Annotated in this window: 42 protein-coding genes (1 of these 42 only partly in view); 26 read left to right on the top strand and 16 right to left on the bottom strand. The window is 65.7% G+C overall.

What is annotated here, in order from left to right:
• The 5 genes from J0M27_RS09945 to J0M27_RS09925 all read right to left on the bottom strand — a co-directional run.
• Nucleotides 1-358 (bottom strand): FHA domain-containing protein (locus J0M27_RS09945; protein ID WP_294990661.1); only part of this gene is annotated, 358 nt, incomplete at its 3' end.
• A 270-nt stretch (nt 359-628) separates the two neighbouring features.
• On the bottom strand, nt 629-2,254 hold the full coding sequence (locus J0M27_RS09940; RefSeq protein ID WP_294990658.1) for an NAD(P)-binding protein: 1,626 nt from the start codon (nt 2,252-2,254) through the stop codon (nt 629-631).
• Nucleotides 2,254-3,270 (bottom strand): thiamine pyrophosphate-dependent enzyme, encoded by a 1,017-nt coding sequence (locus J0M27_RS09935; protein WP_294990655.1) that lies wholly within the window; start codon nt 3,268-3,270, stop codon nt 2,254-2,256. Before J0M27_RS09935 ends, J0M27_RS09940 begins: the two co-directional genes overlap by 1 nt.
• A gap of 16 nt (nt 3,271-3,286) precedes the next feature.
• Entirely contained in the window at nt 3,287-4,540 is a 1,254-nt protein-coding gene (gene porA, locus J0M27_RS09930; protein ID WP_294990652.1) for a pyruvate ferredoxin oxidoreductase, read from the bottom strand.
• Nucleotides 4,533-5,120 carry a 2-oxoacid:acceptor oxidoreductase family protein gene (locus J0M27_RS09925; RefSeq protein WP_294990649.1) on the bottom strand — a complete coding sequence of 196 codons (588 nt, stop codon included), beginning with the start codon at nt 5,118-5,120 and terminating at the stop codon, nt 4,533-4,535. Before J0M27_RS09925 ends, porA begins: the two co-directional genes overlap by 8 nt.
• A 148-nt stretch (nt 5,121-5,268) precedes the next feature.
• Between J0M27_RS09925 and aroG the strand changes: the two genes are divergently transcribed.
• Genes aroG through J0M27_RS09905 form a run of 4 tightly spaced genes read left to right on the top strand, consistent with a single transcriptional unit; the run spans nt 5,269 to nt 9,375 of the window.
• Nucleotides 5,269-6,336: a 3-deoxy-7-phosphoheptulonate synthase AroG gene (gene aroG / locus J0M27_RS09920; protein ID WP_294990646.1), complete on the top strand. Its 1,068-nt coding sequence runs from the start codon at nt 5,269-5,271 to the stop codon at nt 6,334-6,336.
• A gap of 8 nt (nt 6,337-6,344) precedes the next feature.
• Nucleotides 6,345-7,862, top strand: coding sequence for a glycosyltransferase family 39 protein (locus J0M27_RS09915; protein ID WP_294990643.1), 1,518 nt, complete (start codon nt 6,345-6,347; stop codon nt 7,860-7,862).
• Complete coding sequence (locus tag J0M27_RS09910) at nt 7,859-8,842, top strand: decaprenyl-phosphate phosphoribosyltransferase (RefSeq protein WP_294990640.1); 984 nt, start codon at nt 7,859-7,861, stop codon at nt 8,840-8,842. Before J0M27_RS09915 ends, J0M27_RS09910 begins: the two co-directional genes overlap by 4 nt.
• A gap of 2 nt (nt 8,843-8,844) precedes the next feature.
• Nucleotides 8,845-9,375 carry a cyclic nucleotide-binding domain-containing protein gene (locus J0M27_RS09905; RefSeq protein ID WP_294990637.1) on the top strand — a complete coding sequence of 177 codons (531 nt, stop codon included), beginning with the start codon at nt 8,845-8,847 and terminating at the stop codon, nt 9,373-9,375.
• Here J0M27_RS09905 and J0M27_RS09900 read toward each other — a convergent pair.
• The 3 genes from J0M27_RS09900 to J0M27_RS09890 form a co-directional block, all read right to left on the bottom strand.
• The gene (locus J0M27_RS09900) at nt 9,372-9,995 is read right to left on the bottom strand and encodes an FmdE family protein (RefSeq protein WP_294990634.1); all 624 of its coding nucleotides are present in this window, start codon (nt 9,993-9,995) and stop codon (nt 9,372-9,374) included. The genes J0M27_RS09905 and J0M27_RS09900 overlap by 4 nt on opposite strands.
• A gap of 4 nt (nt 9,996-9,999) precedes the next feature.
• The gene (locus J0M27_RS09895) at nt 10,000-10,251 is read right to left on the bottom strand and encodes a DUF2249 domain-containing protein (RefSeq protein ID WP_294990631.1); all 252 of its coding nucleotides are present in this window, start codon (nt 10,249-10,251) and stop codon (nt 10,000-10,002) included.
• Nucleotides 10,252-10,412: 161 nt separating this feature from the next.
• Complete coding sequence (locus J0M27_RS09890; RefSeq protein WP_294990628.1) at nt 10,413-10,964, bottom strand: cob(I)yrinic acid a,c-diamide adenosyltransferase; 552 nt, start codon at nt 10,962-10,964, stop codon at nt 10,413-10,415.
• A gap of 92 nt (nt 10,965-11,056) precedes the next feature.
• Here J0M27_RS09890 and J0M27_RS09885 point away from each other — a divergent pair, with 92 nt between their 5' ends.
• A complete protein-coding gene (locus J0M27_RS09885) occupies nt 11,057-12,760 on the top strand; it encodes a zeta toxin family protein (protein WP_294990626.1) in 1,704 nt (567 codons plus the stop codon).
• Here the strand turns inward: J0M27_RS09885 and sulP are convergent.
• On the bottom strand, nt 12,757-15,324 hold the full coding sequence (gene sulP / locus J0M27_RS09880; protein WP_294990624.1) for a sulfate permease: 2,568 nt from the start codon (nt 15,322-15,324) through the stop codon (nt 12,757-12,759). The genes J0M27_RS09885 and sulP overlap by 4 nt on opposite strands.
• Nucleotides 15,325-15,599: 275 nt before the next feature.
• On the opposite strand from sulP, the gene J0M27_RS09875 reads away from it, so the two are divergent.
• From J0M27_RS09875 to J0M27_RS09840, 8 genes are all read left to right on the top strand, one after another.
• Entirely contained in the window at nt 15,600-17,537 is a 1,938-nt protein-coding gene (locus J0M27_RS09875) for an SLC13 family permease (RefSeq protein ID WP_294990622.1), read from the top strand.
• A 127-nt stretch (nt 17,538-17,664) separates the two neighbouring features.
• Entirely contained in the window at nt 17,665-19,800 is a 2,136-nt protein-coding gene (locus tag J0M27_RS09870) for a SulP family inorganic anion transporter (RefSeq protein ID WP_294990619.1), read from the top strand.
• 117 nt (nt 19,801-19,917) lie between these two features.
• Entirely contained in the window at nt 19,918-21,939 is a 2,022-nt protein-coding gene (gene hyfB / locus J0M27_RS09865; RefSeq protein WP_294990616.1) for a hydrogenase 4 subunit B, read from the top strand.
• Entirely contained in the window at nt 21,936-22,892 is a 957-nt protein-coding gene (locus J0M27_RS09860) for an NADH-quinone oxidoreductase subunit H (RefSeq protein WP_294990613.1), read from the top strand. The genes hyfB and J0M27_RS09860 overlap by 4 nt, the downstream gene beginning before the upstream one ends.
• On the top strand, nt 22,889-23,557 hold the full coding sequence (locus J0M27_RS09855; RefSeq protein WP_294990610.1) for a formate hydrogenlyase: 669 nt from the start codon (nt 22,889-22,891) through the stop codon (nt 23,555-23,557). Before J0M27_RS09860 ends, J0M27_RS09855 begins: the two co-directional genes overlap by 4 nt.
• Nucleotides 23,558-23,790: 233 nt before the next feature.
• Nucleotides 23,791-25,242 carry a hydrogenase 4 subunit F gene (locus J0M27_RS09850; RefSeq protein WP_294990607.1) on the top strand — a complete coding sequence of 484 codons (1,452 nt, stop codon included), beginning with the start codon at nt 23,791-23,793 and terminating at the stop codon, nt 25,240-25,242.
• Between the two features lie 15 nt (nt 25,243-25,257).
• A complete protein-coding gene (locus J0M27_RS09845) occupies nt 25,258-26,826 on the top strand; it encodes an NADH-quinone oxidoreductase subunit C (RefSeq protein WP_294990604.1) in 1,569 nt (522 codons plus the stop codon).
• Nucleotides 26,823-27,338: a formate hydrogenlyase gene (locus J0M27_RS09840; protein ID WP_294990601.1), complete on the top strand. Its 516-nt coding sequence runs from the start codon at nt 26,823-26,825 to the stop codon at nt 27,336-27,338. Before J0M27_RS09845 ends, J0M27_RS09840 begins: the two co-directional genes overlap by 4 nt.
• Nucleotides 27,339-27,384: 46 nt before the next feature.
• On the opposite strand, the gene J0M27_RS09835 is transcribed toward J0M27_RS09840, so the two are convergent.
• The 4 genes from J0M27_RS09835 to J0M27_RS09820 all read right to left on the bottom strand — a co-directional run bounded on the left by J0M27_RS09835 (nt 27,385) and on the right by J0M27_RS09820 (nt 30,982).
• Complete coding sequence (locus J0M27_RS09835) at nt 27,385-28,563, bottom strand: L-lactate dehydrogenase (RefSeq protein ID WP_294990599.1); 1,179 nt, start codon at nt 28,561-28,563, stop codon at nt 27,385-27,387.
• Between the two features lie 20 nt (nt 28,564-28,583).
• On the bottom strand, nt 28,584-29,216 hold the full coding sequence (locus J0M27_RS09830; RefSeq protein WP_294990596.1) for a response regulator transcription factor: 633 nt from the start codon (nt 29,214-29,216) through the stop codon (nt 28,584-28,586).
• Nucleotides 29,213-30,469, bottom strand: a complete 1,257-nt coding sequence (locus J0M27_RS09825; protein WP_294990594.1) for a sensor histidine kinase — start codon at nt 30,467-30,469, stop codon at nt 29,213-29,215. Before J0M27_RS09825 ends, J0M27_RS09830 begins: the two co-directional genes overlap by 4 nt.
• Nucleotides 30,470-30,601: 132 nt before the next feature.
• Nucleotides 30,602-30,982 (bottom strand): hypothetical protein, encoded by a 381-nt coding sequence (locus J0M27_RS09820; RefSeq protein ID WP_294990591.1) that lies wholly within the window; start codon nt 30,980-30,982, stop codon nt 30,602-30,604.
• A 275-nt stretch (nt 30,983-31,257) separates the two neighbouring features.
• On the opposite strand from J0M27_RS09820, the gene J0M27_RS09815 reads away from it, so the two are divergent.
• The 12 genes from J0M27_RS09815 (at nt 31,258) to J0M27_RS09760 (ending at nt 47,053) form a co-directional block, all read left to right on the top strand.
• Nucleotides 31,258-31,707, top strand: coding sequence for a type IV pilin protein (locus J0M27_RS09815; protein ID WP_294990588.1), 450 nt, complete (start codon nt 31,258-31,260; stop codon nt 31,705-31,707).
• A gap of 4 nt (nt 31,708-31,711) precedes the next feature.
• On the top strand, nt 31,712-32,362 hold the full coding sequence (locus J0M27_RS09810; RefSeq protein WP_294990585.1) for a GspH/FimT family pseudopilin: 651 nt from the start codon (nt 31,712-31,714) through the stop codon (nt 32,360-32,362).
• On the top strand, nt 32,362-32,889 hold the full coding sequence (locus J0M27_RS09805) for a hypothetical protein (protein ID WP_294990582.1): 528 nt from the start codon (nt 32,362-32,364) through the stop codon (nt 32,887-32,889). Before J0M27_RS09810 ends, J0M27_RS09805 begins: the two co-directional genes overlap by 1 nt.
• Nucleotides 32,890-32,891: 2 nt before the next feature.
• Nucleotides 32,892-34,076 carry a PilW family protein gene (locus J0M27_RS09800; protein ID WP_294990580.1) on the top strand — a complete coding sequence of 395 codons (1,185 nt, stop codon included), beginning with the start codon at nt 32,892-32,894 and terminating at the stop codon, nt 34,074-34,076.
• Entirely contained in the window at nt 34,073-34,732 is a 660-nt protein-coding gene (locus J0M27_RS09795; RefSeq protein WP_294990577.1) for a hypothetical protein, read from the top strand. Before J0M27_RS09800 ends, J0M27_RS09795 begins: the two co-directional genes overlap by 4 nt.
• A gap of 14 nt (nt 34,733-34,746) precedes the next feature.
• Nucleotides 34,747-42,324, top strand: a complete 7,578-nt coding sequence (locus J0M27_RS09790) for a PilC/PilY family type IV pilus protein (RefSeq protein WP_294990575.1) — start codon at nt 34,747-34,749, stop codon at nt 42,322-42,324.
• Between the two features lie 99 nt (nt 42,325-42,423).
• Nucleotides 42,424-43,140 (top strand): TonB family protein, encoded by a 717-nt coding sequence (locus tag J0M27_RS09785; RefSeq protein WP_294990572.1) that lies wholly within the window; start codon nt 42,424-42,426, stop codon nt 43,138-43,140.
• A 154-nt stretch (nt 43,141-43,294) separates the two neighbouring features.
• Nucleotides 43,295-44,758: a 2Fe-2S iron-sulfur cluster-binding protein gene (locus J0M27_RS09780; RefSeq protein ID WP_294990569.1), complete on the top strand. Its 1,464-nt coding sequence runs from the start codon at nt 43,295-43,297 to the stop codon at nt 44,756-44,758.
• 18 nt (nt 44,759-44,776) lie between these two features.
• Nucleotides 44,777-45,145 (top strand): S24 family peptidase, encoded by a 369-nt coding sequence (locus J0M27_RS09775; RefSeq protein WP_294990567.1) that lies wholly within the window; start codon nt 44,777-44,779, stop codon nt 45,143-45,145.
• A gap of 12 nt (nt 45,146-45,157) precedes the next feature.
• The gene (locus J0M27_RS09770; RefSeq protein ID WP_294990564.1) at nt 45,158-45,391 is read left to right on the top strand and encodes a hypothetical protein; all 234 of its coding nucleotides are present in this window, start codon (nt 45,158-45,160) and stop codon (nt 45,389-45,391) included.
• A gap of 184 nt (nt 45,392-45,575) precedes the next feature.
• Nucleotides 45,576-46,025 carry a hypothetical protein gene (locus J0M27_RS09765; protein WP_294990561.1) on the top strand — a complete coding sequence of 150 codons (450 nt, stop codon included), beginning with the start codon at nt 45,576-45,578 and terminating at the stop codon, nt 46,023-46,025.
• 8 nt (nt 46,026-46,033) lie between these two features.
• Nucleotides 46,034-47,053, top strand: a complete 1,020-nt coding sequence (locus tag J0M27_RS09760) for an Sfum_1244 family protein (protein ID WP_294990558.1) — start codon at nt 46,034-46,036, stop codon at nt 47,051-47,053.
• A gap of 21 nt (nt 47,054-47,074) precedes the next feature.
• On the opposite strand, the gene J0M27_RS09755 is transcribed toward J0M27_RS09760, so the two are convergent.
• The 3 genes from J0M27_RS09755 to J0M27_RS09745 are packed head-to-tail and all read right to left on the bottom strand — an operon-like array spanning nt 47,075 to nt 48,824.
• Nucleotides 47,075-47,650, bottom strand: a complete 576-nt coding sequence (locus J0M27_RS09755) for a YceI family protein (RefSeq protein WP_294990555.1) — start codon at nt 47,648-47,650, stop codon at nt 47,075-47,077.
• Between the two features lie 26 nt (nt 47,651-47,676).
• A complete protein-coding gene (locus J0M27_RS09750) occupies nt 47,677-48,249 on the bottom strand; it encodes a YceI family protein (protein WP_294990552.1) in 573 nt (190 codons plus the stop codon).
• A complete protein-coding gene (locus tag J0M27_RS09745) occupies nt 48,246-48,824 on the bottom strand; it encodes a cytochrome b (protein ID WP_294990549.1) in 579 nt (192 codons plus the stop codon). The genes J0M27_RS09750 and J0M27_RS09745 overlap by 4 nt, the downstream gene beginning before the upstream one ends.
• 269 nt (nt 48,825-49,093) lie before the next feature.
• Between J0M27_RS09745 and hyi the strand changes: the two genes are divergently transcribed.
• On the top strand, nt 49,094-49,713 hold the 5' portion of the coding sequence (gene hyi / locus J0M27_RS09740) for a hydroxypyruvate isomerase (RefSeq protein ID WP_294990546.1). Its footprint extends 157 nt past the window's final position; only the first 620 of its 777 coding nucleotides appear in the window; its start codon is at nt 49,094-49,096; the stop codon falls past the right edge of the window.

Here is a 49,713-nt window from a genome sequence, read left to right as displayed (position 1 = left end):
GCTGTGCGGGCTTGCCGGCCTCCGGAGCCGGCGCCCGTTCCTTGCCCGTCGGGGCCGCCGCAGCCTTGGCGTCTTCCTCGACGAAGCGCAGCTGGCAGTGGCCTATGGAAATCACGTCCCCGTCGCTCAGCAGCAGCTTGGCGATCTGCCTTTCGTTCACGAAGGTGCCGGTGGCGCTGCCGAGGTCCTCGATAACGTAGAGCTCGCCGCAACGGATGATGACCGCATGCTCGTTGTCGGCATTGAGATTGGCGAGCGGGACCTCATTGGCGGACTTGCTGCCAATGACCATCCTCTCCTTGTTCACCGGGAATTCCCCCCGTGCTCGACCACTCGTGCAATCAACCAGCTTTGGCATGCCGCTTCCCCCGACCTCGAGACCTTCAATCGTCGAAGCATAACGCAAGGATCTGCACTGCGCAGCCGTGGGGCTCCGGGAGCCTCCGCCCGCCGTCGCGCCGTCAGCCGCAATCCGTCATTCCGGGGCCGCGAAGCGGAACCCGGAAGCGAGTGTCCGTGTTCAAACGCAGCTGGACTCCCGCGTTCGCGGGAATGACGGCCCCGGCGCACCGATCCGCCGCCGTTCCGCCAGAGACCGAAGGAAGCCCCCGTGGGGCGCCGGCTTTTCCTAGATCTCCTCCGCCTCCATCTTGATCGCGCCGCAGGGACACTCGGCGACGCACATGCCGCAGCCCTTGCAGTAGTCGTAGTTGAACTGGAAGCGCTTGCCGGGGCCGAGCTTGATCACGGCGTTGTCGGGGCAGACGCCGTAGCAGTTGTCGCATTCGAAGCAGTTGCCGCAAGAAAGGCAACGGCGCGCCTCGAATAGCGCGTTGCTTTCGTCCAGCCCGCCCTGCACTTCTTCGAAGGTGGATTGGCGGCGGATGATGTCGAGCATGGGGCGCACGGTCTTCGGCGCGTCGGCGTAGTACCAGGGATTGAGCTTCTCGAACTGCGCGACTTCATGCTTGGGCGGCGGGGCATAGGTTTCGCCGCGCAGCCAGGCGTCGATGTTCCTTGCCGCCTTCTTGCCGTGGCCGACGGCGACCGTGACGTTGCGCTCGGCGGGCACCATGTCGCCGCCGGCGAAGATGCCTGCATGTCCGGTCATCAGGTCGGTGCCGACCTTGACCACACCGTCCTTGGTCACTTCGAGGCCAGGCACGCCGTTGAGCAGGCCGAGGTCGACGTCCTGGCCCAGCGCCAGCACTACCGAGTCGGCTTCGAGCGTCTCGAATTCACCGGTGGGCTGCGGGAATCCCTTGTCGTCGAGCGCCATCTTCTCGATGGTGATCTGATGGTCGCCGGCCTGCTTGATGGTCGACAGCCACTTGACCATGACGCCTTCCTGCAGCGCTTCCTCGATCTCGAAGTCATGGGCCGGCGCCTTGTCGCGGGTGCGGCGGTAGACGATGATCGGTTCGGCGCCCATGCGCTTGACCGAACGCGCGACGTCGATCGCCGTGTTGCCGCCGCCATAGACCACCACGCGGCGGCCGAGCATGGGCTTGTCTTCGCCCTCCATACTGCGCAGCACGGAGATCGCGTCGACGATCTTGGCGGCGTCGCCGGACGGGATCATGGCGCGCTTGCCGATGTGGGCGCCGACGGCGAGGAAGGCGGCATCGAAGGATCCCGACTTCATCTGTTCGAGGATGTTGTCGACCTTGCTGTTGAGCCTGACCGTCACGCCCATGTCGGCGATGCGCTGCATTTCGGCATCGAGCACTTCGCGCGGCAGGCGGTACTTGGGGATGCCAAAGCGCATCATGCCGCCCATGTAGGGGCCGGCGTCCATCACGGTGACGGTGTGGCCCAGCTTGCGCAGGTGGTAGGCGGCGGACATGCCCGAGGGGCCGGCGCCGACGATCAGCACCTTTTTGCCGGATTCCTTTTCGGGTGCAGCAAACTTCCAGCCGCGCTTGATCGCCTCGTCGCCGAGGAAGCGCTCCACCGAATTGATGCCGACGGCCTCGTCGATCTTGCCGCGATTGCAGGCCGATTCGCAGGTGTGGTAACAGACGCGGCCCATGATCGCGGCGAAGGGGTTGTCGCGGGTCAGGTGCCGCCAGGCGGCTTCGTAGTTGCCGGATTCGGCGTGGAACAGCCAGCCCTGGATGTCTTCGCCGGCGGGGCACTGGTTGTTGCAGGGCGGCAGGCGGTCGAGATACACCGGGCGCGCGGTGCGCCAGGAGCCGGTGTGGTTGGCCAGCGAGGAGCCCGGGTTGAGGGTAATGGCGAAAGGTTTTTGCATCACGCAGCCTCCTTCGACAGCAGGCCGTAGCGGCGGATGTTCTTGTCCGCCTGCGCCTGGATACGGGCGATGGTTTCGACGGCCGGATTCTTGCCGAACAAGTGGGCAAAGCGCTTCTGCGGCCGCAGGTATTCTTCCACCGGCAGCGGTCGCCGTATCGCCAGCGCCGACTTTAGTTCGCCGTGTTCCGCCTCGAACACCGGGAAGATGCCGGTCTCCTTGGCCAGGCGTGCCATGCGGATGGTGTCGTGCGAAGCCGTGCCCCAGCCCAGCGGGCAGGGCACCAGGATGTGGATGTAGCGCGCGCCGCGCAGGCTCATGGCCTTGGTGACCTTGTTTTCCAGGTCGCGCAGGTCGGCCACGGTGGCGGTGGCGACGTAGGGAATCTCGTGCGCCATGGCGATGGCCGGAACGAACTTGCCCTGGCCGAAGGGGTTGCCCGGCTCGGGCCCGAGCGGCATGGTGGTCGCCGTGCGCGCGGCGGACGGCGTGGCGGAACTGCGCTGCACGCCCGTGTTCATGTAGCCGCCGTTGTCGTAGCAGATGTAGAGCACGTCGTCATTGCGCTCGAACATGCCGGAGAGGCAGCCGAAACCGATGTCGGTGGTGCCGCCGTCGCCGCCCTGGGCGACGACGCAGACGTCCTGGCCCTGGCCCTTCTGCTTCTTGACCTTGATCGCGGCGGCGATGCCGGTGGCGACCGCCGCGGTGTTGCCGAACAGGGAATGGATCCACGGGATCTGCCAGGAGGTCTCGGGGTAGGGCGTGGAAAAGACTTCGAGGCAGCCGGTGGCATTGGCCGCGATCAGTTGGCGGTTGGTGGCGTTCATCGCCGCGTCTATGGCGTAGCGTGCGCCCAGCGCCTCGCCGCAGCCCTGGCAGGCGCGGTGGCCGGAGTTCAGCGAGTTGGTGCGCTGCATGTTGGCCTGCACGCTGCGCTCTTCGGGAGCGAGCAGGCGGTTGCCGACGGTGAAGGTGCCGGTCTGGTAGAACTTGACGGTTTGTAAAGCGGACATGGTCAGGTTCCCTTTTCTAGTAGTTGCGCGCGGCAACGGCGCCGACATCGCGCAGCATGGCTTCCGCCGCCGGGCCCGTGCGCCGCTTTTCGCGTTCGCGTTCGAGCTGCTTGTTCACCACCTTCCAGTCGAGGTCGAGGAAGTTGACCGGGTCGAGCTCGTCGCGCCCGGCCTTCTCGAACAGTCCGGTCAGCGACTTCATGGTGATGGCGCGGCCGCCGAGGCCGGCGACCACGGTGTAGCCCTTGAGGCCCATGCCGGTGACGGCCATGCGCACGTTGGTGGCGACGATGCCGCCGATGCCGACGGCGAGGCTCTTTTCCAGCACCACGAAGCGCTTGCAGTGCTTCAGCGCGGCGGCGACCTCGACCAGCGGGAAGGGGCGGAAGCTGGTGATGCCGAGTACACCGATCTTGTGCCCGGCCTCGCGCATTTCGTCCACCGTGTCCTTGATGGTGCCCAGCACCGAGCCCATGGCGATGACGATGGTTTCGGCGTCCTCGGTGCGGTAGCTGCGGATCAGGCCGCCGCTCTCACGGCCGAACACCGACTTGAATTCGGCGGCGAGCTGCGGGATCCGTTCCAGCGCCTGCATCTGCTTGGCGTGGGCGAGGTAACGCACTTCCATGAAGGCTTCCGGGCCGACCATGGCGCCGATCGACACCGGTTCGTTCACGTCGAGAACCTGTCGAGGCTCGTAGGGCGGCAGGAAGGCATCGACCTGTTCCTGGGTCGGCATGTCGACCCGCTCGTAGGCATGGGTGAGGATGAAGCCGTCCATGCAGACCATCACCGGCAGCGAGATTTCCTCGGCCAGCTTGAAGGCCTGGATGTGCAGGTCGAGCGCCTCCTGGTTGGTCTCGGCAAAGAGCTGGACCCAGCCGCAGTCGCGCTGCGAGAGCGAGTCGGAATGGTCGTTCCAGATGTTGATCGGCGCGCCGATGGCGCGATTGGCCACGGTCATGACGATCGGCAGGCCCAGGCCCGAGGCGTTATAGACCGCCTCAACCATGTAGAGCAGGCCTTGCGAGGCGGTCGCCGTGTAGGTGCGGGCGCCAGCGGCCGAGGAGCCGATGGCCACCGACATGGCGGCGAATTCGGATTCGACGTTGATGAACTCGCAGTCCTTGAGCTCGCCGGATTTCACCATCTCGCCGATGCCCTCGACGATGTGGGTCTGCGGCGAGATCGGGTAGGCGCAGATGACTTCCGGCCGGCACAGGGCGACGGCCTCGGCCACCGCATGGGAACCTTCGCATTGCTTAAGCATGGTGGGTCAGCGCCTCCCTCATTTCCGCAACCACGATGTCGTAGGCCTCGGTGGCGGCGGCGATGTTGCCGTCGGCGACCTTGCCGGAGAACTTGTCGCGGATTGCCATCACCACCGATTCGAGCTTGATGATCCCGGATACCGCGGCGAAGCCGCCGAGCAGCGGCACGTTGGGCACCGGGCGGCCGACGTGCTTGAGGCTGAGTTCGGTGGCCGACACGGTGCACAGGCGCTCCGGGTGCCAGTCGCGGACGAAGTCGCCGAGGCCGAGTTGTTCGAAAGTCTTGGTGGTGTTGATCAGGATGTAGCCGTCCTTCTTGAGGCCGGCGAAGACGTCGACCTGGTGCAGCAGGGTCGGGTCCTGGATGATGATGGCATCGGGCGCCATGATCGGCTCGCGCAGGCGGATCTCCTTGTCGGCGATGCGGCAGAAGGCCACCACCGGCGCGCCGGTGCGCTCGGAACCGAAACTGGGGAAGGCCTGGGCGTGGCGTCCTTCATCGAAGGCCGCAATGGACAGCATCTCGGCCGCTGTGACGACACCCTGACCGCCCCGGCCGTGAATTCGAACCTGGAACATGACTCCTCCTTGGTTTTGCTTGCACGGTGACTTTACCCGTTGCCGGGCGGCTTGGGAACTGCGGAAAATCGCAACGCGCGGATTCGCCCGGCCTGCCGCCGCCGCCGCCCCGGTAGAATTACACCTTTGGACGCTACTGGATCGAAGCATGAAACACATTACCGACGATGTCCGCATCCGCGAAATCAAGGAACTCTCGCCCCCCGGCCACATCCTGCGAGAGTTTCCCGCCACGGATGCCGCGGCGGAGACCACCTGGGAGGCGCGCCAGGCGATGCACCGCGTGCTGCACGGCGCCGATGCGCGGCTGGTGGTCGTGGTCGGGCCCTGCTCGATCCACGATTACGAGGCGGCAATGGAGTATGCGCGGCGGCTCAAGCAGGAACAGGACCGCCGCGCCGAGGATCTGCTGATCGTCATGCGGGTGTATTTCGAGAAGCCGCGCACCACCGTGGGCTGGAAGGGACTTATCAACGATCCGCGCATGGACGGCAGCTTCCGCATCAACGAAGGACTGCGCCTGGCGCGCAAGCTCCTGTGGGAGATCAACGAGTTGGGCCTGCCCTGCGGCACCGAGTTCCTTGACACCATCACGCCGCAATACACCGCCGACCTGATCAGTTGGGGCGCGATCGGCGCCCGCACCACCGAGTCGCAGGTGCATCGCGAGCTGGCCTCGGGCCTATCCTGCCCGGTCGGTTTCAAGAACGGCACCGACGGCAACATCCGCATCGCCGTCGATGCGATCAAGGCTGCCGCCAGCCCGCACCATTTTCTGTCGGTAACCAAGGCCGGCCATTCGGCCATCGTTTCGACCAACGGCAACGAGGACTGCCACGTCATCCTGCGTGGCGGCAAGGGCCCCAACTACGAGGCGGCGGCGGTCGATGCGGCCTGCACCGAACTGGGCAAGTCCGGGCTGGCGGCGCGCGTCATGATCGATTTCTCCCACGCCAACAGCAGCAAGCAATTCAAACGCCAGATCGACGTGGCGCGCGATGTCGGCGCGCAACTGGCGGCGGGCGAGGACCGCATTTTTGGCGTCATGGTCGAATCCCATCTCAAGGAAGGCCGCCAGGACCTCAAGCCGGGCAAGCCGCTCGACTATGGCGTATCCGTCACCGATGCCTGCATCGGCTGGGAGGACACGTTGACAACGCTGGATATCCTTGCCGAAGCGGTAAAGGCGCGCCGCGTCGCACTCGCGGACAAGTAAGGTCGCACATGACCGGCCGCCTGTTCGCCGCGCTGCTGGTCCTCACCCTGGCCTTCCGCTCCTGGCTGGCGGCGGCCTTTCCGATCACCGGCGACGAGGCCTATTTCATCTGGTGGGGCTGGCGGCCCGACTGGGGTTTCTACGACCATCCGCCGATGATCGGCTGGTGGCTGGCGGCCCTCTCTACGGTGAGCGAGGCGGAATGGTGGCTGCGACTGCCGGTGATCCTCCAACCCGCCCTGTTGGCGCTGGCCGTGTACTGGGCGCTGCCGAATCTGCTTTCCGGCGTCGGCGAACAGCGCCGGCTGTGGGCCGCGACCCTGGTATTGCTGGCGCCGGTCAATGTCTGGAACGTCTTCATCACCACCGACACGCCGCTGGTCTATTTCAGCGTTTTTTCGGGGCTGGCCTGGATACGCGCCGCGCGTGACGACAGCCGGCGCTGGTACCTCGCCGCCGGATTGCTGCTGGCAGGCGCGGTGCTCTCCAAGTATTTTGCCGCAATCCTCGGTTTCGCCTACCTGGTGGACGCGCTGCGCCGGCGCAAGCGCGGCGCGCTGGCCGGCGTTGCCATCGCCTATGGCTGCACCTTGCCGGCGCTGGTGCTGATGGCCTGGTGGAACAGCGCCAACTGCTGGCCGAACTTCATGTTCAATTTTGTCAATCGCCATGGCGATGCCGGCTGGTCGCTGAAGACGCCGGTGCTATATGCCGTGACGCTGGTCTACGTGATGGGGCCGCCTGTGCTGTGGCTGGCGTGGAAGAATCGCCGTAGCGCCAGCGCCGACTTTTCCGCAACGACCCTCCCGCCGCCCGGACTCGGCACGCTGGCCTGGCTACCCTTCCTGCTGTTCGCCGTCCTCGCGGCGGTGAAGCAGATCGGCCTGCACTGGCTGCTGTCTTTCGTACCCTTCACCCTGATCTGGCTAACCCTGCGCCTGCAGCCTTCCACGTTGCAGAAGCTCGGCCTGTTCTTCGCCGGTTTCGCCACCTTGCACATCGCCGCCATCCTGGTCGCCTCGCGCGTTCCGCTGGAGGCCTGGCAGAAGACCCGGCTCTACGACGGCATCGTGTTGAGCTTCGAGCACCGGGCGATCGGGCGCGAACTCGAAACCGACAGAAAGGATCGGGTGCTGGCGATGGACGGCTATTCCAACGCCGTGACGCTGGGCTACAACCTGCGGCAGTATGTCGCGGTGTTCGGCGAGGCGTCGAGCCATGCGCGCCATGACGATCTGCTCACCGACTTCCGCACCCTGGACGGCCACAATTTCCTCATCCTGAGGAAGTCCGAACCTGGCCCGGATGACTATCGCCGATACTTCCGCTCTGTCGGCGTCGACAGCTTCGAGGTCCGCGGCGCGCGCTTCTGGCGGGTCAAGGGTGAGGGTTTCGACTACGCCGCCTATCGTGACGGCGTGCTGGCCGGCGTGCGGCAGAAGTACTATGCGATTCCGGCCTGGTTGCCGCAAACTGCCTGCTATATGTGCGATCGATATTTTTCCGGTGAGGCGTGCCGGCGATGAGCCCCGACGACGGGCCGCCCCAAGGCGGGGCAAGCCACGAACACGGAGTCCGCGCCAGCGGACGAACCGCCGTCACCCCCGCCGGGCCGCGGGCCTGGGGGTGGCGCGCGTACCTCCGGCTTCTGCGCCCGCACCAGTGGGTAAAGAACGGCTTCGTTTTCCTCGGCCTGCTGTTCGGTCATGCCTGGTCGGACCCGGTGAAGCTCGGCCAGGCACTGGCGGCCTTTGCCGCCTTCTGCCTGCTCGCCTCGGCGGTGTATGTCATGAACGACCTGATCGATCGCGAGCAGGACCGGCTGCATCCGAAGAAGAAGCTGCGGCCGCTGGTCACCGGCGCGGTGAGCGTCGGCGGCGCCTGTGCGCTGGGGGCGGCCTGCCTCGTCGCCGGCGGCATCATCGCCAGGTTGTGGGCGGGTTCCGCGCCGTGGATCTTCGTCGCCTATGTCGCGCTCAACGTCGGCTACAGTTTTGGCCTCAAGCATGTGGTGATCCTCGACGTGTTCATCATCGCCGCGGGTTTCATGCTGCGCATCCTGGCCGGCACGCTGGGCCTGGACATCGCCCCCTCGCAATGGCTGCTGCTGTGCGGCCTGATGCTCACCCTGTTTCTCGGTTTTGCCAAGCGCAGCGCGGAATTGCTGGCCCTGCCCGAAGACAGCGCCGGGCATCGCCGCGTGCTGGAGCACTACACGGCGCCGATGCTCGACCAGTTCATCTCCATCGTCGCGGCCGGCACGGTGATTTCCTATGCCCTCTATACCGTCAGCGCGGAAACCGTGGCCCTGCACGGAACGCGCGGCCTGATCGCGACCGTGCCCTTCGTGCTCTACGGCATGCTGCGCTACCTGTGGCGGCTGCACCGGCATGGCGGCGGTGGCGATCCGGCGCAGGAGCTGTTGACCGACCCGCACCTGCTGGCGGCTTCCGCCGGCTGGTTGCTGCTCGTGCTGTTCCTGCTGGGCGGAGTTACAATCCGCTGACCATGACCCTGATCGACCGGATTCCCAACATCGAATTTCTCGGCGACGCGGTGCCCTTCGTCGGTCGCATCCGCGAGATCATCGAGGCGATCCAGCTGTTCGAGGATTTCGATCCGGCGGAACTGGAAGGCTTGGCGCGCTATATGCGCTGTTACCGCGCGCCGCTCGGCGCCGAGATCATCCGCGAAGGCGATAATGGCGATTTCATGCTGCTGTTGCTGCAAGGCAGCGTCGAGATCGTCAAGAAGGACATGCGCGGCCTGCCGCAGATCATGGGCACTGCGGGCCCAGGCAAGACCTTGGGCGAAATGTCCCTGATCGATGGCGAGCCGCGTTTCGCCAGTTGCGTCGCGCTGGAAACGGTGGAAGTCGCCGTGCTCGATCGCGAGAGCCTGTCGCGGATATTGACAGAGGAACCGCGCATCGGCGTCAAGCTGATGATGGAACTGCTGATGCTGCTCAACCAGCGCCTGCGCAACGTCAGCGCACAACTGATGTCCTGCATGGAAGCGCGACGTTCGCGCATTCGTTAAGCGGGTACCCGCGCCACCGGGCGCAGCACGAATACTTCCGGGTCGTCACCATGCTCGAGCAGCAGCGCGCGCACGCGCGCCTGCCAGCGGGCGCGGAACTCCGCCGTCTCGTCGGTCGTCGCGCTGCCGTCGAGGCATTTGCGCATCAGTTCGGGCGTTTGCGCCGCGAAGGGGACGGACTGCAGCCGTGCCGCGGCATCCACCGCCCGTCCGTTATCGACCCGCGTGTAGCGGATCTCTTCGGCGACGTCCGCGGAAAAGTACAGGAGGTTGCGCCGGTCGAAGCGCCCGGCTATGCCCTTGAAGCCCGTGTCATGGGTAGCGCCGGTGAGCAGCGCGACCACATTGGCGATGACGCCGGTGACTCCGGAGAGGCGGTCCTCGCGGAATTCGACGCGGATGCCACCGCGCTGCGGCAGCGTATCCGGGTAGAGGTGCTGCAGCGCCTTCAACGTCATCCAGTAGGCGGCGGCAACGGTGGGACAGGAATGGCCGGCCAGCTTGACGGCGTCGACATAGCGGTACTCAATGCAGCCGTCGGCTGCGGCGCCGAGAAATTCCGCCAGCGGGTCATGAACGACGATGCTGCGCACTTCGTCGAAGAAGGCCGGGTATGCCACGCCCTTACTGTTTCTTGACGAAGTCGATCACGATATTGCCCGGCTCGCGCTGCTTGTAGCCGATTTCGACGGCGGCGCCATAGCGTTGCGCGAGCTGGTCGAGCAGCGGCAGTGGGTCGTGGTCATTGACGAAGCGCATGGTTTCGCCGGGACGCAGGGCATCGAGTGCGCCGAAGATCGCGGCATGGCGGAAACGCTTGGCAATGCCGCGGGCATCGAAGGGATAGATCGAATCGGGGGAAAGATGAACGTGCATGGCAATTTACCCTTTGGGTTGGAATGAACGTACTATGCATCATCCAGGCCATCCGAAAATTGATGTAAATCATTTGTAAATCATAAACTTAAAACCATACTGAAAAAGTTGGTTTTTGGGCTTGAGCGAGCCTCGAATCGCCGTGTCGCCAGCGCCGACTTTCAGGCGTTCTTGCCCTTCTGCCACAGCACGTCGCCACCGCCGGCGGACTTGTTCAGCCAGCGACCGAGGACGAACAGCAGGTCGGATAGGCGGTTCAGGTACTGGCGTCCGGCGTCGGACACCGCCTCTTCGGCGGCCAGCGCTACGGTCATGCGTTCGGCGCGGCGGCAGACCGTGCGCGCAAGGTGGGTCAGGGCGGCGGATCGTGTTCCGCCGGGCAGGATGAATTCCTTGAGCGGTCCGAGCTCGGCGTTGTACTTGTCGATGGCGGCTTCCAGCCGTGCCGGCTGGGTGGGCTTGAGCAGCGTGGCACCGGGAATAGACATTTCACCGCCGAAGTCGAACAGGTCGTGCTGGATGCCGGTGAGCAATTCGCGGACGTCATCGGGCAATGGCTCGCAGAGGACCACGCCCAGCAGCGAATTGAGTTCATCGACATCGCCCATGGCGGCGACGCGCGCGGAATTCTTGGCGGTGCGCGAACCGTCGCCGAGGCCGGTGGTGCCGGCATCGCCGGTGCGGGTGTAGATTTTCGAGAGGCGGTGTCCCATGGCGGGTTTCCTTTGCGTGACTGTGCCCGGATTATGACGCAGAGCGCGGCTGCGGTAGTCTATGTCTATGAATGCAACACGGGATCTCGCTGATGGATAGCGTGGCGGACGAACGGCAAGCGGAATCGGCCTGGAATCCCGGCGTAAGTCCGGGGATCCCGCGCGAGTTCCGTGCGCTGGAAACCATCGTCCGCCCGGAATGCGCGCTTGTCGCCGCCGACGAGGTCGGCGAACTGGCCGCACTGACCGGCCTGCCTGCCGAGGAACTGGCGGTGTTCCGCCCGCGGCGGCTGGCCCTGCATGAAATCATCATCCGCGTCACCGCCAGCATCGGCGTCGCCGAAGGCGAGGAAGAGGAGGATTTCGGGCGCAACTTCCGCCGCATCACGACCCGTATCCATGACGGCTATGTCGCGCCGCAACTCGACAGGATCGAACAGGCCCACGCCGAACTCTGTGCGCATGCTGCCACCGTCGCGCAGGAAATCCTGGCCGAGACCCTGTTCGCGCCGGCGCCGGCCGCCGTGCGGCGTGGCTGGTTCGGTCTCCGCCGCGCCGCTACGCCGGCCACCGTCGAATCGACCGCGGAACGCGAGTACCGCATCGTCGCCGGCTACAAGGCCGCCGGTCCGGCCTGTGCCGATCCGCTGCGGCGGGCGGTGTACAAGAGCCTCTATCGCGTGCTCGGCGCGACTGCGGGCAAACGCGGCCGCCTCGGCGCCGAGCGCGATTTGTTCGTCCGGCTGGTCGCCCGCCATGTCGGCAACAGCCATGGCAGCCAGTTGATCGGCGAGATCATCGCGCCCCTGGTCGACGCCGCGATCGAGCGCGAGGGTTACACGCGCGTCGCCCGGCGCGAGAAGCCGGTGCTGATCAGCCTCAAGGGCGCCTCGGCGGCGGGCAAGAGTTCGCTGCGGCCGATGCTGAAAAAGCTGATGCGCGAGCACGGCATCGAACCCGACGGCTATGCCACGATCAGCCCGGATGTCTGGCGCCGCCTGCTGCTCGATTACGAGTCGCTGGGGCCGGCGCGCAAATACGCCGGCCACCTGACCAGCCGCGAGCTGATGGTGATCGACGGCAAGCTCGACCGCCACATCCGCGACCAGGCCGGGCGCACGGGCGCCATCCCGCATCTGCTGGTCGACCGCTTCCGCTTCGACAGCTTCACCGCCGAGAAGGTAGGCCGCGTGCTGCACGACACCTATGCCCGCTACGTCGATACGATGGTCATGTATTTCATCGTCACGCCGCCCGAAGAGACCGTCGAGCGCGGCTGGCGGCGGGCGCTGGAACGCGGCCGCTACAAGGCCGTGGAGGATTTCCTGGGCCACGGTGTCGAAGCCTGTCGCGGCATGCCGAAAATCCTCTTCAAGTGGCTGGCGAGCCCGCGCCCCGACTACCGCTATGTCTTCCTCGACAACCGGGTGCCCAAGGGAACGTTTCCGAAGACCATCGCCCGCGGCGACCGCGACGGCATGGTCATATACGATCCGCTCGCCCTGGTGGACATCGAGCGCTACCAGAAGGTCAACATCCACGCCAAGACTCCGGAGGAGGTCTATCCGCCGGTGGGGGAACTGGCGGTGGCGGCGAACTGCGGTTTCCTCCGGGACTGTGTGCGGCGCATTGCGACCATCGAACTGGTCGACCCGGCCAGCGGAACCGCCTACCTCAGGATCAGCCGGGATCAGGTTGAGATTCTCGACGCGGCGGCGCTGCCAAGAGCGCTGGGCAACGCGGAGCTCGCCGCGGCCCTGGCCGCCATGGCGCCGGTCTTGAGGCTGCCTGTCTAGCCGGTGTCGCTGCCGACCCGTTGCTCGCCGCCGCAGAGCAGCACGGGGACCTCGGCGCGCTCCAGCACCTCGTTGCTGACGCTGCCCGTCAGCGTGCGACCAAGGCTGCTGCGGGTGTGGCGGTAGAGCACGATCAGGTCGGCGCCGGTATCGGCGGCGGCGGCGAGGATGGAATCGGCGATGCGTCCGCTGCGTGTCACGTGTTCGGCGCTCACACCCTCGAGCTTTGCGGCGGCGAGCGCCAGTTCGACTTCTTCGGCAATCGGCTGCGGCAGATCGCCCCCCGGGGCGACGGCGGAGAACAGGGTGACGGGCAGGCGCATCGGCTTGGCGATCTGCAGCGCGAACTCGAAGGCGGCCCGCGCCGGCCGGCTGCCGTCGAAGGCGACCAGGATGCGGCGCGACCAGAGTCTGCCGTCAGCCGGGACCACCAGCACGTTGCACGGCGCTTCGGCGACGATGCGCCGCGCCTCAGGGGCGACAGCGCGCGAGCTTCCGGGCATCTTGCAGCGTCCGACCACCAGCAGTTTCGCATCGGTTTCGAGCGCGACGCCGTGGATGCTCGCGGTGAGTTCTCTGCCCTGGCGGCGGTGGAACTCCGTCGGCACGTCGGCGATGATGGCCTCGCGCTGGATGGCAGACAGGCGCTCGTCGTAATGGTCCTCGTCCTCACCGGGCCGACGCACGGCGACTATGTCGAGCGTCACTCCGAGGCTGCGCGCGAGGGCTATCGCCGTTGCGCCCGGATGGCGCGCCGTGTCCTCGTCGCCGGCAACCAGCAGCAATCGCAGGCGGCGGTCGCCGTCCGGCAGTTGGCCACTGTGGCAGGCGGCAAAGATGCGCGCCTTGCAGTGGCGGCAGACCTCGGGGTCGAGCGTCCAGTAAAGCGCCTCGGTGGGTTTCGACTTCACCGGGAAGAAGGCGCCTTCGCCGATCTCGTGCACGTAATTGCCATCGCGCAGCAGGCGATAGGGTTCGTCCTTCAGGCGGTAGAAATAGAGGCCGCCGCCGAGCCGTTTGCGCCGCCTTGCCTCCTGGGCAAACATCTCGGCGCCGGCGATGTCGACGAAGTTCATGCCCAGCGAGACCACCAGCACCGATTTCTGGCGCGGGTTGTCGACGTCGATCTGCTGCAGCGCACTCTGGATGTGGTTGACCGCGCCGAAATAGGCCGAACCGTTGATGCGCACGATGCGCAGCTGCGGGCATTCCGCCTTGCCGCGCGCCTCGATGAAATGGTAGCCGCCGGCATCATCCACCGGCACCAGCGGCTCGATGCCGGGCCGCGAGGTGCGATTCAGATAGAGCAGCAGCGAGACCAGCACACCGGCGATGATGCCGGCTTCTAGGTCGAGCAGGGTGCCGAGGATGGTGATCCAGAGGATGGCCGATTCCTGCCGGCTGGTCTTCCAGATCAACCCGATGTGGTGGAAATCGATCAGGCCCCAGGCGACGAGGAAGAGGATGCCGGCCATTGCCGCATTCGGCAAATAGGCCGCCAGCGGCGCGACCGCGAGCAGGATCAGGACCAGGAAGACAGAGGCGAAGACCGTGGCCAGCGGCGTGCGCGCGCCGGCTTCGTAATTCACCCCGGAGCGGTTGAAGGAGCCCGACGAGGCGTAGCCGGAAAAGAAGGCGCCGGCGATGTTGGACAGCCCCTGGCCGATGAATTCCTGGTTGCCGTCGATGCGCTGCTCGGAGCGCACGGCGATCGCGCGGGCGATCGACACGGCTTCGGTCAGCGCCAGCATGGTGATCACCAGCGCCGGGCCGAAAGTCATTTTCAGTGCGGCGAGCGAGAAGTCCGGCAGAGACAGCGGCGGCAGTCCTGCCGGCAGCGCGCCGACCGTTTTGATGCCGGTGGCGCTTTGGCCCATCAGCTCATTGATGGCGAAGGCGACCAGACTGCCAACCAGCATCGCGGCGATCATGTAGGGAAACTTTTTCCACCAGCGGCGCGTGGTCATGCCGGCCGCCAGCGTTACCAGGCCAACGGCCGTGACCCACGGATTGATGCGGTCGAACTGGAGCGCGAACTGGTGCAGGATTTCGTAAAAGGGCAGGCCGCGCGCGATCTCGACGCCGAAGAAGGCGCGGATCTGGCTCGCCGCGATCAGCACCGCGGCGCCGGTGGTGAAACCGATCACCACGGTATGCGAAATGAAATTCACCAGCGCGCCCATGCGTGCCATGCCCAGCGCCAGCTGAAAAATGCCGACTTGCAGCGTCAGGGTCAGGATCAGCCCGACATATTGTGGGGTGCCCGGCTCGGCCAGGTGGTGGATGGCGCCGTAGATGGCGATCGAAATCGCCGTGGTCGGCCCGGACACCAGGTGCCACGAGGAGCCGAACAGCGCGGCGACGATGGCCGGCATCATGGCCGCGTAGAGGCCGTATTCCGGCGGCAGGCCGGCAATCGTGGCGAAGGCCACGCCTTGCGGCAGCACGATCAGGGCGCCGGTCAGCCCAGCCAGCAGATCCTCACGCAAGCTCTGGCGGGTGACCTGGGGCCACCAGAGCAGGAACGGGAAAAGTTTGGCAACGAGGCCGGAGGGCAGCTTCACTGGGGGAGTCTTGGTGCCAAGCCGAGCCGAGTCAAGTTCGGTCGGGGAGGGGTACAGGTCGATATATTAGCCGATAATAATATTATATGGTTGAATCATCTCTAGCCTGGACTCGAGACCGGTCGGATTGGATCGCTTGATCTATTAATAAGTACCTTGTTTTTTAGCGGGGTTTATCGCTGATACCATCTCGCCTTCCAAAAATCAGGGTGCGTGGCGGCGGTGATGTTGGTAGCCGAGTGCTCATGCGCCGCCGGAGCGAGGAGACAACGACAATGAAGCGCCCCCCCATGCGGACCCTGATCGCCGCCGCGTTGTTCATCCTGATCTGGCTGGCCGTCGCCGGCGCTGCGCCCACCACCAGCGTTGCCGTGGTGCTGGGCATTCTGATGCTGACGGTATTCCTTTTCGCGTTCGAGGTCGTCGGCGTCGATGTCGCTGCCGTCAGCGTGCTGGTGCTGCTCGGCCTGATCAGCCATTTCGGTGTCAAATTCGGCTTGGCCAAGCCGCTGGTGCCGATGAGCGAACTGTTCAGCGGCTTCTCGAGCAATGCCGTGATTTCCATCATCGCCGTCATGATCATCGGCGCCGGCCTCGACAAGACGGGCCTGATGGGCAAGGTGGCGGGCACCATCCTCAAGTACGCCGGGCGTACCGAAGCCCGCATCATCCCGGCAATCTCGGGCACGGTCGGCTTCATTTCCAGCTTCATGCAGAACGTCGGCGCGGCGGCCCTGTTCCTCCCCGTGGTCAGCCGCATCGCGGCGCGCACCGGTCTGGCGATGTCGCGCCTGCTGATGCCGATGGGCTTCTGCGCGATCCTCGGCGGCACCATCACCATGGTTGGCTCCAGCCCGCTGATCCTGCTCAATGACCTGATCCTGGCGTCCAACAAGGCAATCCCGGTGGAGCACCAGATGCAGACCTGGTCATTGTTCGCCGTGACGCCGATCGGTCTGGCGCTGCTGTCCACCGGAATCATCTACTTCGTCGTCGCCGGGCGCTTCGTCCTGCCCGGCAAGGCGGCGTCGGAAATGTCCAGCGCGACCGATGCGATGGACTACTACCAGCAGCTCTACGGCCTCAACTACGCCGTATACGAGATGTTCGTGCCGGCGGAAAGCCCGGTGGCCGGCAAGTTCATCAATGACATCGAGGGCCCCAACCGCCTGCGCTGCATCGCCATCATGCGCGGCAGCGACGACCTGCGCATGGGGCCGGCACGCGACATCGAGATCAAGCCCGGCAGCGTGCTCGGCATCCTCGGCGCGCAGGAACAGGTGCGGGCTTTCGTCGCCGCCAACGGGCTTGCGCTGCGTCCGGAACTGGAGACCTTCGCCGAGCAACTGGCGCCAACCAAGGCAGGCATCGCAGAAGTGGTGATTCCGCCGGGGTCGGACTTGATCGGCAAGAGCGCGCGCGACGTCTGGATGCGCAAGGTGTACGGCATCTCGATGTCTGCCCTGCACCGCGGCGGCAAGACCCTGGGCCTTGGCGAGGGCATCCGCGACATGCCCCTGCAGGCGGGCGACGCTCTGGTGGTGCATACCTCCTGGGACGCGCTGGCGCGCCTGGAAAAGAACCGCAACTTCGTCGTCGTCACCACCGAGTACCCGCACGAGGAGCTGCGCCCGCACAAGGTGCGCGCGGCGCTGGGATTTTTCGCCCTGACCCTTGGCCTGATCCTGCTGACCGACACCCGCCTGTCGCTGGCCCTGATGACCGGCGCCATCGGGATGATCCTCGCCGGCGTGCTGAGGATCGAGGAGGCCTACCAAGCGGTGAGCTGGAAGTCGGTGTTCCTGCTGGCCAGCCTGATTCCGCTCGGTCTTGCGGTGGAGACCAGCGGCACGGCGGCCTGGATTGCGCAGCAGACGCTGGCCTTGCTCGGCGGCACGCCCATCTGGGTGGTGCAGCTTGCCATCGTGATTCTGGCGACCTGCTTCACGCTCGTCATGTCCAACGTCGGCGCCACCGTGCTGCTGGTGCCGCTGGCCGTGAATATCGCCATCGGCGCGGGCGCCAACCCTGCCGTGTTTGCCCTTACCGTGGCCCTTGCGACTTCGAACTCCTTCTTCCTGCCGACGCACCAGGTCAATGCGCTCATCATGGGGCCGGCCGGCTACCGGGTTGCGGACTTCATGCGCGCCGGAGGGATCATGACCGTGTTGTTCATCACCGTCCTGATGGTGATGCTGAACATCGTCTATTGACAGTCTTGCGCTTTCAGTCAGGCAGATTAGTGAGCCACCTAAGGCACGTCATCGACTACGATGCTCGGCTGCGCTACTCCGCAGTCACTGCCGCGCCGCAGAAGATGCCTGCCAGGCTTTGGTGCCCATGAAGATCCCGTTGCAGAGGCTGTTTCCTTTCCTGCGCTGGTTCCCCTATTCGGGGACCACGTTGCGCGCCGACTTCATCGCCGGCCTCACCGTGGCGCTGGTGCTGGTGCCGCAGTCGATGGCCTATGCCCAGCTGGCCGGCATGCCGCCTTATTTCGGCTTGTACGCCGCTTTCCTGCCGGTAATGGTGGCCGCGCTGTGGGGTTCCTCGAACCAGCTCGGCACCGGGCCGGTGGCGGTGGTCTCGCTGCTTACGGCGTCGGCGCTGACGCCGTTGGCGGCACCCGGCTCCGGGCATTTCGTTGCCCTGGCAATCATGCTGGCGCTGCTGGTCGGCATCGTCCAGCTGACACTCGGGGTGCTAAAGCTCGGCGTGATTGTGAACTTCCTCTCGCATCCGGTCATCGTCGGTTTCACCAACGCAGCCGCGATCATCATCGCCCTGTCGCAAGCCAACAAGCTGCTGGGCGTGCCGATTGGGCGTTCCGAGTTCTTCTTGAGCGATATCTGGGGCGTGGTCGGGCTGGTCGGCGACACCCATCTGCCGACGCTGATGATGGGCGCGGCGGCCATCGCCATCATGTGGGTCATCCGCAAGAAGTCACCAAAACTGCCGGCTGTGCTGATCGCTGTGGCGCTGACTACGGTTGTTTCGTGGCAGATCGGTTTCGAGCGCAACGCGAGCGCGACGTTGGAGCAGATTGCCGATGCCGAGGCTCAGGACCTGCTCGCCGAGTTCGTCCGTACCGAAGCCCGGATCGGAGAGATCAACGGGCAGATCGTCACCCAAAGCGGCGAACTGAAGAAGCTGCAAAAGGCCGGCGGCGAGGCGGCCCATGCAATCGCCACGCGCAACTATGAGATCGAGCTGCTGCGGCTCCAGCTCAAGGACCGCGAAGAGGAAAACCGCAAGCGCAACCGCGCCGTGCGCGGAATCATCTTCGAGCAGGTAACGGCTTCCGGGGGCGAAGCGCCGAAGTACTACGCCTCGGGTCGCCTGCCGGCCGGCGCGCAGTCCGACGGCCGCCACTGGCGCATCGCCCGTGTCGCCGGAGGCAGCCTCAAGCTCACGGGCGGTGGCGAGGTGGTCGGCAAGGTGCCGGAGGGCCTGCCCTCATTCGGCCTGCCGAAGTTTTCCTGGGACATGATCGGCAGCCTGCTGGCGGCCGCCATCGTGATCTCGATGGTCGGCTTCATGGAGGCGATCTCGATCGCCAAGGCCATCGCCGCCAAGACCAAGGACAAGATCGATCCCAACCAGGAACTGATCGGGCAGGGGCTGGCGAATCTCGTCGGGGCCATGACGCAGGCCTTTCCGGTATCGGGTTCCTTCTCGCGCTCGGCGGTAAATATCAATGCCGGGGCGAAGACCGGCATGTCCTCGGTGATCACCGCCGCCTTCGTGCTGCTGACCCTGCTGTTCCTGACGCCGCTGCTCTACCACCTGCCGCAGGCGGTGTTGGCCGCCGTGATCATCATGGCTGTGATCGGCCTGATCAACTTCGGCGCGATCAGGCATGCCTGGCAGGCCAGCCGCCACGACGGCATCGCCGCCGTGGCCACCTTCATCGCAACGCTGCTGTTCGCGCCCCATCTCGACAAGGGCATCATGATCGGCGCCGGGCTGGCCATCGTGCTCTACCTCTACCGCACCATGACGCCTCGCGTCGCCATCCTTGGCCGTCATGCCGATGGCAGCCTGCGCGATGCCGCCGTCAATAACCTGCCGGCCTCGGATCTGGTGACGGCGGTGCGCTTCGACGGACGCCTGTATTTCGCCAATGTGTCCTTCTTCGAGGACGCGATCCTCGATGCCGTGGCGGCGAATCCGAAAGCGCCCTATCTGCTGGTGGTCGCCAACGGCATCAACGAGCTTGACGCCTCGGGCGAGGAAGTCATGCATCACCTGGTCGAACGACTGCGCGGCAACGGCGTGACCGTGGTCTTTTCCGGCCTGAAGAAGCAGGTGATCGACGTCATGCGCGCCACCGGTCTGTTCGACCTCATTTCGCAGCAGCATATCTTCGCCACCGCCGACATGGCGCTCGAGGCAATCCAGGCCTGGGCCGCCGAGCGTGGCCAGGACGCGGCCGCCAATCCCTTGCGGCCGCTGCCGGTAAAGCGCTTCGGCTGACATGGATATCGTTTCGGCATACCGGCGCAATCGGCGCCGCCCGGAAATGTCGGCGCCTGCGCCACGGCGATGTAGCGTCGGAGGCGGCTGCTAGAATCGGCCACACCCGCTTTCGTCATGACCAACTTCCTTCCCATCGATTTCCTCCTGACAGCCGGCTGCGCCTGGCTGGTCATCGGCCTCCTCGGGCTGGTGGCACCGCGCAACACGCAACTCATCAGCAAGATGCTGTTCCCGCTCGGAGCCCTCGTCGGCGTCGGCGTCGGCCTGGTGGCGCTGGATGCGCTCGGTGGCCCGGCGCAAACCGCCGTGCTGGCGATCGGCCTGCCCGACCTGCCCTTCCACCTGCGGCTGGACAACTTGTCCGCCGTATTCGCCCTCTTGCTGGGCTTCGTCGCGGCGGGAATCTCTATCTATGCCGCTGGCTATTTCAGGAAGGGCGAGGGCACGGCCCCCGGCCTGATGTGCCTGCAATACCATTTCTTTCTCGCCAGCATGCTCATGGTGCTGCTGGCGGACGATGCCTATGCCTTCATGGTGGCCTGGGAAAGCATGGCCCTGTCCTCCTTCTTCCTTGTCACCACCGACCACAAGCATGAGGAGATCCGCCGCGCCGGATATCTGTATCTGCTGATCGCCCATATCGGCGCCATCGGCATCCTGCTTTGCTTCGGCGTCATGACCGGCGGAATGGGTGGTGGAGGCGGCGACTACAGCTTTGCCGGCATGCGCGCGCAGGATCTGTCGCCGTTCTGGGCCTCGGCCGCCTTCCTGCTGGCGCTGGCCGGTTTCGGCGCCAAGGCCGGCCTGGTGCCGCTCCACGTCTGGCTGCCGGAGGCCCATCCGGCCGCGCCTTCGCCGGTATCGGCGATGATGTCCGGCGTGATGCTGAAGACGGCGATCTACGGCCTGCTGCGCGTCAGCTTCGACCTGTTGCACTCGACGCTGTGGTGGTGGGGCGTCGTGGCGCTGGTGATCGGCCTCGCCACGGCGCTGTTCGGCGTGCTCTACAGCACGGTGCAAAACGACATGAAACGGCTGCTGGCCTATTCCTCGATCGAGAACATCGGGCTGATCACCGTCGGCATCGGCCTGACGCTGGTTTTCCACGCCTACCGCATGGAAGGCCTGGCGGCGCTGGCGATGACCGCGGTCCTCTATCACGGCCTGGCGCACGCCGGATTCAAGAGCCTGCTCTTCCTGTGCACCGGCTCGGTGCTGCATGCGACCAGGGAGCGCAGCTTGGGCAAGCTCGGCGGCCTGATCCATCGCATGCCCTGGGTGGCCTGGCTGGCGCTGGCCGGGGTGATCGCCAGCGCGGGTTTGCCGCCGCTTTCCGGTTTCGTCTCGGAGTGGCTGCTGCTGCAAAGCTTCCTGTTCTCGCCGGGCCTGCCGCACCCCTGGCTCAACATGGTGGTGCCGGTGGCGGCGGCGCTGGTGGTTCTCGTCGCCGCGCTGGCCGGCTTCGCCATGGTCAAGTTCTACGGCATTATCTTCCTCGGCCAGATGCGCGAGCCGGCGTTGAAGGATGCCCACGATGCCGGCCCCTGGGAAAAGGCCGGCCTTGCCTGGCTGGCGCTGATCACGCTGCTGCTAGGTGTGCTGCCGTCGACCGTGATCCTGCGCATCGACGCCGCCACGCGCCAGTTGCTGGGCACCGGGCTTGCAGACAAACTGAATGAAAACGGCTGGTGGATGCTGGCACCGATTTCCGCCGAGCGCGCCAGCTACGAGCCGCTCATCGTCCTCGTCACCATTGCCGCCATGCTGTTGCTGGTGCGCTGGCTGGTGCGCCATCTTTATCACGGTCGCGTGCGCCGCACCACGGCCTGGGATTGCGGCTACCACTTCGAGGGGCCGCGCGCCCAGGACACCGCCGAAGGCTTCAGCCAGCCGATCCGGCGCATCTTCGAGCCGATGTTCCGCATGGAGCGGCATTTCCCGACGGCGCGCGACGTGAAGCCATACTACAGCGTCAAGGTAGAAGATCACTTCTGGCATTGGTGCTACCTGCCGGTGGCGCGGGCGGCAGGTTGGGTCTCGACACTGATCGTCACCCTGCAGGGCGGCCGTATCGCGGTGTACCTGATGTACAGCTTCATTACCCTGCTCCTGCTCTTGTTGGTGGCAAGGCCGTGATCAGTGTGTCCGGATTCCTTGGCCAGTTGTTCGCCATTGCGCTGGCGCTGGTGCTGGCACCCTTGCTCTCGGGCTGGGTCGGGCAGTGCCGGGCCTGGTTCCAGAGCCGCAGCGCGCCGCCCTTGCTGCTGCCCTACTTTATGCTGCAAAAGCTGTTCAACAAGGACGTGGTGCTGGCCCATAACGCGTCCTCGCTGTTCCGCGCCGCGCCCTTCCTCATCTTCGGCTGCATGGTGCTGGCCTGCGCCATCGTGCCGACCCTGTCCACCGACCTGCCTTTCGCGCCGGCGGCCGATGCCCTGGCGCTGGTCGGTGTCTTCGGCCTGGCACGCATCTTCATATCGCTGGCGGGAATGGATGTCGGCACCTCCTTCGGCACGCTGGGCGGGCGGCGCGAGATGCTGGTCGGTTTCCTCGCCGAACCGGCGCTGCTGATGGTGTTCTTTACGCTTGCGATGATCGCCCAGTCCACTTCGCTTGCGACCATCGTCGAAACCCTCGCGCACCGCGACCTGGTGATCTACCCCAGCCTCGCCTTCGCCGGCATCGCTTTCACCTTCGTTTCGCTGGCCGAGAACGCCCGCGTGCCGGTCGACAATCCGGCGACCCATCTCGAGTTGACGATGATCCACGAGGCGATGATCCTCGAATATTCGGGCCGCCACCTCGCGCTGATCGAGTGGGCGGCGAGCCTCAAGCTGTACGCATACTCCTGCCTCGGCCTGGCGCTGTTCTTCCCCTGGGGCATCGCGCCGGGCGACAACTTCCTGGCACTGGTGGCGGCGATACCGCTGCTGCTGCTCAAGCTCGCCATCGGCGGCGCCTTCCTCGCCGGCATCGAGACCGTCAACGCCAAGATGCGCATCTTCCGCGCGCCGGAATTCCTCGGCACCGCCTTCATGCTGGCGGTGCTCGGCCTGCTGGTAAGGCTGTTGCTGGAGAGCAGGGTATGAGCGCATCGATTCCTTTCTCGGCCCAGCTCATCAACCTGTTCGCGGCGGTAATCCTGCTGCTGGCCTTCGCCATGCTGGCGCAGCGCCGCCTGCCGCAGCTGATCAACCTGTTCGCCCTGCAGGGCGGGGCGCTGTGCCTGGCAACGCTGGTGGCGGCGGTGACCACCGGCCAGGTGCACCTGTATTACTCGGCCGGACTGACGCTGGCGCTCAAGGTGCTGCTGCTGCCGTGGATCCTGCACCGCCTGGTGCGCCAGCTCAAGGTCAAGGGCGAGGTCGAGGCCCTGATCAACATCCCGACCACGATGCTGGTCGGCATCGTGCTGGTCATGGTCGCGTTCAATGTCGCGTTGCCGATTTCCGAGTTGTCCCACACCATCACGCGCGGCACGCTGGGTATCGCGCTGGCCGTGGTGATGCTGGCCTTCCTGATGATGATCACGCGGCAGAAGGCCATCACCCAGGTGGTCGGCTTCCTCTCGATGGAAAACGGCCTGTTCCTCGCCGCCACCAGCGCCACCTACGGCATGCCGATGGTGGTGGAACTCGGCATCGCACTCGACGTGCTGGTCGGCGTCATCATCCTCGGCGTGTTCTTCTTCCAGATCCGCGACCAGTTCGACAGCCTGGACATCCGGCACATGGAAAAGCTGAAGGACAACTGATGCTCATGCCGTATCGACTGCCCCCATGAAGATGAAACACGCGAAAGGCGAATTGAAGGCCCGCCCCCCCACCGCTGCGCGGCCCACGGCTGGCTTTGCACAGCCAGCCAGCTGCGGCGGCGCGACGAATGCGTCGCGAATTCCCGCCTCGCCCCCTCTCGGGGGGCTACTGATCGGCTCGCTGCGCTCGAAAGTCGCCGACGACTCCGCAATCGGTGCTTCACGTTAATTCCATGGATTTCTTCGTCCTCATGCTCGCCATCCCGCTCGCCAGCGGCGCGCTGCTGACGGTGGTGGGCGAGCGCGACTGGGCGCCGAACCTCAACATCGTCGCCAGTCTCGGCACTTTCCTCGCCGCCGCCGGCCTGACGATGGAGATTGTCGCCAGTGGCCCGCGCTTCGCGTTCGGCGAGCAGTTCTTCATCGACTCGCTGAATGTCTTCTTCGTCGCCCTGACGGCTTTCGTCGGACTGACCACCAGCATTTTTTCCGGCCCTTACATGAGGAACGAAGCCGAGCATGGCCGCCTCAGCAAGCCGCGCCTGCGCCTCTACAAGAGCATGTACCAGATCTTCATGTTCACCATGCTGGCGGCGCTGACCACCAACAACCTCGGCATCCTCTGGGTGGCGATGGAAGCGGCGACGCTGACCACCGTGCTGCTGGTATCGCTCTACCGCACGCCGGCCAGCCTCGAAGCGGCGTGGAAATACTTCATCCTCTGCGGCGTCGGCATCGCCCAGGCGCTGTTCGGCACCATCCTGCTCTACTTCGCCGCCGAGCGCGTGCTCGGGGAATCCGGCAACGCCCTGCTGTGGACCCACCTGATCGACGTCAAGGGCCAGCTGGAGCCGACCATCATGGCGCTGTCCTTCATCTTCCTGCTGGTCGGCTACGGCACCAAGGTCGGCCTGGCGCCGCTGCACAACTGGCTGCCCGATGCCCATGCCGAAGGCCCGACGCCGGTGTCGGCGGTGCTCTCCGGCCTGCTGCTGAACGTCGCGCTGTACGCCATCCTGCGCTGCAAGGTGCTGGCCGACGGCGCCATCGCCGGCGACTTTGCCGGCAGGCTGATGATCGGCTTCGGCCTGTTCACCCTGCTGGTCGCGGCCTTCTTCCTGTCGCGGCAGAAGGATGTCAAGCGCATGTTCGCCTACTCGTCGATCGAGCACATGGGGCTGATCACGTTTGCGTTCGGAATGGGCGGGCCGGTGGCCAACTTCGCCGGCCTGCTGCACATGACCATGCACTCGCTGACCAAGTCGGCGATCTTTTTCGCCGTCGGCCATGCCACGCAGAAGACCGGCACGCAACTTATGGAAAACATCCGCGGCCTGATCCGGATCAATCCGCTGATCGGCTGGGGCCTGATGCTCGGCACGCTGGCCATCCTCGGCATGCCGCCCTTCGGCGTCTTCGCCAGCGAGTTCATGATCCTCACCCACGCCATGAAGCACTACCCGTGGGCGACGCCGGTACTGCTGCTGGGCCTCGGCGTGGCCTTCGCCGCCATCTTCGGCAAGGTGCAGCCCATGGTGTTCGGCGAGACCGAGGCGAGGCGCCTGCCGCATGCACCCGCCATCACGCCGGTGTTCCTGCACCTGGGGCTGGTGCTGATGCTGGGGCTCTACATTCCACCCTACCTGGCGCGCTGGTTCCAGGAAGCCGCGCGGATGCTCGGCTAGAGACTGCGGGTAAACATGATCTTCCACGCCGAACCCATCGAATTCACGCGCCAGCCGGGGCTGGGCGCGCCGGTATGGCGCGGCCGCGCCGCCGACGGCGAGGATCTGCTGCGTTTCGCCATTTCCGTCCATCGCCGCCAGGGGCGGCTAGCGGCCTTGTGGGGCTGCGACGATCGCCTGCGCGACGGCTTTTATCGCCTGCATTGCGTATTCGCCCTCGACGAAGGCTGGCTTTGGCTCAGCCTCGACCTGGCGGATGGCGGCGACGAATGCCCGATGTATCCGGACCTGTCCGGCATCTTTCCGGCCGCCAACCGCATGCAGCGTGCCACCCGCGACCTGGTCGGCATCGCCAGCGACGGCACCGACCGGCGGCCCTGGCTGCGCCACGGCGGCTGGCCGGCGGACTGGTATCCGTTGCGGCACGACGCCGGTGCCGCACCGGAATGGGCCAACGAACCCACGGACTACGATTTCGTCAAGGTCGGCGGCGAGGGTGCGCACGAGATTCCGGTGGGCCCCATCCATGCCGGGATCATCGAGCCGGGGCATTTCCGCTTTTCCGTGGTCGGCGAGCGAGTGCTGCGGCTGGAGCAGCGGCTGGGCTACCAGCACAAGGGCGTCGAGAAGCTTTTCGTCGGCGCCGACATCGCGCGTGGAGCGCAACTGGTCGGCCGCGTTTCGGGCGATTCCACCTGCGCCTATGCCTGGGCCTTTGCCGCCGCGGCCGAGGCCGCCTGCGGCGTCGAGCCACCGCCGCGGGCTTTGGGCCTGCGCGCGTTGCTGCTGGAGCGCGAGCGCGTCCCCAACCACCTCGGCGACCTCGGTGCGCTGGGCAACGACGCCGCCTTCGCCTTCGGCCTGACCCAGTTCCTGCGGCTCAAGGAAGACTGGCTGCGACTCAACGCGAAACTTTTTGGTCACCGTTTCATGATGGACTGCATCGTGCCCGGCGGCGTGGCCGTCGATCCGAACGCCGCCTCGCTCGCCGCGATCGTCGAGCAGTGCGGCGCCATCGAGGGCGCGGTGAAGCAATTGCGCGAACTCTACGACGGGCACCCGGGCCTGCAGGACCGCTTCGCCACGACCGGCACCATCGACAGCAACCTGGCGCGGGAACTCTCGCTGACAGGCATGGCGGCGCGTGCCACGGGGATCCTGCTCGACGGCCGGGCGCACCGCCAGGGCTACACGCCGCCGCCGCCTTACGCGGCGCTCGGTGTGCGGCCCGTCACCGACGAGCGAGGCGACGTCGCTGCCCGCGTCGCGGTGCGCTTCGACGAGATCGCGGAATCCTTGCGCCTGCTGCGGCTGCTGGCGGTCGGCATGGTTGCCGGCGACACCCGGGTCGAATTTGCGCCGGCGGCCGGCGGCAGCGGCCTCGGCGTGATCGAAGGCTGGCGCGGCGAGGTGCTGGTCGGCGTGCAGTTCGACGCCGATGGCCGGCTGGCACGCGTCCATCCCCATGATCCGTCATGGCAGGCGTGGCCGGCGCTGGAGCACGCGGTGATGAACGACATCGTTCCCGATTTTCCGCTGATCAACAAGTCCTTCAACCTTTCGTATTCCGGGGTGGACCTGTGATTCCCCTGCTGCGCCACATTTTCCGCACCGGCATCCTCACCGAGCCGCCGCAGCCGGCCGGCGCCGCCGACCCGCGGCGCGAAATCGACCGGCTGCACGACGAGATCCTGCACGTCCTTGGCCGCGCGCTGACCATCCGCGAGGTCGATGCCGGTTCGTGCAACGGCTGCGAGCTGGAGGTCCATGCGCTGAACAATCCCTACTACAACCTCGAAGGGCGCGGCATCAAGTTCGTCGCCAGCCCGCGCCATGCCGACATGCTGCTGGTCACCGGCCCGGTGACGAAGAACATGGAGAACGCGCTGCGCATCGCCTACGACTGCACGCCCGACCCCAAGCTGGTGGTGGCGGTGGGCGACTGCGGCTGCAACGGCGGCGTCTTCGGCGAGAGCTACGCCAGTTGCGGCGCGATCGGCAACGTGGTCGGCGTCGATGTGCGCATCCCCGGTTGTCCACCGACGCCGCTGGCCCTGATGCAGGGCATCCTGGCGGCGGTGCGCACGGCGAAGTAGGCCTTTCCGGCCGCTGCCGGCCCGGTGTGAAAAGTCGGCGCCGGTGCTACGGCGATGCGTCGAGCAGCGCCGCGCGATCCAGCGCCGCGACATCGGTGACGCCGGTCAGCGCCAGCGCCACGGCCATTTCGCTTTTCATCACCGCCAGCATGTGCGCCACGCCGGCCTCGCCGCGCGCGGCGACGGCGTAGCCCCAGGCGCGGCCGAGCAGGCAGGCCCTGGCGCCGAGTGCGAGCGCCTTCACCACGTCGAGTCCGCTCCTGACGCCGCCGTCCATCAGCACGTCAAGCCGGTCGCCGACCGCATCGACGATGCGCGGCAGCGCATCGGCGCACGCGGCGACGCCGTCGAGCTGACGCCCGCCGTGGTTGGAGACGACGATGCCGTCGGCGCCGGCCGCGGCGGCCAGCCGCGCGTCCTCGACGTCGAGGATGCCCTTGACCAGGATCTTGCCCGGCCAGTGTTGGCGCACCCAGGCGAGGTCGGCCCAGGTCACGCCCGGGTCGAACTGGCTGTCGACCCAGGCCTTGAAGGCGGGCAGACTGTGCGCGTCGGGCACCGCCATGGTCAGGTTGCCGAACGTCAGCGGCTTGCCCTGTATCGCGACATCGATCACCCAGCCGGCGTGGGTCAGCAGGTCGCGGGCCTTGGTCAGCTTTCCGCCCAAGGTGGCGGCGCCGGCCATGCCGTTGCGCACGTCGCGGTAGCGCGCGCCCATCACCGGCAGGTCGACGGTCAGCACCAGCACCGGGCAGCCGGCGGCGCGCGCCCGCGCCATCAGGTCTTGCGCGTAGCCGCGGTCGCGCATGACGTACAGCTGGAACCAGAAGGGCGCGGCGGTCGCCGCGCGCACTTCTTCGATCGAACATATCGACACCGTTGATTCGCAGAAGGGAATGCCCGCCGCTTCCGCCGCGCGTGCCGCCTGCACCTCGGCGCGGCGCGCCATGACGCCGGCCAGACCGAGCGGCGCCAGCACCAGCGGCAGCGCCATTTCCTGGCCCAGCACGCGGGTGGAAAACTTCAGTTGCGAGACGTCGCGCATCACGCGCTGGCGCAGTTGCAGGCGCAGCAGGGCCTGGCGGTTCCGCCCGGCGGTCACTTCGTCATAGGCCGCGCCGTCGAGGTAGTCGAACAGCGGGCGCGGCAGCCTGCGTCGCGCCAGTTCGCGGTAGTCGCCGGCGCTGGCCGGGGCGAGGCCGAGGCCTCGGGTATCGGCGGTCATGGAGTCCTTTCCACGGTCACTCAATCGAACAGCTTGTTCTCTATCGAATAGCGGATCAGGTCCGCATTGTTGGCGATGCCGAGCTTTTCCATCAGGTGCGCCTTGTGTGTCGTGACCGTTTTCGGGCTCAGGTGCAACTGGTCGGCGATCTGGTTCAGCATCACGCCCCGGGCGATCAGTTGCAGGACTTCCCACTCGCGCGGGCTGAGGCCGCGGTGGGGGTCGGCGTTGCCGTTGCCGGCGGCATCGAAGGCCAGCGATTCGGCGATGGCGGGATCAATGTAGCGCTCGCCGGCGCCGACGCGGCTGACCGCAGTGAACAGCGTGTCCGGGCTCGATCCCTTGGTGATGTAGCCGGACGCCCCGGCCTGCAGCGCGCGCCGCACGGTACCGGGTTCGTCGTGCATGCTAAGCACAAGGATCGGCAGGTCGGGCCGGGCCTTGCGGGTCTGCTCGATCAGGCTGGTGCCGGTGGCGCCGGGCATGGACAGGTCGAGGATGATCAGTTCGGCGCCGCCGGCTTTGGCGGCCGCCAGCGCCTCGGCGGCGTTGGTGACTTCCCTGATCACCTCCATGCCGGCGAAGGAATGCAGCATCTGCCGCAGTCCGACGCGGAACAGCGTGTGGTCGTCGGCGATGATGATCCGGATCATGGCGCTGCCGGCACGTCGCCGACCGAGGGGGGATCGAGAGTAACCTGCGGCAGCGCGACGGCGAGGCGCGTGCCGTGGCCGGGCCGGCTGTCGATCTCCAGCGTGCCGCCGAGCGCGGTGACGCGCTCCGAAACGCCGAGCAGGCCGAAGTGCGTTGCGTGGTCCACCGCCGCGGCGTCGAAGCCGCGGCCGTCATCCTCGACCAGCAGGCAGATGCCGTCCCCGTCCTGGCTCAAGGTGATATGCACGTCATGGGCCGCGGCGTGGCGCACGATGTTGGACAGCGATTCCTGGACGATGCGGAACAGCGCGATGGGGTAGTCGCCGTCGAGCCTGTCTGCGGCCTGGGTGAAGGCCATGTGGTAGCGGATTCCGGCCGGACCCAGCACCCGGGCCGCGACCCATTCGACGGCGGCGGTAAGGCCCAGGTTGAGCGCCGCCGGACGCAGGTCGGAGGCGATCGTCTTGACGCTCAGGTGGGCCTCCCCGATCATGGTGCCGATGTCGTGCGCGGCCTCGCGTGCGGTCGACGCTTCGGCCGGCAGGGCGCGTTCGAGAAGTTGCAGTTGCATGCGGGCGGAAGTCAGCACCTGCCCCAGTTCGTCGTGGAACTCACGCGCCAGGCGCGCGCGTTCCTGCTCCACGCGAGCCTCGCGATGGCTGGCCAGCCGGCGCAGTTCCGCGCGCGAGCGCTCCAGATCCTGCTGCGCCTGCTTCAGCGCGGTCACGTCGAGAATCACGCCATGCACCGCGCGCTCGCCTTCGGGCGTGATTTCCGTGGTGGCGCGGATCTGCAGCCAGCGCGGGGCGTCGACAACCGGCAGGCTGCGACCCACCCATTCAAATTCGCCCGTGGTCGCCGTCGCGGCGTCGCGCCAGACCAGTCCGGCGCGGTCATCAGGGTGGATGCCGGCAAAAAACACCTCCGGATCGGCCAGCATCGCCGCCGCCGTGCCCGGCAGCAGGCGCGCCACGCCGTCGCTCATGGAGCGGAAAGCGGGCACGGGCGTCGCGACATACTCGAACAATGCGACCGGCAACTGGCTGGATATCTGCCGCAGGCGGCCTTCCGAGGCGCGCAGGGCAAGCTCGGCCCGGCGCCGCCGTGCCGCCAGGCCCTGGCGCCGCCGCCAGGACCAGAGCGCGAAGGCCATGGTCGCCGCCAGCGTGATGGCGATCAGGACCATGGCCGACAAGGTCAGCTGTCGCGTGGACGCGACGGCGATATCCTCGGCGGCATGGGCGATCGACACTCAGGGAACCTCCGTCAGCGGAACCAGCGGCGATTATAGGCAGGGGGCCGTCCCGCCGGCCATGAAAGTCGGCGCCGGCGGCACGGCACGACAGGCGTAGTCCCGTGCCGGCGGCGGCCGACTTGCCGGATTTCAGCGCTTCTTGTTGTCGATCGCGCGCGTCATCAGTTCGATGTCGTCCTCGATCGAATTGAGTTCGTCGATCATGACCTGCGCGCCATCCTGGATCTTCTTCGCGCGCTTGCGGGCTTCGGCGATTTCCGCTTCCAGTTTGTTGGCGAGCGGGTAATCACTCTTGGCATTCGCCTCTTCGACCCGCTTGGCCATCTGCTGGTGCCAGAGCACGGACTTGTTGCGCGCCGCCTCGTCCGCGCCCGCGCGCGTCAGCAGGTCGCGCAGTTCCTTCTGGCGCGGCGCGTAGGCCGCGATCTGCTGTTCCAGTTCGTCCACGGACATGTCGTCGCGACTTTTTTCCTTGCCCTTGCGAAACGCCGATTTGAAAAAACCCAACATCGCTGCTTACCTCCTGCTGTTCATAGACAAAATCGCGCCAGATCGAAACCAAACCCCGTGTGTCCGGTAACGCAGCCTGCGCGATGATACAACGGCCCGCCGGTGCGTCGACCAGGCCGGGCCATGATCGGGATAACCGCTCAAAAAATCAGGCTACCCCTATGGTCAGGGGTTAACGGCTTGCCTAGAATTAAATTGAGGGTCTGGATCCCGACGCATCCGCCATGACCCGTTGCGATCGAACTCGTCACTCAACAGCCCATAGGCGGTGCCCCATGCAAACACGCGACAACAGTGGCTTTTCCCTGATCGAACTGATGATCGTACTGGCCATCATCGGCATCCTGGCGGCGGTCGCCATGCCCAATTACAACGACTACATCACGCGTAGCAAGATCACCGAGGCGGTGGCCAGCCTGTCCGACGCGCGGGTGCGCATGGAACAGTTTTTCCAGGACAACCGCTTCTACAACACGGACGGCACGGCGGCAACGGCATGCGCTGCCACTGTCACGGTGGCGAACACCGCCAACTTCACCTTTGCTTGCGCTGCCGCCAATAACGGCCAGACCTACATCTGGACCGCCACCGGTACCGGCTCCATGAGCGGCTTCACCTATACCATCAACCAGACCAATGCGCGAACCAGCACCATCGCGGCGCCATCCACCTGGCCGGCGGCGACGGCGAACTGCTGGATCACCACCAAGGGTGGAGGTTGCTGATCCCATGAGAGCGAAGCATCACGGCTTCTCGCTGGTCGAGCTGGTGATCGCCGTCGGGATCATCGGGGTTCTGCTGGCCCTGGCGCTGCCCAGCTTTTCGGGCTACCTGCGCAACGTGAAACTTCGCTCCGCCGCCGAAAACTTCCTCACCGGCATCCATCTGGCCCGCTCCGAGGCCCTGCGCATGAACACCGCCGTCGAGTTCCTGATGACCACGGCCGATCCGCTCACGGCCAACGTCGGCACCGCCGTTGCCTCCACCGCCGGCAGGAACTGGATGGTGCGAACCGCGGACCTCACCACCTTCATCGACGGCAGGTTCGGGCTCGAAGGTTCGGGCCGTGCCACCACCGCCGACATTACGGTGCGCATCAACGATACCGCGCCGCCGGCCGACACCGACCCCGACCCGCCGCCCCTGGCGCCGGTGGCGAACATCGTCTTCAACGGCCTGGGCAGGACCACCCTCGCCGCGCCGGCCATTTTCAAGTTCAACGATCCGGACGGCGGTGCGCGCTGCGTCACCGATCCGGGGCCTCCCGCCGGCACCGTGCGCTGCCTGCGTGTCGTCGTCTCGGTCGGCGGCATCGCACGGCTGTGCGATCCGGCGGTGAGCGCAGCGGCCGTTGCGGCCGGTGATTCGAGGGGATGTTGATGACCAGACGCCGCCAACAGGGTTCCTTCATGATCGAAGCCCTGATCGGAATCGTGATTTTTCTCATGGGCGTTCTTGCCATGATCGCGCTGCAGGCCAGTTCGATCGCGATTCAGACGGATGCCCAGTACCGCAACGAAGCCAGCAATCTGGTGGACCAGATCCTGGGCCAGATCAACCTCGGCGCGCGCGACCCGAACGGCGCGGTGGTTGCCGGTACCCTGGCGGGCTTCGCCCATAATCCGACGGGCGGTACCACGACCTGCCGCTTGTTGGCCACGGATGCCAGTGCCAATACCGATTGCTGCAACTTCGGTGGCGGTGTCGTATCCCTCAATCCCCTGGTCACGAACTGGGTCGCCGCGGTGTCCACCAATCCGGCGACGCGGCTCCCCGCATCCGATGCCACGCGACAGCAGATCGTGGTCAATGCGGGGGTCTCCAACCAGGTTATCGTCACCGTCTGCTGGCAGGGGCCGAAGGATGCCCGCCCGCGTTTCCACCGCGTCATCGGCCACGTGAATTGACCATGGCAAACCAGACCCTCCCATCCCGCGGCGCCGGCTTCACCCTGGTCGAAATCCTTGTCGGCATGGCGATCGCCATGATCGGCATGGTGATGATGTTCCAGGCCATGAGCGTGTGGGAAGCGCGCAAGCGCACCACCGCGTCGGGCAGCGATGCGCAAGTGACGGGCAGCATCGGCATGTTCACGCTGGAGCGCGACCTCAAACTTGCCGGCTACGGCTTCGGCAATGCGGCGGCCATGGGCTGCACGGTCAATGCGTATGACAGCACGCGGACCGCGCCCGGACTGTTTACCTTTCCGCTGGCGCCGGTGCTGATCACCGACGGCGACGGCACCGTGGGCAGCACCCTGCCGGACACGATCGCCGTGCTCTACGGCAGCGCACCCACCATGTCGTCCAGCCAGACCTACAACAGCATCACCGGCGCGGCGATCCGGATGAATACCCGCACCGGCGTGCGCAGCGGCGATATGCTGATCGCGGCGGATGCCGGCAATGCCGTGTGCGGCCTGTTCGAGGCCACCGGCAACGCCAATGCCGACGGCCTGAGCATCGATTTCGCCAATGGGACGGCCTACACCAACTACACCAACAATGCCAACGTCGCGGCTTCGGTCGCCGCCGCCGCACTGACGCCGGCGCAACTCGCCGCGCTGCAGGGGAAGTTCCACAACAACACGGGCACGGCGCGTTTCAACAACGGCACGATCCAGGGCGTTGGCCTGACGGGCGCGGTTTTCAACATGGGCACCTCGCCCCAACTCAATGTTTACCGGATCACCAACCGCCGCTTTCTGACCTTTACCAACACGCTTGCCAATCAGGTCACCGCGACCGAGGTTGCCGAGGGTGTAATCGACCTGCAGGCGGAATACGGCATCGACGCCAACAACGACGGCACCCTCGCCGCCGGCGAGTGGACCTCGACCACGCCGGCGACGACGGCGGCCTGGGTCCAGTTGCGCGCGATCCGCATCGGCCTGCTGGCGCGCAGCCAGCAGTTCGAGCAAGTCAATGTGACGGCGGCGGCTCCTACCTGGGCCGGCGGCGCGTTCGGCATGACCAATATCGATGGAACGGCGGACAGCACCCCCGGCAACGCGAACGACTGGCGGCGCTATCGTTATCGCGTTTATGAAACGGTGATTCCGCTGCGCAACGTGGTGTGGGGGATCTCGGATTGAAAACCCATAACGACCATCCGCAGGGAATATCCCGCGGCCAGCGCGGCGTGGTGCTGCTGCTGGCCCTGATCATGCTGATCGCCATGACCCTGGCCGGCATCGCGCTCTATCGCCAGATCGGCAGTGGCCTGATCGTCGCCCGCAACCTGAGCTTCAAGCGTACCGCCACGGTGGCGGCCGACCGCGGCATCGAAACCGCGCGAAGCTGGCTGGTGGCACAGACGGCGGGCGGCCTGGAGCAGGGCAGCACGGCCAACTGGTACTTTCCGGGCTGGTGCAATACCACCCTCAATCCGCTGGGTGTGCCCGACGCCAACAACGACGGCACGCCCGACGACTGTGGCAGCACGCCGGCGCCGTCCGAGTTCGACCCGCTCACCTACAACTGGGCCAACTCCGTGGTGGCAAGTGCCAATGACGGCGGTGGCAACGAAATCCGCTACGTGATCCATCGCCTGTGCGAAACACCGGGCGGGATCAATGCCGCCAACCAGCAATGCGTGACGATCGGTTCCGCCAGTTCCGGCGGTTCCAAGAGTGCCGTGAGTTACGGCACCCAACCGCTGTCGAATACCTCGCAACCTTATTTCCGCGTGACCTCGCGCGTCCTGGGGCCCACCAATACGGTGGTGTACACCCAGGTAGTCCTGTACTGACCAGGAGAATCGCCATGTTCCAGTCGAAGACACACCCATTGCGGTCATTGACGCTGCTGTTCGCCCTCTCCCTGGCTGGGGGCATCCCGCTGCAAGCCGCCGAGACCGACATCAGCAACAGTCCGCTTTCCAGCCTGTCCACCGCAGAAGTCAAGCCCAACATCCTGTTCACGCTCGACGATTCGGGCTCGATGAACTGGCGTTTCATGCCGGATGCGATGTCGAATCGCGAAGACCGTATCGGCTTCCGCCACAGTTCGTGCAACACCATGTACTACAACCCGAATACCCGCTACGTGGTGCCGACGACCAGCACCGGTCTCGACGTCAATGCGGCGGCGCCGACAGCCTTTACGGCCGCGTACGAGGATGGCTTCGGCGCCTACAAGGGTCGGGAAACCCGCACTTCGTCGGATTCCGGGGTGACCTGGACCGCCTGGGCTGCGGCGGCGAGTTGCACGGAAGACACCACCGGCTCCAGTCGGCGGCAGTGTCGTGTCGCAACGGTCGCCAGTGCCGGCGCGACGCTCGACCTCAGCACGTCCTTTCGCGCCTTCGTCAATTCCAACATCGAGTCCAATGCCGGCACAAGTCGCTTCGACGCCGCGCAACCCGCCTATTACTGGCGATACCTGGGCGCGACCACGCTGAAGCCCAACACCGGGGATTGCAACGTGTTGCTGACGCCGACCTTCACCCTGAAGCGTGCCACCTACGCCGGCGGCGTCGCCACCTACGAAACCACTGCCGATCACAACCTGTCGGTGGGGCAGGAGGTCGGTGTCTTTACCACTCCATCAGGCTATAGTGGCCAATTCACGGTGGCGACCGTACCCACGGCTCGATCCTTCACCGTCGCCCTGGCCACCAACCCGGGAAACTACCGGCGCATCGCCCAGTTGCAGGGCAGAACTTCGACGGACTCGGGGGCGTCGTGGAGCGCATGGGGCAACGTATCGACCTGTACCGAGGTTTCGACCGGCGCGAATCGCACCGAGTGCCAGGTCGAGGGTACCAGCACCAATTACGTGACATCCTGCACACCCAGCTACACCGGGCCCCAGGGTGCGCACGCCTGGACCGGCAACAATAACGCGGTGGATTGCCGCCTGAGCGGGGCGCTGATGGCATGGAACGCCACCCATTACCGCACCATTGCCGAGTACTGCACCGACGGAACGACCACCACCGCGACCTGCGCCGGGCTGGGCAAGACGGCCCTGTGGCGCAAGGTACCGGTCACCTCGACCTCCGGGCTGGCTACTGCCGACCTCAACGGCGACAGCGTTGTTGATGCTTCCGATGCCGACGAACGCCAGAACTTCGCCAACTGGTACAGCTACTACAAGAACCGGATGAACATGATGAAGTCCGCCGCCGGCCGTGCCTTCGTCGGCATGACGGATTCCAAGCGTATCGGTTTCCTCACCATCAATCCGAACAATCCGGTCAGCAACACGAAATTCCAGGCCATCCAGGATTACGACACGACGCACAAAGCCACCTGGTTCAACATGCTCTACTCGCAGACGACCAACGGCGGCACGCCCCTGCGCGAGGCCCTGGCGCGCGGTGGACGCTATTTCGCGGCCAAGACGGACGGCATCAACTCGGGCATGGGCGGCGACCCGATGCAGTATTCCTGCCAGCAGAACTTCAACATCCTGACCACGGACGGATACTGGAACGGCAACGGCGGCGTCAAGCTCGACGGCACCACGGCGATGGACAACCAGGACGGATTACTGGAGGAACTCGACGCCTATCGTTCTGCCGGATCGAAGTACCAGATGTCGCCACGCCCCATCTACGACGGCGCCAGCACCACCTTCATGTGGAACACGGCCCGGCTCTTTTACCAGCTCAACAATTCCTGCCCGATGCAGGAGAAAAAGCTGGCCCAGGAACAGGGGCGGCTCGGGCAGTGGCAGCAGCAGACCAGCCAGTTGCAGAAAACCACGGGCCAGGTCCAATACCGCACCGACCTGCAGATCAAGACCGGTCCGCTCGAGTACCAGAGCATGATCCAGAGCAAGACCGGGCAGTTGCAGTACAGCACCGACCTGGAAAGCCGGACCGGGGCGCTGGAATACCAAAGCATGATCCAGAGCAAGACGGGGCAACTGGAATACACCACGAACCTCCAGAGCAGGGTCGGTGCTTTGCAGTACCAGAGCATGATCCAGAGCAAGACCGGGCAGCTGCAATACACCACGAACCTCCAACGCAAGCGCGGCCAGTTGCAATACCAGAGCAAGATCCAGAGCAAGACCGGCCAGTTGCAGTACCAGAGCAAGATCGAGAGCAGGACCGGGCAACTGCAACGACGGACTCTCATCAGTTTTTTCCCCGCTATTGTTTGGTCGGCCTGGAGTCCCGCGGCAACTTGCACCCCTGCGATCTTGGCGACGGAGTGCCGCATTGACCCCGGTGCAAGCTTTATCAAGGCTCACTCGTGCACCTCCACCTTCGACGGAACGACATGGTCCGGTGACGCCGCGGCGGTCGAATGCGCCACCAATGCCGCTTTCGACGGCAACTGGGATTCGATCGCGTCCTGTACGCCCGGCGCGGACGTGACCTGCCGGGTCAATGCCAGTTTCGTCAAGGCGCACTCCTGTACGAGTACCTTCAATGGAATCACGTGGGGCGGCAATGCGGCTGCGGTCGAATGCAACAATACGGGGGTACTCGATGGTGCCTGGACCAATATCAGCACCTGCACGCCCAGTTCGGACGTCTCCTGCCAAATCAATGCGGCCTGGGCCTATCGTTCCTATGGAGGCACCTGCACCAGCACCGTGTCCGGAGCAACCTGGACTGGCGACTCCTTGGCAACTGACTGCCAGATCGTTGGGTTCAATCCCACCTGGACAAATCGTTCGACTTGCGATACGACGACACCCAACGCCCAGTGCCGCGTCAACGGCAGCTTCGTCAAGGCGCATTCCTGTGGCACGACTCTGAGCGGCACCAACTGGACGGGGGATGCGGCGGCCGTCGAATGCAACAATACCGGCGTGCTCGACGGCACATGGGATCCGATCGCGTCATGCACGCCGAGTGGAAACGTGTCGTGCCGAGTCGATCCGACTCCGGCCTGGGCCTATGTCACCGCCTATGCGCCGACCTGTACCAGCACGGTATCGGGTCCGACCTGGACCAGCAGTGGCGGCAACGCGACGGAATGCCAGACGGCGGCCTTCAATCCGGCCGGCTGGACTGCGCGGGCAACCTGCGATACCGCCACACCCAATGTACAGTGCCGCGTCAATGCCGCATTCACCAAGGCGCACTCCTGCACGACCACGCTGAGCGGCACCAATTGGACCGGGAACAACAACGCTGTCGAATGCAACAACACCGGCGTGCTCGACGGCACATGGGATCCGATCGCGTCATGCACGCCGAGTTCCGACGTATTTTGCCGCATCAACCCGACGCCGGCCTGGGCCTATGTCACGGCCTACGCGCCGACCTGCACCAGCACGGTAACGGGCCCAACCTGGACCAGCAGCGGCGGCAACGCCACCGAATGTCGGGCCATCGCCTTCAACCCGGTCGGCTGGACCAACCGGGCGACCTGCGACACGGCCACGCCCAATGTCCAGTGCCGCGTCAATGCTGCATTCACCAAGGCGCACTCCTGCACGACCACGCTGAGCGGCACCAATTGGACCGGGGACAACAACGCGGTCGAATGCAACAATACCAGCGTGCTCGACGGCACATGGGATCCGATCGCGTCTTGCACGCCGAGTTCTGACGTGTTCTGTCGCGTGAACGGAACGTTTGCCGACGTGACCCAGGGCTCGCCCACCTGTACCAGCACGATATCGGGGCCGACCTGGACCAGCAGCGGCGGTATTGCCACCGATTGCAGCACGGCGGGCGGCTTCAGCGCCTGGGTCAATGCGTCGACCTGCACCGAAAGCACCAACTTCCAGTGTCGCGTCAACGGGCCCACCGTCGGGGTGCAACCGACGGTGCCCCTGGACCTGACTTCGGCACCCTGCAACGCCCAGACGCGCAGCGGCAGCCCAGGGTCGTATGTCTATACCGGCAACGCCGCCGCCAACTACTGCGAAACGGTTGCCACCGCGCCGTATGTCGACGTCGCCTATGCCTGTTCGCCCGATCCGATCCATGACGTCAACGGCTTCACCACGGAGTGCCAGCTCCGTGATCCGACGGCCTGGACCAATACGGCGAGTTGCGTGATGAATGCCACGACCGATTGCCGGCGGGTCGACTCCACCGGCTGGGTCGCCGCCGACAACTGCGTGGTCGTCGCGGTACCGGATGACACGGGGCAGACGACGGACTGCCGGGCCACCGGCGCCACCGGCTTCAAGCTGGAACGCAAGGGCGAGATCACTTCGCAGGCATACTCCGGCCCGAACCAGGGCGGTACCGCCCTGGGCGGCGCCACGGTCAATCTGGAGGCGAGCTGGTCCGACGCAGTTCCCGGCACCTGCTTTGCGGCAGCCCCGGCGGTTCCGGCGACGGCTTCGGTGACCGGCGAAGGCCCGCCGACGCCGCCCGAGGGCTGCCTCAGCGGCTCCCAGGTCTGGCCTTGCGAAACCTACAGTTCCGGCCTCGGTGGCCTCAGCGCCAACGTCGCGTCGGCGACCTGGACCCCGCCGGGCGATGACCCGGTTGCGGATCCGTCCTTCGCAACCTTTACCACGACCGCCGACCATCCCTTCCTGGCCGGGCACTCGGTTACCGTCGCGGGCGGCACCAATTCCTTCTTCCGCGGCAATTTTCAGGTTGTCGAGGTCCCGGATGCCACCCACTTCAAGGTCCTGATGGCCGACAACCCCGGCGCCACCGCCCACACTGGCGGCACCGCGGCGCTGTTCTCCGGCAGCAGCAACTCGCTGGCGGACGTCGCCCAGTATTTCTACAAGACCGATCTGCGCAACGCGTCGCTGTCGAACTGCACCGGGGTGCTGGGGACCAGTGTCTGCGACGACAACGTGCCATCCACCGGATCGGGCAACGAAGACGACCGCGCCAACTGGCAGCACATGACCACCTTCACCATGGGTCTCGGACTGGACGGTTCCTTGATTTCCTCGCCGACCTATCGCACCGACCAGTGTATGGCCAAGGCAGTCACGGGCGCAACCTGGGCCGCCAACGTGGTGACCGTCACCACCTCTGCCGCGCATGGATTCCAGGCTAATCAGACCGTCACGTTATCGGGCGGCAGCGTCGCGGCCTACCGCGGCCAGTTCCGCATCACTACCGTGCCTTCCACCACCACCTTCAGGTTTGCGCTGACGACCAACCCGGGAGTCGGGGTGTTCGGCGCCGGGACGGCGACGCTCTGTCCCGACTTCGTCCGCCTGCGGGACGGTACCATCAACTGGCCGGTGCCCGTGGCCGACAGCGCAACGGCCCTCGACGACCTGTGGCATGCCGCCGTCAATGGTCGCGGCCAGTACTTCAGCGCCAGCAATCCGGATTCGGTGGTCACCAGCCTTGCCGAAGCCCTGGCCGGGATCAATGCCCGCGTCGCGGCGGCGGCGGCGGCGGCGACGTCCAACCTGGAACCGGTGGCCGGCGACAACTTCGCCTACACCGCGAAATACAAGACCCAGGCCTGGACCGGCGACCTCGAAGCGCGCGAGATCAACCTCAACACCGGGGCGGTGAGCGGCACCGTCATCTGGTCGGCGCAAGCCAAGCTGGACGACATGACCAGGACCGCCTGCGATAACCGCACGATCAAGCTGTTCCGCGCCGGCGCCACCGACAACATGGTGGATTTCAAATGGGACAGCTACGGTTGCGATGCGGGAGGGGCACCTACGGGCGTCGCGGTGACGACCCTGGATCTGGCCGAGCAGGCGCATTTCGGCGCGGCCAACGTCGCCTTGCTCAGCCAGTACCCCAATTACGGCACGGGCGTCGGCGTCACCGTCGATCAGCGCACTCCGGCGGCCGGTGCCAACCTGGTCAATTACCTGCGCGGCCAGCGAGGCAAGGAGGGATTCAGCTCCGGCCCACCGGTGACGAATACCGACCTCAACAAACTTTACCGGACGCGGGAGAATGTCCTGGGCGACATCGTCAATGCCCAGCCGGTGTTCGTCAAGGGGCCGTTTGCGGAGTACGACGATCCAGGCTACGCGCTGTTCAAGAGCGTCAACCTGACGCGTTCGCCCATCGTCTATGCCTCGGCCAATGACGGCATGCTGCACGCCATCAAGGCCGGCGACACGATCATCGATCCGGATGGCGGCAAGGAAGCCTGGGCTTTCATGCCTAGCATGGTGCTGCCAAATCTCTACAAACTCGCGAGCGAGGCCTATGCCTCCCAACACGTGTATTCGGTGGATGGAACGCCGGTGGTCGGGGATGTGTACAACCCGGATACGTCGAGCTGGCGGACCGTGCTCGTCAGCGGCATGAACAAGGGCGGCAAGGGTTATTTCGCGCTCGACGTGACCAATCCTGCGGCGCCGGTCGCGCTCTGGGAGTTCAAACACGACGCCGGCAACTGCGTCACGGTGGATGCGACTACCAAGGCGCCGGCCACCGACCAATTCTCGGATTGCCACATCGGATATACGTTCAACAACCCCATCATCACCAAGCTGCGTGCGCCTGACGGCCGCTGGGTGGTGATCGTCACCTCGGGCTACAACAACGTCAATTCGCCCGCGGCTCCCGGCGATGGCATCGGCTATCTCTACGTGCTCGAGGCGATGACCGGCAAGATCCTCTTCAAGATCAGCACCGGCGAAGGATCGGCAGCCGACCCCAGCGGCCTCAACCACATCAGTGCGTGGTCCGTAAACCCGTTGCGCGACAACACCGCGGAGCGGATATACGGCGGCGACCTGCACGGCAACGTCTGGCGCTTCGATATCAACGATGCACTGAATGCCGCCGGGCGCGAGGCGACGCTTGTCGCGCAGGTAGTGGATCCGAGCGGCGTCGGGCAACCGATCTCGACCCGGCCCGAACTGGCCGAAGTCGGCGGCGAGGCCTATGTCTACGTCGGTACCGGACGCTATCTTGGCCCGACCGACCTGGCCACCACCCAGACCAATTCGGTCTGGGCCCTGCGCGACACGCTGGGCGCCACGGCGCTGACCGACCTGCGCACCAACCTACGCAAGATGGTGATCACGACCCACGGCTCCGGCACCGCCGCATTCCGTACCAATGGCTGCACGGCCAACTGCAGTTCGGCCGACGGCTGGTTTGTCGATCTGCCCGATTCGGGCGAGCGCATCAGCATCGACATGAAGCTGCAACTGGGCACCCTGGTCGTCGCTTCCAACGTGCCGGAAACCAACGCCTGCAATATCGGCGGCTACGCCTGGCTGAACTACTTCAACAACGGCACTGGCGAGGCCATCAAGAACAGCGCGGACCTGGCAGTCGGACGTCGCCTGGTCGGTGCCGGAGGCTCGGAATCGCTGGCGGTGGGTCTCAACATCGTGCGCCTGCCGAGCGGCAAGACGGTGGTCATCGCGACGACATCGGCGGCCCAGCAATTGACCGTCGAGGCGCCTTTCGATGTGGCTCCGCCCACCGGCAAACGGGTCAGCTGGCGCGAAATAGTGCAGTGAGTGCAGTGAGTTTTGGTGCCGGGTAATTGGCGGGAGGCACTCGCGCGCCGATTGCCCAGGGGCGCCGAGCGCCGCTTTGCGGTGTGCCTGGGTTTCTCAATGGCGATCCACGCGCTGCTGCTGACGTCCTTCGGCGGGACCGGGATCGGTGCCCGCGGCGGAGGTGGCGGAAAGCGGCCGGCGGCGCTCGCGGCCAGCATCCGCCAACTGCCACCGCAGGCGCCGGAACCAGCCGTCGAATCCAGCCCAAGCGTGGCGGCGGTGCTTACCGCGCTGCCGCAACCGGAACCGCTGCCGCTGGTGGTGCCGAGTCCGATCGCCAAACCGACGCCCGCGCCCGCGCCAGCCACGCAGGAGGCGGCGGTGCAGAAGAAGGGGGCAACGCTCGAGGCGGAGGCGGATCCCGCCGCGACCGGCGTCAAGCTGCCGGGCGCGCCGGCGACCGAACGACTGCGGCCGGGCAGGGCCGGCATCGTCACCGGTTCCTGGTACTACGCGGCGCGTTACCTGCATCGCCGGCCAACGCCGTTGAAGCCGATCCGGCCCGACTTTCCGCCCCTTACCAACACCCTGTCGGGGCGCGTGCTGCTCCTGATGTTCATCAACCAGCAAGGCGGCGTCGATTCGCACCGGATTCTCGAATCGACGCCGCGCGGCACCTTCGACGAGGAGGTGCTGAAGTCCTTCGCCAACGAGCGCTACGCGCCGGGCCTGATTTCCGGCTTCCCCGTCAAGAGCCAGTTGCTGGTCGAGGTCGTGTTCGAACCGGGCAAGGCGCCGCGTACCGGGTTGCTGCTGGACGCACCGCAGCAGTAGCCGGAATCGCCGAAGCGTGAGCATGCCCCGCGAGGGGATACCGTCGGCCCCATTGGTGCGGACATACCCCACAAGGGGATACCGTCCGCCCCATTGGTGCGGACATAAAAATATTCAAATCGCGCCGGTCGCCGCCTTGGCTATGCTTGAGACCATGTCCCAATGGCTTACCCTGTCGCGCGCCGCGCATCTGCTTGGCATTTCACGCATTGCGCTGCAAAAGCGCATCCGCGACGGCGAACTGGCGTCCTTCGACGGCATGGTCGATGCCGAGGACCTGCAGCGCGCCTGGCCGCAGTTCGACCTCGACGACTCGGGCAGTTTCGAAAAGACCCGCGCCATCCGCGAGGATGCCTTTGCCCGCCGCTTGCGCGAGCGCGTGCTGCCGACCCAGGAAACACTGGCGCAACGCATCTTCGTGCAGGGGCAGGAACTTGCGGAGTTGCAACGCACCCTGACGCGCTACCACGCGCTGTTCGCGGCGCTGCGAGCGCGCCTCGAACAGCCGCAAGCGCCGAGCCCCGCGGAACTCGCGTCATTGCTCGACGACGGCCTGGCACAGGCCCTGTCGGTACCGCCGCCGGCGCAGGACGTCGGTGCGCTCGATGCTATGCTGCGCGTCATGTCGGCGCACGTCACGGTCAAGCCATCGGGTCGCGAGTTTTTCGTCGAGGGATCGGAGACGCTCCTGAAGGCGGCGCTGCGCGCGGGCCTCGCGCCCAACTACGGCTGCGGCAACGGCAATTGCGGACTGTGCAAGGCGCGCGTGGTGGCCGGCGAGACGCGCGACGTGGCGTCTTTCGACTACCGCTTTTCCGAAGCCGAAAAGGCGCAGAACCATGTCCTGATGTGCAGCTGCACGGCACTGAGCTCCGACCTGACGCTGGAAGTTCTGGAAGCCGGTGCGCCGGAAGACATCCCCGAGCAGCGCGTGGTCGCCAAGGTGCGCCGCATCGATGCGCTGACCGCCGACGTGATGCGGCTGCACCTGCAGACGCCGCGCAGCAACCGCCTGCGCTTCCTCGCCGGGCAGCGGGTGACCCTGGGCATTCGCGCCGGCATCCGCGACGGCAGCGATGTGCATGGCGAATTCTCCGTCGCGAGTTGCCCCTGCGACGACCGCAACCTGATTTTCCATGTTTCCCGCAATGACCGCCGTGCCGCCAGCGCCGACTTTTCGGCCTGCCTGTTCGACGGCCGCATCCGCCTCGCCGACGACGTTTCGGTGTGGGGACCGTGGGGCACTTTCGTCCTGGAGAACAGTTCGCCGCGGCCGCTGGTGTTCATCGCCCTCGACGACGGCTTCGCGCCGATCAACAGCCTGATCGAGCATGCCATCGCGGTGGATGCCGCCGAGTCGATCGCTCTCTACTGGGCGAGCGCGCAGGCCGGCGGCCAGTACCTGCCCAACCTGTGCCGCGCCTGGGCCGAAGCATTGGACGCATTCAGCTACCGGGCGCTGGTTGCCGATGAATTGCCGGCTGTCCTGGGCGCCAATACCGCGTTGGCCGGCAGCGACGTCTATCTGGCCGGCGCCGCGCAAAGCGCCGGGCCGATTGCCGATGCGCTGCTGGCCGCCGGCGTGCCGCCAGCGCAATTGCACGTCGAGCCGCTTTGATGCCATGAGCGATCCGACATGACCCAGGTGCGCCGCAGCATCCCGATAAAGGTCCAGGCCGTCGATGCCGAACTCGACGCCTGCTCGTCCGCAGAGCCCTTTGCGCTGATGGTGCTGGGAGACAGCATGGCGCCCGAGTTCCTCGAGGGCGAAGTGATCCTGATCGAACCGGAAGGGCTGGCTACCGACGGCTCCTTCGTGCTGGCGCAATTGAACGGTGAATGGATCTTCCGCCAATTGGTACGGCAGGCAAGCGGCTGGCGCCTGCAGGCCCTGAACCCCGCCTACCCGGTGGCGGATATTCCCGACCTCGGCGCGGTCAAAGGGGTGATCATCCAGAAATCGAAACCCGGCCGTCGCCGGGCCAGCAAACGCTACGTTGAGTGAAAGTATCCTTCCATGCCCTATTTCATCTATCGAGTCACACCGCTGGGACCCGTGCGCCAATTGGCGAAGATCAGCCAGTTCGATGCCTTCAAGGACGCATCGAACGAGGCCAAGCGCTTGCGCCGCGAGACCGACCTCGCTCCCGGCGAACTGGTCAAGACCATCTTCGCCGAGAACGAACTGCGCGCGGAAGAACTCCTCAACGAACCGCGCGGCGAGGACCCGATGACCGGAGAGGAGTACTAGCGCTTGTTGCAGTGCGAGACAACCGCCGATGATGAAACATGCAAAAGGCGAATTGAAGGCCCCCACGGCCATCCCAGCCCCAAGGCGGGGCTACTGGCTAACTCGCTTCGCTCGGTGATCGCCATGCGCGCCTGGTGGTGCGTTTCATGAAAACGCCCAAGGTCTCGATGACCCACCCTGCATCGTGGATGAGATCGCGTTTCGCAACCTGAAGGGCGATGTCAATCGCCTGCCCTGCGTGTTCGAGCGCGTCTTGCTGGCACGCCACGCGGTGTGCGAACTGGCGATCAGCCTGCAGATCGCCGAGCGCGAGAGCGTGGCCTGTACCCAGCCTGCGGCGCACCTGGCCTGCGGTCGGATGTCCGAGCTGCTGCGCCAGAAATCGACTTTTGCGCTTGGCCTCACGGCCACCCAGCGCATCCTGCCGCACGCGATGGTGATGAAGATCCAGTGCGGCGGGCTCGATGGCCTCAAGGCCCTGCTCGACGCGGATGCGATCGCGCCCAACGTGCGGCGCCTGGTGCGCCTGGCGCGCGAACAGTATGCCGACCTGGACGAATTGCCGTTCTCGGAAGTCGTCAAGGGTATCGCGGCCTGGAAGCCGCGCCGGCGCCGCCCGGGGGGTACGGAATGATCACCGGAATGGCCGAACTCGTCAGCGCGGTGCAGACCAATTGCGACATCGCCGACGCCCGCCATGCGCGCGATGTCAGCCTGTGCACCTACCTGCTCGGCATGCGCGAGTTCTATCGCTGGGAGCATGACCTGCCCCATGGCGTCGCGCCGGCGCGTGACGAGGTGGGACGCTGGATCGCCGAACGCGAGGCGCGCTGGGAAAGCCTGGCCGACGACGATTTCGTCCGCTTGCCGCTGGGCGGCAGCGACTACGATCCCTTCGATGCGCCGCGGGTCAATGCGGCCTTGGCGGGCAGCGGGCTGGTCTATGGCGCCGGCATCGGCCGCTTCCACAAGCCGCACTTCTTCCTCGGCCGGCTCGATCGCGACGAGCAGCGCGGAGCGGCGCGCCTCCTGGTCTGCGGTTGCGAATATGCGCGCGACGTGGCGGCGATACCGGCCGCCTCGCAGGGCGAAATGCTGATCGTCAGGCGCGAGGCGCTGCGCCAGTGGCTGTGGGAAAAGGCCGAGGGCTGGAACGTCAAGCAGCAGGACGGTGCCCTGAAGTCGGCGTTGCTGGCGTATGGTTTTGATGTCGATCCGCTGGCAGCGATCGAGCGCATGACCGAGGGTGAAATCGAGACCCTGGTGCTGCACGAGGAGGGCGAACTCGCGGCCGGCCGCATGCTGGGCGAATCGTGGCCGGAAATGCTGGCGCGGCTGCGCGGCAAGCGCGCCGAGATCTTCGCGCGTGGCGTGAAGGACAACCTGGCCGATTGCCTCGTCACGCTGCCGGCGCTGCTGCGGCGCGGCTCGGTCGATTCGCTGCACTTCTGGTTTTCGACCTTCGATGGATTGCGGCGCGATATGTTTCCGCGGCTCCATGCGGCCTACAGCTCAAGAGTCGGCGCCGGCGACACGGCGATCCTTGCGGCGGCGGCCGACGCGGGACAGGCCCATTTCGCAGCGCTTGGCCGGCGCCTGCTGACCATGGACGAAAGCGCCATCGAGGCGCTCTCCCACCAAACGGGCACGTTCGCGCTGTAGGTGCCGCGTGCCGTTCGGCGCTTATTCCTTGATGGCTTCGACCGCGATCGTCAGGCTGACTTCGTCGCTGACGTAAGGCACGTTCTTGCCCATGTTGAAGTCCGAGCGCTTGACCCTGGTGGTCGCGTTGGCGCCGATGGCATCCTTCTTCAGCATCGGGTGCGGCATGGAATGGAAGGACGTCACGGTCAGCGTCACCGGCCTGGTGACACCCTTGATGGTCAGGTTGCCATCGACCGCGACCGGCTTGCCGCCTTCGAACTTGACCTTGGTGGATTTGAAGGTGATGGTCGGAAACCTGGCGGTGTCGAAATAGTCCTCGGCCTGGATGTGCTGGTTGAATAGCGCATAGCCGGTATTGACCGACGTGGCGTCGATCGTCACATCCACCGAGCCGGTGTGGGCGCCGCGGTCGAGCACGATCTTGCCGCTGGTCCTGTCAAAACGCTGCTGCTGGTTCGAGTAGCCGAAGTGGTTGTATTCGAAGCGCGGATAAGTATGGGTCGGTTCGACGTTGAAGGTCTCGGGTGCGGCGAAGGCCGATGCCGAGAAGGCGCTGAGTAGGGCTGCGGCGGCGACGATGGCAAGTTTGTTCATGGGTCTGCTCCTGAGGGTGGGTTGGTTTATTTGGCGGCCGCTGCGCTGGCCACCAGTCGGAACTTGATCTGAATTTCGTTGGCGACGGTGCCGAAGTCGGCCCAGATACCGTCGCCGATTCCGTAGTCGGCGCGCTTGAGCACCAGACTGCCGTCGAAGGTCGCGTTGCTGCCCTGCTGGGTGACGGTGACCGGCGTGCTGAGGTCCTGGGTCTTGCCCTTGATGCTCATCTTGCCGGCGACCTCGTAGCGGTTGTTGCCCAGCGGCTTGACCGAGGTCGCGACAAAACGGGCGACCGGAAACGCCTTGGTGTCGAACCAGGCCTTGCCGGCCACCTCGTCGTTGGCATCCTTCGAGCCGGCATCGACGCTGGCCAGGTCGATCTCGAATTCCGCCCTGGCGGCGGTCGGCTTGGACGGATCGAAGGCAAGCCTGGCGCGGAAGCTCTTGAACTGGCCGTCGACCGGCACGTTCATCTGCTTGTACACGAAGGCGAGCGAGCTCTTGCCGTGCTGGTACTGGGTGAACTCCACGGCCTGGGCCGCCGGGGCGGTGATCAGGATCGCGGCGAGGGCAAGGCCGGGCAGGCGGAACTTCATTTGCGTTCTCCGTTCTTGGATCTGCCGAGGAAAGGCAGCATGCGCGCGAGGATCTCGTCGCGGTCGAGGAAATGGTGCTTGAGCGCGGCACCGGCATGCGTCGCGACCAGTCCCGCCAGGGTGAAGTTGAGCAACTTGTGCATCTGTTGCAGCAGGTCGCCGAGGTCGGTGTCCTTCTGCAACAGGTCGGGCAGCGGCAGAACGCCGAACCAGACGGTCGGGAAACCCTTGGCCGAACTCATCAGCCAGCCCGACAGCGGCACGGCGAACATCAGCAGGTAGAGCAGCACGTGGGTCGCTTCGGCGGCGCTGCGTTGCCAGCCGGGCATCCCGGCGGGCAACGCGGGGGGCCGGTGTGAAACACGCCATGTCAGGCGCAGCAGGGCGAACAGGAAGATAGTCACGCCGGCCCACTTGTGCCAGGAATAGAGCTTGAGCTTCTGCGGCGACAGCGGCAGTTCGTGCATGTAGAGGCCGAGCGCGAAGGTGCCGACGATCGCGATGCCGATCAGCCAGTGCAGGCCGATGGCGGTGTGGGTATAGCCGGTTTGCGAATGCGGGATTGCCGAATTCATGGGTGGCGTCAAGGACAATGGCAAGTCAGGGTCTGCACTTTACCCGGCCGGGAATGGGCGGCAAATAGGCAAGCCTTCAATAGACTGCTGCCGGATCGGCAACAATATGCCATGTTTCGACAGGAACCTTGGTGCCCATGGGGTAATCAGGGACACTTCGATCCGGTGCGGACTTGCGCGGATACCGTACCTGATGGTGAGTATCGGGGACATGTCCCACAAGGGGATACCGTCCCCGATGGCGGGCATCGGGGACATATAATCGGCGCATGCCCCGTTTTGCCGCGAACCTGTCATTCCTGTTCACGGAACGCCCGTTTTTCGAGCGTTTTGCGGCGGCGCGGGCGGCGGGCTTCGGCGCGGTCGAGTTTCATTTCCCCTACGAGTTCGACCGCGCCGCGCTGGCCGAGGTGGTGCTGACCTCGGGCGTCGAGGTGGTTCTGTTCAATCTGCCGGCCGGCGACTGGGCCGCCGGCGAGCGCGGCATCGCCTGCCATCCGCGACGCATTGCCGAGTTCCAGGACGGCGTCGGCATGGCCATTGACTATGCGCGCCTGCTGGGTTGCTCGCGCCTCAACTGCCTGGCCGGAATCCCTCCGCTGGAGGCGGGGTCGGCGAAGACGCGCGAAACCCTGGTGGAAAACCTGCGCTTCGCCGCCGCGGTGACCCGCCGCGCCGGCATCGAACTGCTGCTGGAGCCGCTCAACACGCGCGACACGCCGGGTTTCCTGGTCAACACCACGGACGCCGGCCTCGCCGTAATCGCCGACGTCGGCCACGAAAACCTGCGCCTCCAGTTCGACATCTACCATGCCCAGGTCATGGAGGGCGATTTGGCACGGCGGCTGCAGGAAAATCTGCCGCGCATCGGGCACGTGCAACTGGCCGA

Origin of the sequence: Sulfuritalea sp. (genome assembly GCF_017302275.1) — a bacterium.
Taxonomy (GTDB): domain Bacteria; phylum Pseudomonadota; class Gammaproteobacteria; order Burkholderiales; family Rhodocyclaceae; genus Sulfuritalea.
This window is presented reverse-complemented; position numbering and strand designations above follow the sequence as displayed.

Coding starts and splice junctions, on each gene's coding strand:
- J0M27_RS09820 (WP_294990591.1), bottom strand. CDS start 30,982: ATGTTGGGTTTTTTCAAATCGGCGTTTCGCAAGGGCAAGGAAAAAAGT.
- J0M27_RS09745 (WP_294990549.1), bottom strand. CDS start 48,824: ATGAATTCGGCAATCCCGCATTCGCAAACCGGCTATACCCACACCGCC.
- J0M27_RS09905 (WP_294990637.1), top strand. CDS start 8,845: ATGACCCTGATCGACCGGATTCCCAACATCGAATTTCTCGGCGACGCG.
- J0M27_RS09875 (WP_294990622.1), top strand. CDS start 15,600: ATGAAGCGCCCCCCCATGCGGACCCTGATCGCCGCCGCGTTGTTCATC.
- porA (WP_294990652.1), bottom strand. CDS start 4,540: ATGCTTAAGCAATGCGAAGGTTCCCATGCGGTGGCCGAGGCCGTCGCC.
- J0M27_RS09830 (WP_294990596.1), bottom strand. CDS start 29,216: ATGATCCGGATCATCATCGCCGACGACCACACGCTGTTCCGCGTCGGA.
- J0M27_RS09935 (WP_294990655.1), bottom strand. CDS start 3,270: ATGTCCGCTTTACAAACCGTCAAGTTCTACCAGACCGGCACCTTCACC.
- J0M27_RS09925 (WP_294990649.1), bottom strand. CDS start 5,120: ATGTTCCAGGTTCGAATTCACGGCCGGGGCGGTCAGGGTGTCGTCACA.
- J0M27_RS09835 (WP_294990599.1), bottom strand. CDS start 28,563: ATGACCGCCGATACCCGAGGCCTCGGCCTCGCCCCGGCCAGCGCCGGC.
- J0M27_RS09890 (WP_294990628.1), bottom strand. CDS start 10,964: ATGGGACACCGCCTCTCGAAAATCTACACCCGCACCGGCGATGCCGGC.
- J0M27_RS09750 (WP_294990552.1), bottom strand. CDS start 48,249: ATGAAGTTCCGCCTGCCCGGCCTTGCCCTCGCCGCGATCCTGATCACC.
- J0M27_RS09815 (WP_294990588.1), top strand. CDS start 31,258: ATGCAAACACGCGACAACAGTGGCTTTTCCCTGATCGAACTGATGATC.
- J0M27_RS09755 (WP_294990555.1), bottom strand. CDS start 47,650: ATGAACAAACTTGCCATCGTCGCCGCCGCAGCCCTACTCAGCGCCTTC.
- J0M27_RS09910 (WP_294990640.1), top strand. CDS start 7,859: ATGAGCCCCGACGACGGGCCGCCCCAAGGCGGGGCAAGCCACGAACAC.
- J0M27_RS09850 (WP_294990607.1), top strand. CDS start 23,791: ATGGATTTCTTCGTCCTCATGCTCGCCATCCCGCTCGCCAGCGGCGCG.
- aroG (WP_294990646.1), top strand. CDS start 5,269: ATGAAACACATTACCGACGATGTCCGCATCCGCGAAATCAAGGAACTC.
- J0M27_RS09845 (WP_294990604.1), top strand. CDS start 25,258: ATGATCTTCCACGCCGAACCCATCGAATTCACGCGCCAGCCGGGGCTG.
- J0M27_RS09785 (WP_294990572.1), top strand. CDS start 42,424: ATGGCGATCCACGCGCTGCTGCTGACGTCCTTCGGCGGGACCGGGATC.
- J0M27_RS09790 (WP_294990575.1), top strand. CDS start 34,747: ATGTTCCAGTCGAAGACACACCCATTGCGGTCATTGACGCTGCTGTTC.
- J0M27_RS09780 (WP_294990569.1), top strand. CDS start 43,295: ATGTCCCAATGGCTTACCCTGTCGCGCGCCGCGCATCTGCTTGGCATT.
- J0M27_RS09760 (WP_294990558.1), top strand. CDS start 46,034: ATGGCCGAACTCGTCAGCGCGGTGCAGACCAATTGCGACATCGCCGAC.
- J0M27_RS09770 (WP_294990564.1), top strand. CDS start 45,158: ATGCCCTATTTCATCTATCGAGTCACACCGCTGGGACCCGTGCGCCAA.
- J0M27_RS09775 (WP_294990567.1), top strand. CDS start 44,777: ATGACCCAGGTGCGCCGCAGCATCCCGATAAAGGTCCAGGCCGTCGAT.
- J0M27_RS09800 (WP_294990580.1), top strand. CDS start 32,892: ATGGCAAACCAGACCCTCCCATCCCGCGGCGCCGGCTTCACCCTGGTC.
- J0M27_RS09810 (WP_294990585.1), top strand. CDS start 31,712: ATGAGAGCGAAGCATCACGGCTTCTCGCTGGTCGAGCTGGTGATCGCC.
- J0M27_RS09895 (WP_294990631.1), bottom strand. CDS start 10,251: ATGCACGTTCATCTTTCCCCCGATTCGATCTATCCCTTCGATGCCCGC.
- J0M27_RS09870 (WP_294990619.1), top strand. CDS start 17,665: ATGAAGATCCCGTTGCAGAGGCTGTTTCCTTTCCTGCGCTGGTTCCCC.
- hyfB (WP_294990616.1), top strand. CDS start 19,918: ATGACCAACTTCCTTCCCATCGATTTCCTCCTGACAGCCGGCTGCGCC.
- J0M27_RS09915 (WP_294990643.1), top strand. CDS start 6,345: ATGACCGGCCGCCTGTTCGCCGCGCTGCTGGTCCTCACCCTGGCCTTC.
- J0M27_RS09805 (WP_294990582.1), top strand. CDS start 32,362: ATGACCAGACGCCGCCAACAGGGTTCCTTCATGATCGAAGCCCTGATC.
- J0M27_RS09940 (WP_294990658.1), bottom strand. CDS start 2,254: ATGCAAAAACCTTTCGCCATTACCCTCAACCCGGGCTCCTCGCTGGCC.
- J0M27_RS09855 (WP_294990610.1), top strand. CDS start 22,889: ATGAGCGCATCGATTCCTTTCTCGGCCCAGCTCATCAACCTGTTCGCG.
- J0M27_RS09885 (WP_294990626.1), top strand. CDS start 11,057: ATGGATAGCGTGGCGGACGAACGGCAAGCGGAATCGGCCTGGAATCCC.